This is a genomic window from Acidianus manzaensis (assembly GCF_002116695.1).
GTDB classification, from domain to species: Archaea; Thermoproteota; Thermoprotei_A; order Sulfolobales; family Sulfolobaceae; genus Acidianus; species Acidianus manzaensis.
The window spans coordinates 1,812,501-1,870,171 of record NZ_CP020477.1; the positions used below are offsets into that span (position 1 = coordinate 1,812,501).

Annotated in this window: 61 protein-coding genes and 1 tRNA gene (2 of these 62 cut by a window edge); 27 read left to right on the forward strand and 35 right to left on the reverse strand. The window is 29.5% G+C overall.

All coding sequences use genetic code 11. The features are described 5' to 3' along the window. On the reverse strand, positions 1–238 hold the 5' end (the start) of the coding sequence (locus B6F84_RS09160; RefSeq protein WP_148691952.1) for an aspartate racemase/maleate isomerase family protein. It extends 398 nt beyond the left edge of the window; 238 of the gene's 636 nt are visible here — the first part of the coding sequence; it begins with the start codon at positions 236–238; its stop codon lies beyond the left edge, outside the window. A 39-nt stretch (positions 239–277) separates the two neighbouring features. Here B6F84_RS09160 and B6F84_RS09165 point away from each other — a divergent pair, with 39 nt between their 5' ends. Next, positions 278–1,324 (forward strand): glycosyltransferase family 4 protein, encoded by a 1,047-nt coding sequence (locus tag B6F84_RS09165; RefSeq protein WP_148691953.1) that lies wholly within the window; start codon positions 278–280, stop codon positions 1,322–1,324. Between the two features lie 7 nt (positions 1,325–1,331). Here the strand turns inward: B6F84_RS09165 and B6F84_RS09170 are convergent, their stop codons facing one another. Beyond that, a complete protein-coding gene (locus B6F84_RS09170; RefSeq protein ID WP_148691954.1) occupies positions 1,332–1,856 on the reverse strand; it encodes a hypothetical protein in 525 nt (174 codons plus the stop codon). 193 nt (positions 1,857–2,049) lie between these two features. On the opposite strand from B6F84_RS09170, the gene B6F84_RS09175 reads away from it, so the two are divergent. Continuing rightward, the gene (locus tag B6F84_RS09175; RefSeq protein WP_148691955.1) at positions 2,050–3,771 is read left to right on the forward strand and encodes a hypothetical protein; all 1,722 of its coding nucleotides are present in this window, start codon (positions 2,050–2,052) and stop codon (positions 3,769–3,771) included. Here B6F84_RS09175 and B6F84_RS09180 read toward each other — a convergent pair. The 6 genes from B6F84_RS09180 to B6F84_RS09205 form a co-directional block, all read right to left on the reverse strand. Continuing rightward, positions 3,749–5,083, reverse strand: a complete 1,335-nt coding sequence (locus B6F84_RS09180) for a DUF711 family protein (RefSeq protein ID WP_148691956.1) — start codon at positions 5,081–5,083, stop codon at positions 3,749–3,751. The genes B6F84_RS09175 and B6F84_RS09180 overlap by 23 nt on opposite strands. Beyond that, complete coding sequence (locus B6F84_RS09185) at positions 5,084–5,356, reverse strand: ACT domain-containing protein (protein WP_148691957.1); 273 nt, start codon at positions 5,354–5,356, stop codon at positions 5,084–5,086. A gap of 169 nt (positions 5,357–5,525) precedes the next feature. Then, positions 5,526–5,951, reverse strand: a complete 426-nt coding sequence (locus tag B6F84_RS09190; RefSeq protein ID WP_148691958.1) for a hypothetical protein — start codon at positions 5,949–5,951, stop codon at positions 5,526–5,528. A 33-nt stretch (positions 5,952–5,984) separates the two neighbouring features. Further along, on the reverse strand, positions 5,985–6,371 hold the full coding sequence (locus B6F84_RS09195; RefSeq protein ID WP_148691959.1) for a hypothetical protein: 387 nt from the start codon (positions 6,369–6,371) through the stop codon (positions 5,985–5,987). A 95-nt stretch (positions 6,372–6,466) separates the two neighbouring features. Further along, positions 6,467–7,732, reverse strand: a complete 1,266-nt coding sequence (locus B6F84_RS09200; RefSeq protein ID WP_148691960.1) for a glycosyltransferase — start codon at positions 7,730–7,732, stop codon at positions 6,467–6,469. A 76-nt stretch (positions 7,733–7,808) separates the two neighbouring features. Continuing rightward, positions 7,809–8,981, reverse strand: coding sequence for an MFS transporter (locus tag B6F84_RS09205; protein ID WP_148691961.1), 1,173 nt, complete (start codon positions 8,979–8,981; stop codon positions 7,809–7,811). A 425-nt stretch (positions 8,982–9,406) separates the two neighbouring features. Here B6F84_RS09205 and B6F84_RS09210 point away from each other — a divergent pair, with 425 nt between their 5' ends. Then, positions 9,407–9,619, forward strand: coding sequence for a putative integrase (locus B6F84_RS09210; RefSeq protein WP_236748937.1), 213 nt, complete (start codon positions 9,407–9,409; stop codon positions 9,617–9,619). On the opposite strand, the gene B6F84_RS09215 is transcribed toward B6F84_RS09210, so the two are convergent. Continuing rightward, positions 9,601–9,676: transfer RNA gene (locus tag B6F84_RS09215), tRNA-Gly, on the reverse strand. The two genes, B6F84_RS09210 and B6F84_RS09215, sit on opposite strands and share 19 nt — an antisense overlap. Positions 9,677–9,795: 119 nt before the next feature. Between B6F84_RS09215 and B6F84_RS09220 the strand changes: the two genes are divergently transcribed. Continuing rightward, positions 9,796–10,350 (forward strand): carbonic anhydrase, encoded by a 555-nt coding sequence (locus tag B6F84_RS09220; protein WP_148691962.1) that lies wholly within the window; start codon positions 9,796–9,798, stop codon positions 10,348–10,350. A 51-nt stretch (positions 10,351–10,401) separates the two neighbouring features. On the opposite strand, the gene B6F84_RS09225 is transcribed toward B6F84_RS09220, so the two are convergent. From B6F84_RS09225 to B6F84_RS09245, 5 genes are all read right to left on the reverse strand, one after another. Further along, positions 10,402–10,653 carry a hypothetical protein gene (locus tag B6F84_RS09225; protein ID WP_148691963.1) on the reverse strand — a complete coding sequence of 84 codons (252 nt, stop codon included), beginning with the start codon at positions 10,651–10,653 and terminating at the stop codon, positions 10,402–10,404. Between the two features lie 46 nt (positions 10,654–10,699). Beyond that, entirely contained in the window at positions 10,700–11,635 is a 936-nt protein-coding gene (locus B6F84_RS09230; protein ID WP_148691964.1) for a zinc-binding dehydrogenase, read from the reverse strand. A 156-nt stretch (positions 11,636–11,791) separates the two neighbouring features. Further along, positions 11,792–12,559: an ABC transporter permease gene (locus B6F84_RS09235; RefSeq protein ID WP_148691965.1), complete on the reverse strand. Its 768-nt coding sequence runs from the start codon at positions 12,557–12,559 to the stop codon at positions 11,792–11,794. Continuing rightward, positions 12,559–13,524, reverse strand: a complete 966-nt coding sequence (locus B6F84_RS09240; RefSeq protein ID WP_148691966.1) for an ATP-binding cassette domain-containing protein — start codon at positions 13,522–13,524, stop codon at positions 12,559–12,561. Before B6F84_RS09240 ends, B6F84_RS09235 begins: the two co-directional genes overlap by 1 nt. A 69-nt stretch (positions 13,525–13,593) precedes the next feature. After that, the gene (locus tag B6F84_RS09245) at positions 13,594–14,571 is read right to left on the reverse strand and encodes a hypothetical protein (RefSeq protein ID WP_148691967.1); all 978 of its coding nucleotides are present in this window, start codon (positions 14,569–14,571) and stop codon (positions 13,594–13,596) included. Positions 14,572–14,790: 219 nt separating this feature from the next. Between B6F84_RS09245 and B6F84_RS09250 the strand changes: the two genes are divergently transcribed. Further along, positions 14,791–15,990, forward strand: coding sequence for an NRAMP family divalent metal transporter (locus B6F84_RS09250; protein ID WP_148691968.1), 1,200 nt, complete (start codon positions 14,791–14,793; stop codon positions 15,988–15,990). Here the strand turns inward: B6F84_RS09250 and treY are convergent. Next, the gene (treY, locus tag B6F84_RS09255; RefSeq protein WP_148691969.1) at positions 15,980–18,226 is read right to left on the reverse strand and encodes a malto-oligosyltrehalose synthase; all 2,247 of its coding nucleotides are present in this window, start codon (positions 18,224–18,226) and stop codon (positions 15,980–15,982) included. The genes B6F84_RS09250 and treY overlap by 11 nt on opposite strands. Positions 18,227–18,228: 2 nt before the next feature. Then, the gene (gene glgX, locus B6F84_RS09260; RefSeq protein WP_148691970.1) at positions 18,229–20,361 is read right to left on the reverse strand and encodes a glycogen debranching protein GlgX; all 2,133 of its coding nucleotides are present in this window, start codon (positions 20,359–20,361) and stop codon (positions 18,229–18,231) included. 52 nt (positions 20,362–20,413) lie between these two features. Between glgX and treZ the strand changes: the two genes are divergently transcribed. Both treZ and B6F84_RS09270 read left to right on the forward strand, forming a co-directional pair. Then, positions 20,414–22,081 carry a malto-oligosyltrehalose trehalohydrolase gene (gene treZ / locus B6F84_RS09265; RefSeq protein WP_148691971.1) on the forward strand — a complete coding sequence of 556 codons (1,668 nt, stop codon included), beginning with the start codon at positions 20,414–20,416 and terminating at the stop codon, positions 22,079–22,081. Continuing rightward, positions 22,078–23,184 carry an MFS transporter gene (locus tag B6F84_RS09270; RefSeq protein WP_148691972.1) on the forward strand — a complete coding sequence of 369 codons (1,107 nt, stop codon included), beginning with the start codon at positions 22,078–22,080 and terminating at the stop codon, positions 23,182–23,184. Before treZ ends, B6F84_RS09270 begins: the two co-directional genes overlap by 4 nt. A 4-nt stretch (positions 23,185–23,188) precedes the next feature. Here B6F84_RS09270 and B6F84_RS09275 read toward each other — a convergent pair whose 3' ends face one another. From B6F84_RS09275 to B6F84_RS13895, 3 genes are all read right to left on the reverse strand, one after another. Continuing rightward, complete coding sequence (locus B6F84_RS09275; RefSeq protein ID WP_148691973.1) at positions 23,189–24,496, reverse strand: APC family permease; 1,308 nt, start codon at positions 24,494–24,496, stop codon at positions 23,189–23,191. A gap of 332 nt (positions 24,497–24,828) precedes the next feature. Next, a complete protein-coding gene (locus B6F84_RS09280; RefSeq protein ID WP_148691974.1) occupies positions 24,829–25,623 on the reverse strand; it encodes a M48 family metallopeptidase in 795 nt (264 codons plus the stop codon). Positions 25,624–25,659: 36 nt separating this feature from the next. After that, entirely contained in the window at positions 25,660–25,815 is a 156-nt protein-coding gene (locus B6F84_RS13895; RefSeq protein ID WP_187152674.1) for a hypothetical protein, read from the reverse strand. 321 nt (positions 25,816–26,136) lie between these two features. On the opposite strand from B6F84_RS13895, the gene B6F84_RS09285 reads away from it, so the two are divergent. Continuing rightward, on the forward strand, positions 26,137–27,093 hold the full coding sequence (locus tag B6F84_RS09285) for an Ldh family oxidoreductase (protein WP_148691975.1): 957 nt from the start codon (positions 26,137–26,139) through the stop codon (positions 27,091–27,093). On the opposite strand, the gene B6F84_RS09290 is transcribed toward B6F84_RS09285, so the two are convergent. Further along, positions 27,090–27,497, reverse strand: a complete 408-nt coding sequence (locus tag B6F84_RS09290) for a MarR family winged helix-turn-helix transcriptional regulator (protein ID WP_148691976.1) — start codon at positions 27,495–27,497, stop codon at positions 27,090–27,092. The two genes, B6F84_RS09285 and B6F84_RS09290, sit on opposite strands and share 4 nt — an antisense overlap. Beyond that, positions 27,430–29,100, reverse strand: a complete 1,671-nt coding sequence (locus B6F84_RS09295; protein WP_148691977.1) for an MFS transporter — start codon at positions 29,098–29,100, stop codon at positions 27,430–27,432. The genes B6F84_RS09290 and B6F84_RS09295 overlap by 68 nt, the downstream gene beginning before the upstream one ends. A gap of 250 nt (positions 29,101–29,350) precedes the next feature. Between B6F84_RS09295 and B6F84_RS09300 the strand changes: the two genes are divergently transcribed. Together B6F84_RS09300 and B6F84_RS09305 are read left to right on the forward strand one after the other, a co-directional pair. After that, positions 29,351–30,151 carry an undecaprenyl-diphosphate phosphatase gene (locus B6F84_RS09300; RefSeq protein WP_148691978.1) on the forward strand — a complete coding sequence of 267 codons (801 nt, stop codon included), beginning with the start codon at positions 29,351–29,353 and terminating at the stop codon, positions 30,149–30,151. A gap of 1 nt (position 30,152) precedes the next feature. Beyond that, positions 30,153–31,058: an energy-coupling factor transporter transmembrane component T family protein gene (locus tag B6F84_RS09305; RefSeq protein ID WP_148691979.1), complete on the forward strand. Its 906-nt coding sequence runs from the start codon at positions 30,153–30,155 to the stop codon at positions 31,056–31,058. Here the strand turns inward: B6F84_RS09305 and B6F84_RS09310 are convergent. Continuing rightward, on the reverse strand, positions 31,050–31,790 hold the full coding sequence (locus B6F84_RS09310) for a hypothetical protein (protein WP_148691980.1): 741 nt from the start codon (positions 31,788–31,790) through the stop codon (positions 31,050–31,052). The two genes, B6F84_RS09305 and B6F84_RS09310, sit on opposite strands and share 9 nt — an antisense overlap. A gap of 30 nt (positions 31,791–31,820) precedes the next feature. Further along, a complete protein-coding gene (locus B6F84_RS09315; RefSeq protein WP_148691981.1) occupies positions 31,821–32,150 on the reverse strand; it encodes a hypothetical protein in 330 nt (109 codons plus the stop codon). Between the two features lie 404 nt (positions 32,151–32,554). Between B6F84_RS09315 and B6F84_RS09320 the strand changes: the two genes are divergently transcribed. Then, entirely contained in the window at positions 32,555–34,111 is a 1,557-nt protein-coding gene (locus B6F84_RS09320) for an APC family permease (protein WP_148691982.1), read from the forward strand. Between the two features lie 5 nt (positions 34,112–34,116). Here B6F84_RS09320 and B6F84_RS09325 read toward each other — a convergent pair whose 3' ends face one another. From B6F84_RS09325 to B6F84_RS09335, 3 genes are read right to left on the reverse strand one after another with little or no spacing between them, the layout of a single operon-like run. Beyond that, positions 34,117–34,644 carry an adenosylcobinamide amidohydrolase gene (locus tag B6F84_RS09325; protein ID WP_420807156.1) on the reverse strand — a complete coding sequence of 176 codons (528 nt, stop codon included), beginning with the start codon at positions 34,642–34,644 and terminating at the stop codon, positions 34,117–34,119. Continuing rightward, on the reverse strand, positions 34,641–35,336 hold the full coding sequence (locus B6F84_RS09330) for a DUF929 domain-containing protein (protein WP_148691984.1): 696 nt from the start codon (positions 35,334–35,336) through the stop codon (positions 34,641–34,643). The genes B6F84_RS09325 and B6F84_RS09330 overlap by 4 nt, the downstream gene beginning before the upstream one ends. A 58-nt stretch (positions 35,337–35,394) precedes the next feature. Then, positions 35,395–35,709: a 4Fe-4S dicluster domain-containing protein gene (locus tag B6F84_RS09335; protein WP_148691985.1), complete on the reverse strand. Its 315-nt coding sequence runs from the start codon at positions 35,707–35,709 to the stop codon at positions 35,395–35,397. A gap of 430 nt (positions 35,710–36,139) precedes the next feature. Here B6F84_RS09335 and B6F84_RS09340 point away from each other — a divergent pair, with 430 nt between their 5' ends. The 10 genes from B6F84_RS09340 (at position 36,140) to B6F84_RS09385 (ending at position 44,145) form a co-directional block, all read left to right on the forward strand. Further along, complete coding sequence (locus tag B6F84_RS09340) at positions 36,140–36,391, forward strand: hypothetical protein (protein WP_148691986.1); 252 nt, start codon at positions 36,140–36,142, stop codon at positions 36,389–36,391. Positions 36,392–36,473: 82 nt separating this feature from the next. Then, entirely contained in the window at positions 36,474–37,658 is a 1,185-nt protein-coding gene (locus tag B6F84_RS09345) for a glycosyltransferase family 2 protein (RefSeq protein ID WP_148691987.1), read from the forward strand. After that, positions 37,648–38,262 (forward strand): CRISPR-associated protein Cas4, encoded by a 615-nt coding sequence (gene cas4 / locus B6F84_RS09350; RefSeq protein ID WP_148691988.1) that lies wholly within the window; start codon positions 37,648–37,650, stop codon positions 38,260–38,262. The genes B6F84_RS09345 and cas4 overlap by 11 nt, the downstream gene beginning before the upstream one ends. 35 nt (positions 38,263–38,297) lie before the next feature. Then, positions 38,298–39,506 carry a bifunctional hydroxymethylpyrimidine kinase/phosphomethylpyrimidine kinase gene (gene thiD / locus B6F84_RS09355; protein ID WP_148691989.1) on the forward strand — a complete coding sequence of 403 codons (1,209 nt, stop codon included), beginning with the start codon at positions 38,298–38,300 and terminating at the stop codon, positions 39,504–39,506. Further along, on the forward strand, positions 39,503–40,378 hold the full coding sequence (gene rbsK, locus B6F84_RS09360) for a ribokinase (protein WP_148691990.1): 876 nt from the start codon (positions 39,503–39,505) through the stop codon (positions 40,376–40,378). Before thiD ends, rbsK begins: the two co-directional genes overlap by 4 nt. Before the next feature lie 99 nt (positions 40,379–40,477). Continuing rightward, entirely contained in the window at positions 40,478–41,173 is a 696-nt protein-coding gene (locus B6F84_RS09365) for an MBL fold metallo-hydrolase (RefSeq protein WP_148691991.1), read from the forward strand. After that, positions 41,166–41,879 carry a class II glutamine amidotransferase gene (locus tag B6F84_RS09370; RefSeq protein WP_148691992.1) on the forward strand — a complete coding sequence of 238 codons (714 nt, stop codon included), beginning with the start codon at positions 41,166–41,168 and terminating at the stop codon, positions 41,877–41,879. Before B6F84_RS09365 ends, B6F84_RS09370 begins: the two co-directional genes overlap by 8 nt. A 56-nt stretch (positions 41,880–41,935) precedes the next feature. Next, positions 41,936–42,202, forward strand: coding sequence for a hypothetical protein (locus B6F84_RS09375; protein ID WP_148691993.1), 267 nt, complete (start codon positions 41,936–41,938; stop codon positions 42,200–42,202). A gap of 20 nt (positions 42,203–42,222) precedes the next feature. Further along, positions 42,223–43,047, forward strand: coding sequence for a zinc ribbon domain-containing protein (locus B6F84_RS09380; RefSeq protein ID WP_148691994.1), 825 nt, complete (start codon positions 42,223–42,225; stop codon positions 43,045–43,047). Positions 43,048–43,077: 30 nt separating this feature from the next. Beyond that, complete coding sequence (locus tag B6F84_RS09385) at positions 43,078–44,145, forward strand: M24 family metallopeptidase (protein WP_148691995.1); 1,068 nt, start codon at positions 43,078–43,080, stop codon at positions 44,143–44,145. On the opposite strand, the gene B6F84_RS09390 is transcribed toward B6F84_RS09385, so the two are convergent. Both B6F84_RS09390 and B6F84_RS09395 read right to left on the reverse strand, forming a co-directional pair. Continuing rightward, the gene (locus B6F84_RS09390; protein ID WP_148691996.1) at positions 44,133–45,278 is read right to left on the reverse strand and encodes an aminotransferase-like domain-containing protein; all 1,146 of its coding nucleotides are present in this window, start codon (positions 45,276–45,278) and stop codon (positions 44,133–44,135) included. The genes B6F84_RS09385 and B6F84_RS09390 overlap by 13 nt on opposite strands. After that, positions 45,263–46,204, reverse strand: coding sequence for an ornithine cyclodeaminase family protein (locus B6F84_RS09395; RefSeq protein WP_148691997.1), 942 nt, complete (start codon positions 46,202–46,204; stop codon positions 45,263–45,265). Before B6F84_RS09395 ends, B6F84_RS09390 begins: the two co-directional genes overlap by 16 nt. Positions 46,205–46,263: 59 nt before the next feature. On the opposite strand from B6F84_RS09395, the gene B6F84_RS09400 reads away from it, so the two are divergent. After that, a complete protein-coding gene (locus B6F84_RS09400) occupies positions 46,264–46,581 on the forward strand; it encodes a Sul12a family chromatin-organizing protein (RefSeq protein ID WP_148691998.1) in 318 nt (105 codons plus the stop codon). Here B6F84_RS09400 and B6F84_RS09405 read toward each other — a convergent pair. The 4 genes from B6F84_RS09405 to B6F84_RS09420 are packed head-to-tail and all read right to left on the reverse strand — an operon-like array spanning position 46,573 to position 50,342. Further along, a complete protein-coding gene (locus B6F84_RS09405; protein WP_148691999.1) occupies positions 46,573–47,280 on the reverse strand; it encodes a polyprenol monophosphomannose synthase in 708 nt (235 codons plus the stop codon). The two genes, B6F84_RS09400 and B6F84_RS09405, sit on opposite strands and share 9 nt — an antisense overlap. Continuing rightward, entirely contained in the window at positions 47,262–47,729 is a 468-nt protein-coding gene (locus B6F84_RS09410; RefSeq protein WP_148692000.1) for a DUF1947 domain-containing protein, read from the reverse strand. Before B6F84_RS09410 ends, B6F84_RS09405 begins: the two co-directional genes overlap by 19 nt. Then, entirely contained in the window at positions 47,729–49,858 is a 2,130-nt protein-coding gene (gene cutA, locus B6F84_RS09415; RefSeq protein WP_148692001.1) for a glyceraldehyde dehydrogenase subunit alpha, read from the reverse strand. The genes B6F84_RS09410 and cutA overlap by 1 nt, the downstream gene beginning before the upstream one ends. 22 nt (positions 49,859–49,880) lie before the next feature. Continuing rightward, the gene (locus tag B6F84_RS09420; protein ID WP_187152675.1) at positions 49,881–50,342 is read right to left on the reverse strand and encodes a M48 family metalloprotease; all 462 of its coding nucleotides are present in this window, start codon (positions 50,340–50,342) and stop codon (positions 49,881–49,883) included. 146 nt (positions 50,343–50,488) lie between these two features. On the opposite strand from B6F84_RS09420, the gene B6F84_RS09425 reads away from it, so the two are divergent. Beyond that, a complete protein-coding gene (locus B6F84_RS09425) occupies positions 50,489–51,505 on the forward strand; it encodes a zinc-dependent dehydrogenase (protein WP_148692003.1) in 1,017 nt (338 codons plus the stop codon). Here B6F84_RS09425 and B6F84_RS09430 read toward each other — a convergent pair. Both B6F84_RS09430 and B6F84_RS09435 read right to left on the reverse strand, forming a co-directional pair. Beyond that, the gene (locus B6F84_RS09430; protein ID WP_148692004.1) at positions 51,434–52,357 is read right to left on the reverse strand and encodes a cobalamin biosynthesis protein; all 924 of its coding nucleotides are present in this window, start codon (positions 52,355–52,357) and stop codon (positions 51,434–51,436) included. The two genes, B6F84_RS09425 and B6F84_RS09430, sit on opposite strands and share 72 nt — an antisense overlap. Continuing rightward, positions 52,324–53,067 (reverse strand): adenosylcobinamide-GDP ribazoletransferase, encoded by a 744-nt coding sequence (locus B6F84_RS09435; protein ID WP_148692005.1) that lies wholly within the window; start codon positions 53,065–53,067, stop codon positions 52,324–52,326. Before B6F84_RS09435 ends, B6F84_RS09430 begins: the two co-directional genes overlap by 34 nt. A gap of 15 nt (positions 53,068–53,082) precedes the next feature. Between B6F84_RS09435 and B6F84_RS09440 the strand changes: the two genes are divergently transcribed. Both B6F84_RS09440 and B6F84_RS09445 read left to right on the forward strand, forming a co-directional pair. Beyond that, positions 53,083–54,474, forward strand: a complete 1,392-nt coding sequence (locus B6F84_RS09440) for a cobyric acid synthase (RefSeq protein ID WP_148692006.1) — start codon at positions 53,083–53,085, stop codon at positions 54,472–54,474. 2 nt (positions 54,475–54,476) lie between these two features. Beyond that, positions 54,477–55,589 carry a GMP synthase (glutamine-hydrolyzing) gene (locus tag B6F84_RS09445; protein WP_148692007.1) on the forward strand — a complete coding sequence of 371 codons (1,113 nt, stop codon included), beginning with the start codon at positions 54,477–54,479 and terminating at the stop codon, positions 55,587–55,589. 43 nt (positions 55,590–55,632) lie between these two features. On the opposite strand, the gene htpX is transcribed toward B6F84_RS09445, so the two are convergent. Beyond that, positions 55,633–56,616 (reverse strand): zinc metalloprotease HtpX, encoded by a 984-nt coding sequence (htpX, locus tag B6F84_RS09450; RefSeq protein ID WP_148692886.1) that lies wholly within the window; start codon positions 56,614–56,616, stop codon positions 55,633–55,635. Positions 56,617–57,017: 401 nt separating this feature from the next. Between htpX and B6F84_RS09455 the strand changes: the two genes are divergently transcribed. After that, the gene (locus B6F84_RS09455) at positions 57,018–57,416 is read left to right on the forward strand and encodes a CBS domain-containing protein (protein ID WP_148692008.1); all 399 of its coding nucleotides are present in this window, start codon (positions 57,018–57,020) and stop codon (positions 57,414–57,416) included. A 38-nt stretch (positions 57,417–57,454) separates the two neighbouring features. Further along, positions 57,455–57,671: the 5' portion of a hypothetical protein gene (locus tag B6F84_RS09460; protein WP_148692009.1), read on the forward strand. 11 nt of this gene lie beyond the right edge of the window; only the first 217 of its 228 coding nucleotides appear in the window; the start codon lies at positions 57,455–57,457; the stop codon falls past the right edge of the window.

Consider the following 57,671-nt stretch of genomic DNA (forward strand, 5'->3'; position numbering starts at 1 on the left):
TTAACTTTCTCATGCCTTTCTTATCAAATACTCCATAAGACCTAGCGTATAGTATTACATCTGCCTTTTCTACTTCTCTCTTAATTTGCGCTAATTCTCTATACATTCTATCTTGTTCATCTTTTCTTATTCCGTGTCCAGGATAGTATTTCATGTTAAATATCTTAACGTCATTGAATACAGTAAATATATCCTTAGGTAAAGTTGGATTCTCTTCCGATACTATTAATGAGATCATACAAAAATAATAAACCTCTGCCCATTAAAAAAGAATCCAATGAATATACTGTTCATAAATCACAGAGACTTATATCATCCACAAGCAGGTGGAGCAGAAGAAGTAATTTATCAAATAGGAAGGAGATTAGATAATGTTACGTGGTTATCAGAAAAGGTGAAAGGAAGAAAAGATGAAGAAGTAATTGATAATATAAGAATAGTAAGAAGAGGAAATAAGTTTACATTGCATTTATTCGCACCTATTGAAGCAAAAAAATATGATATTGTTATAGATAGTGTAGCTCATGCTGTTCCTTTCTTTTCTTATTTAGTTAATAAAAAAGCAATAGCTTTAGTCCATCATGTTCATCAAGATGTTTTGAAATTTGAGCTTAATCCTGCCATGGCAAATATAATAAAGTTAGCAGAAAGGAAAATAAAGAACTATAAATACATGATATCGGTTTCTAATACTACAAAAAATGATTTAATTAAAAAGCTAGGGGTAGACGAATCTAAGATTACCGTAATATATAATGGTGTTGATCATGATAAATTTATGCCTGGTATAAAGAGTAATAAACCAACAGTACTATGGTTAGGAAGATTAATGAAATATAAGAACCCGTTCGATATAATTGAAATAAAGCGAAGAGTAAAGAATAAAGTTAATTTTATTGTAGCAGGAGGAGGAGAATTACAAGAAGAATTTTCAGAAATAGCTAGAAAGGAAGGAATCCAGTACCTAGGAAAAATTAGTGAAATCGAAAAAATTAAGGCATACCAAAGAGCTTGGGTTATAGTTTCCACATCTTTTATAGAAGGATGGGGTATGACTATTGTTGAAGCTAATTCTTGTGGTACACCAGCAATAGCTTATAATACAGGATCAATGCCAGAAATAATAAGGAATGGCTACAACGGGTTTACAGTAGGGTATAAAGATTTTGATGCTATGGCGAGTAAGATTGATTATATAACTAGTAATGAAGATATAATGAAGGAATACTCAATAAATAGTTTGAATGAATCAAAAAAATATGATTGGAATAATACAGCTAAAGAATATGAAAGATATATAAATAAGATAAATCATGAAGACTAAAAAAGTATTACGCTCCTTCTAAATATAATGATACTTTATATCTTCTACCTTCCTTTACTATTTCATACTTTAATGTAAAACCATTGCATTTTCTAGTAACTACTACTTTATCTTCTCCGTAGAAAGAATATTGTGGATCACTACATCCATTTTCGTATGGTTTTATCTTTTCTTCTATTTCTTCCTGATTTTTAGCGTAAAACTCTATCTTAGCTGAATTTTCTTCGGAAGAAAACCTTACTATATTAGAAGAGATAAAATATGCAGTAATTATACTAATTACGCTACTAACACTACACAATATGACTGTTATTACAGGCAAGAAATTACCTAAAATTGGTATTTCTACTATTTTAACAAATAATAGAATATATAATGCTGAAGCTATAATTGATGCAGTTGCAGATGAAATTATAGAGTGACTTATTTTTCTTTCAGCAAATCCTGATACTAATCCAGTTATTAATCCTCCAAGAAATGGAATCCACCACGTTAGCAGGGCTACTGGTATAGAATACTTAATACTTTGCATTACATGATACTATTTTAGTTATATAATTTAAGGCTTTTGCAGATGTTATAATTTAAGTAAACTAGTAAGTGAATACATTTTGTTTTCATTATGTTTTTAAAAAGTTGTGATATGTAATAAATATTTTTATACTAAGCGATGTAAATTCACTTTGCAAAAGCTTTATCTTGCAAGCTAGTATGTTAAATTAAGGATGGATAAGAGACAAGCTTTTAGTACTAATATCTCTCAATTATTTATTTTACTAGCAATACTAGTCTTCTCTAGTCCTAATTATCTTAGCATATTTCTTATTAGTCTTGACTTATCCTTCCTTGTTATTGCAGGAATATTGCTCTTTTTGAAATTGAATTTCGAATGGATGGATTATTTTATTGTAATAGAGATAATATCTTCTATAATAGTGTATTCTTTAATATTTCATTTTTATTCTTTATTTGTCGCAGTAATTCTTTCCATACTAGTAATTTTTGGTATGATAACGTATCTTCTACCTGAGATTTCATTGATAGTTTATATAATATCATTTATATTCTATTTTGTTAGATATTCCCATCCATTTTTTGGAACAGATGAAGTTATGATCGATTATTATTCAGCATATCTCTTTCTTCATGGTTTAAATCCATATAATCCAGCAAACACTGCAAATGTATTTTCATTCTATAATGTATCTCCTATCTTAAAAGGTACGCCTTTGACTACAGGAGGTGTAGTAACAAATCTAAATTATCCATCCTTAGCTTTTTTAATTCAAGTTCCTGCGGTATTATTAAATGTTTCACCCGACTATACGTTAATTTCATTCTTTTTAGCTACTATTATATTATATTATATATTTTTAAGAAGATTAAATTCATTAAGTATTTTTCCATATTTTATGTCTGCTATATTTGCTAATTTAACCTATCTTTTCTATCCTCAAGGTGGAATTACTGATATAATGTGGGTATTTTTTGTTTCATTCTCATTTTTTGTTAAAAACGTCAAGTTTAAGGGTATTCTATATGGTATTTCCGTAGCATTAAAACAAGTTCCCTTACTCTTATTTCCTTTTTATATAATTTATCTTTATAAGGAGAAACAAAGTGTATCTAAATTTTTACTCTATAGTATTCTTACATTTTTAGTATTTAATGGTTATTTTATCTTTTTAAATTTTAAAGAATATATTCAAGATGTACTATATCCTATTACTGCTAATTTAATCGGAATTGGCTTCGGTCCATCAATAATTTCGTTTAATGGACTATTTTACATTGATAGAATATACTTTACCTTATGTATGATCATTGTAGGTTTAGTAGAGATAATACTTTTTGTATTATATTATAAAAGATTTCAAAATACTTGGACTTCATTTCCATATTTTATTCTATTTATGGAATACAGAGTATTATGGAACTATCTAATGTACTGGCCATTTTTAAATTATATAGACAAAAGTCAAAGTAATTCCATCAAGACTAAATCTGAAAAAATACATATAGATAGAAATAAAATAGTAGGAATAACCATGCTTTCTATAGTAGTAATGTTTAGCCTAGCATTATACTTCCACTATAATTATACTTTTTATGAAGATTCTATAACAATAAAAATTATAAAAATTATTAAAAACAGTAATGGTTATATAGATAGTATAATCTTAAATGTAAGTTATATTCCCAAAAATTCCAATTTACCTAAAGTTATTCATCCATATTTTAGAATATTTCTGAATAAGAATATGTCAGATGCTAATGGGCTACTATGGAAATCAAATATAAGTAAATTAACTGCAGATAGTTGGAAAATAGTTAAGATATATTCACCAGTAAAAAACCTTGAATTTAAGCCTATAATGTTTGAGATTCAGGCATATTATGGAAATCTCCAAGGAATATATATAGTCAACCCATCTCAAGTCTCTTAATAGTATTAGGTACAAATCCACCTAGATTAACAAATTTTTCGACGTTTACTTCTTTTAATTTCATTACCACAACCTTACCTAAAAGACCGCCTAAATCAACATGGCTTCCAGGATCTAGATCTAATGGAATAACTCTAACTCCTAAAATCTTATTTATAGTAATTCCCATTGCTAACACGTCCATAATTAAACCTACTACTTTATCTTTACCTTGTTTTTTACTTATTCCTACCATATCAATTCCACTATTGCAAACAGATGATAAAGCTAACAAAGTAAAGAAATCTATATATCCTTCAGAAGCTCTTTCTGACATTATAGCATCTTCACTAACTGGAATAAACGCACTACTTAATCCTCCCACCGATGATGTAGCCATACTTCCTCCCTTCTTTATAGCGTCCATAAGTATCGCTAATGCCATTAGACTTCCATGTCCACCCATTTTTTCAATTCCCATAGCCTCTATTATCCCTGCTACACTATCTTTTACCTTTGGAGAGGGAGCTAAAGATAAGTCTACTGAACCAAAGCTAACTTTCAATTCATTAGCAACGTTTTTTCCTATTAATTCTCCTAATCTAGTTATTTTGAAAGCAGATCTTTTAATTATATCATGAAGATCTTGAAAATTTTTAGGGTTATTTCTTCTTATAGCAGACTCTATTACTCCAGGTCCACTTACAGCTACAGAAATCATAGCTTCTGGCATTCCATTACCATGGTGTGCTGAGGGAACAAAAGGAGAATCTGGTGGCACATTAGCCATTATAGTAACTCTAGAGGAAGCTTCTGGCTTCATTTTAAATATCTGATCAGTAAAATATCTTACTCCATCAGTATTTATTCCAGACATAGTAGATGCAGCATTTATCATTCCAGTTATTCTTCTTGTAGAGTTCATAGTTTCGCTTAACGTATCAATAACTCTTTTAGAACCTTTTGTGAAACCTCTATCTACGAAGGCTGAATATCCACCTATATAATCTATATTATTTTTCTCAGCCATTTCGTCTAATTTTTTTGCTATTTCCAATCCTTCAATTCCATCAATTTCTAGAAAATATTGAATAGGTGAAACAGCTATTCTTTTTGTAACAATTCTTACTCCTAATTTATCTTGAATCTTATCTACAGTTGAGGAAAACCTAGAAAATAGACTATTTAAATTATCTAATTTTTCAATTATTTTATTTAAGTTATCAGATAAAGCAAAAAGCGTATTTACGCTTAGAGTAACTGATCTTATATCTAAATCCTCTTCACTAAGCATTCTAACTACTTCTACAATCTCATCAGCTGTATATTTCATTTATACCCTCTCCAAATATTTGAATACTTCTTCATGATAAACTAATATTTCGACTCCTAATTCCTTTCCTTTGGATTGTAATTCTTCTCTAAGCTTAGAAATATTTATTTTACTCTTAGAAATATCGACTATCATAATCATTGCAAAAATTCCTCTTAATACAGTCTGAGAGATATCTATAATATTTACATTATTTTCAGCTAACTTAGAAGATATTCCTGCAACAATTCCTGGCTTATCTGCTCCTACAACTACTATGACAGCGCTTTCCATTGATAAATACATATAATAGAGTTTTTAATCTTTATCTATCTCTATAATATGAAAAATAAATATATATTATAATATTATCGATAACTAATATATTTATTTTAAATATGTCTAAAGTAAATTTCATGATATCAGCAAAGTTATGTGTAGTTGATAGATTTTACACTAGAAACTAAGCTTTACTGCTTACAACGTATAAAGATATTATTATTGGAGAAGAATATTCAGCCATTGGTGTCTTTATACTAATTATAGCCGACGATGTAGAATTAGGAAAAACAGTTATCGGCAAATGTGGAGCAGAAATTAAGATAAACGGAGAAGAAACTGTAATTCTAGTAATATTTATACATAAAGCTTCATTATTATTTAGAATAGTAAGATTAAAATCTATTAGCTGACCGCCATGCGTAATAATTGTTGAATTAGATAGTGAAATATTAATATTTTTACTTAATTCTAGATTATCTGATTTAATAATTATATTTTCACCTTCTATTTTTACTATATAAAAATAACCTGATGAATATAAATAATAAAGTAAACTAGTAATTATTAGCAATCCAATAACAAAAAATGATAATACTTTATGGTTCATCAAAAATAAGTATATAGTATAGATTTTAAAAGATTACGTATTAACTATTCTATCTAACTCCTTCATTATTTGTGATTCAACATGTTCAGTCCATAGCATTTCTGGTACATCAACTGCAAGCAAAGGAGTATAAATTAAGGCTTCGATAACAGTAACACCTAGATTTTGTACCCATTTTCCTACACCAGCTACAACTTTTAAGCCCTCTGGAGTTTGCTCAAATGTAAATTGTAAAGCTCTATCTGCTGCAAATATATCTCTTAATATTCCACCTTTTTGTGCTTGTATTATTGCTTTTCCATCTTCTGTCTTATACTGGACTTTCCATCCATCATTTTGCAAATATTGAGAAAACGCTTGTACTATGCTTTCAATGTTGTGTTGTCCAGGATATATTTTTTCTTTTTTAAAGACTCCCATACTTAGTTACTTATACATAAAATAATAAAGTTTATTATCATAATACTTTCTTTCTATTGAGAATTAGAAAAATACAATAACATTATTATAGAAACTTAGGAATTTACTACTTTTTTTAATTCATCTAACTCATTTAACGCAACTTTTTCCCAGCTCGAGTGCTCATCAAGAAACTCCATAAGCTTTCTATCATTAATCATGTTTTGATATTCTTCTTTAGGTAATGAAAATATTTTTTCTACTTCTTTTTTCATTTCATCTATATCGTTCTCTTTTACTAATTTTACAGCAGGTAATTTATCATAAACTTTCCTTATACCTGGAATTCTATACGCCACTACTGGAGTTCCCATAGCAAGAGATTCTAAAATTACTAAAGAGAATGAGTCAGCATGAGAAGGATAAATTAAGACTTTAGCTTTAGATACTATATCTTGTAACTTCTCATCATTTACAAACCCTAGGTATTCTACATTTTCATTCTTTTCTTTCATAAATCTCTTTTCTATTTTATTATCTGTAAATTTCCCCAATACTATGACCTTTCTGTTTAATTTTTTTGCTATCTTAGGAATTTCTAATACTCCTTTTGCTGGACTTAGTCTTGCATAGAAAACAGCATAATCTTCCTTATCTGTTTCTCTCAGCTTTAGTAATTTTTTATCAAACGCATTAGCTGGTCTTAGAACCTTAGTATATATATTTCTCATAAAAGGATATAATTGAGATAGATCTTCAGACACAGAAAATGCAAATTTGACTCTTCCTTCACTTATCAATTCTTGCCATTTCCTTCTTCTAGGATTTGATCTAAAAAGCGAAATATATAAAGAGTAAAGAAATCCATCAAAACCAAGTGAAGAGTAAGCGTTATAAAAATGTTTAAAGTCGTCAAATAAACTACCAAAAAAATTTTCTATATGAACTAAGGCTCCTACATTATTATTTGCTGATATTTGAGATAAAAAATATACCATCTGAGGAAATTCTTGTTGAGCATAATAAATATCTGAATTTATTTTTCCAATTTTTTTGGTTATTCTATTGCTTATCCAATAATAAGTAAAATTACTATAAAGATCATATTCAACAGTATTATAATGTAATTTGATTTCTTTAAATAGCGATTTATCATTTAATATTTCATCAATTTTTTCTGGTATTGTCATTCCTAGAGATTTAATTTCTGAATACATTGACTTTCTAAATTTATCATCTACGGATGCTCTTTTCATATCTCCCAGTAATGGTACATAAAGTATTTCATCAACGTATTTTTTCCAATATTTTACTATTTCTCTGTTTCTTTTAACTCCTCCACTTCCAGCTTCAAGCATGTATGAATGTAATAAAATTCTCACAATAGCATGATATCTTTATTGCAATAAAATTTTTCCGTTATATAAAAATGTCATGAAGTATATGGAAAACTAGAAATTATTTTATATTTAGCCTATTCTTATTTGTTTGATATAATCTTATCACAGAAATAAAGAAGGCTAAAGAAATAGGTTCTAATATAATAAATGAGCTCTTTATCCCAAAAATATTTACAATAGAAGATATTATTATTGGAACAAAAGATGTAAAACCCATCATAGTAGCAGAAAAATAACTATTAGCCATATTTCTTCTAGATTCTTTAAAACTTCTAGATATTGTAACTAAGGATAACGGATAAGTTAATCCATGAGGAATTCCTAAAACTATAAGAGACATAATATAAAATGGCAGATCAGGTGAAATGAAAATTAGAAATAAACCTAAAATAGTTAATGATGACGAAATCAAAATTGGATTCCATAGATTCTTTGGAGTAAAGATAGTTAACAATAATCTTCCAAGAAAAGAAGTAGCGAAGAAAACTCCAAATAATGCTGTAGCTAGAGAATAGGAAGCGTGAAAATAATCTACAGCATATATAGCACCAAAAGTAGTAATCATACCGAATGGCATAGAATATATTAACGTCAACATTATAGATAACTTAAATCCAGAATTATTCAATATTTCCTTAAATTTAGTCTCAGCTACATCTATTTTAGTATCTTCTTTTGGAAATTTTAATTTAAAAGAAAAAATAGCAACTAACAAGCTAAATATTGAGAAGAAAAGAAAAGCTTGAAATAAAGTATACTTCAGAAGTATAGCTGATTCGATCAAAGGACCTAAAATTAATGAAGTACTCAAAGTTAAAGTATATAATGATAACATACGTTCTCTAGTCTTCCTATCCTGAAAAAGACCTGCAGAAGTCATTATGTTTGGCATAATAATGCCCATAGAAAAACCTAGAAATGCACCAAAAAACCAAATATTCAAAGAATTTGCAAAATAGAATAAAGGAAATACAATTCCATATAAAACTGAAAATAAGATAAACATTCTTCTTCTTATTACTGATTCTAACCTAGAATTGAGAAAGCCTGAAGAAATAAAAGCAAATATAGCAGCAAATGAAGATACTAAACCTATTAATATATCAGAAAAATGGAAATCGTACCTAGCTATTAGAGGTACAGTAGTTATAACCATATTATTCGAAGCTCTTAAGGCAAAAGTTATGGCAACAATTATTACAGCATAAAATATCGGAAATTTATTGTTCATAGAAAAAGAAATACCGCTTTAAAGATATATCTTTATCTACAAACAGTAAGATGACATAATTATATTAAAATTCCAAAGTACCTTACACAATATAATAAGTAGTTATTAAGAAAAAATTCATAAAAATTATAAATTTCATAAAAATACGAATTTATATGAGATATATTAATTTATTTAACTTTATAATATCAATAAAAGTTGCCTAGAAGTTATCCGGAATTAATATCATGAATTTCTCTAGATTTATGTTTAAATTTAGTTTAATTTTTTCTTTTGTAAGTGATTAGTATATTTTTTATTTTTAGATAATAATGAATCGTAACTATTTTCTTTTAATACTACGTAAAAATTCTACAAAAGGCATTGTTGTTAATCACTTATAAATCAAAATTGGCAACCGTAAAGTTAAGAGTGGGGTTTTAGGAGTGTATTCTAATAAAAAGAAGACTTATACGTTTGGTGATATAATCATACGTGAAGTTAAAAGTCGGTATTATGTCTATTTATCGAGAGTGTCGAGTACTGACGGAAAGGAACATTACGTCGGTCCTTTAGATGACGTAATAAAATCATATCTTAAAATGGAAGAAAATAGTTTGGGCGTGGGGATACCCCACACTGCGGCCGCCGGGATTTGAACCCGGGACCTCCTGCGTGGCAGGCAGGCGTCCTAATCCATGCTAGACTACGACCGCATTTATATTTTACGTTATTTGAGTATTTATAGTTTATCTTATGTAATATCTTTCTCAATGTTTGGAAAGTAAGTTTTATCTATTTAAAAAATATAAGTAAGCTATACAGTTATTATGCAATGAAAAGGTTAGTTATTTCGTGTATGGACTATAGATTAAGTGAAGAAATACTAAAAAGAGCAGATAATAATACATTAATTATAAGAAATGCGGGAGCTAACGTATACGAAATAAAAGATATGCTAAGGAATATTAAAGATGTTGATGAAGTAATATTTTTGCCTCATACTGATTGTGCAGCTATGAAATTAGTAAATTCAATATTAAAAGAAGGTAAAGATGTAGATAAAGAAATTATGAATAAACTAGTGGAACCGTTTAAAGGTAAAGAATTTTCATCATTGCAAGAATTAGAGAAACTTAACCTAGAAATTCAAGAAAATATATTGAAAGTGATCTTTCCTAATGCAAAAATTACTTCTGAACTAATAGATATTACTAAATTAAAGATACCTAAAAGGAATCCTGTATACTATCTTCTAAAACCTGAATCAAGGTATACTCAAGAAATGATTGGATCATATATTATCCAGTCATTTGATAAGCAAAGCATTAATGCAGACATAAAAATAGCTGACGTGTTGAACTTAAAACTTGAAAAATCAGAACTTTAAAAATTTTTTATACAATTTTTAGGAAAAATGAAAGATAAGTCGTATGAAGTCTTAATGTCTCGAATCTTTTAGTCTTATTATTAAATTTATTCCTTTAGCTATTGCTATTGGAATTATTATAATTACGAGTAAAGCTATTATACTTAAATTTAGTAAGAATCCTTCTAGTGAATAATCAGGTAATGTGAAGAGAAAGTAAAGAAATTGGTAAAGCCATGGGACAGACATTAGCCTACTAATGAATGAGATTAATAACAATATAGTTATTCCGGAATATTTGTTTAACAAGAATAAAATTTTCATCTATTTATGAAGTATCTGTTCTATAATAAAAATTTTTATGGTGGCTTTAGTTTATGTTTAATACTATTCTTCCTTTTCTTTCTGATGACGACATTTCGCTAATCGCGTCATTAATCTGTTCTAAAGAAAACTCTTTCCATATATATGGTTTACATTTTTTGCATAATTCTAGTAATTCTTTAAATTCTTGAACTGTTCCTCTTACAGTCCCTATTAAGCTAATTTGATTAAGATATAAATAACTCAGATTAATTTTAGCTTCTGAACCATATAATGTTCCGAAGGTAACTATTGTACCGCCTTTTTTCACTAATTTTAAAGCTAAATCTAAGTATTTACTACCTAATGGATTTATTATAATATCTCCCATTTCCCCATCAGTTGTTTCCTTAACTTTTTCAATTGCCTCAGCGTAGTTGAAGATATTTTTTGATACTTTAATATTATTATTAGTTATACCAATTGTTTTGGCTCCAATAATTTCAGCTAATTGTAATGCAAATATTCCTGTATTACTTGATGCGCCTAGAACAATAACTGTATCTTCCTTTTTGACGTTAGCAGTTCTTAAAGCATGATAAGGAGCTAAAGCAGTTAATGAAAGACTAGAAAGAATTTCGTAAGATAAATCAGAGTAAAATATATTTGATTTTGGGACTTTAACATATTCAGCGAATCCGCCATTAATATCTACTCCTATTCTTTTTCCAGATAGACAAAACATTTCCATTCCTTTTCTACACATTTTGCATGTTCCATCATATGTTCTAGTATATACTGCAACTTTCTTTCCATCGACATCTCCAGCAAATTCTGCCCCTGGTATTATAGGCAATTTTGTAGGATTATTTATATTCATTAAATCAAAACGCGTAATGCTCGCTTTCCTTACTTTTACTATTACTTCTTCATTTTCTATTTTAGGATCAGAAACATCTTTTACTATTAATTTATTTCTATCTATCAGTAATCCAGCTTTCATCTTAATGATAATATACAGTAAGCTATATAGAGTCTTTTATTTTTTCTCTTTTTAAGTAGTTCTTTTACAGTTTCAAATTAAAATAAGATGTAAAATATATTATTTAACTACTATATAATGCGAAATATTAAGGAAAAATATTTTAATTTATTCTTTTTATTCAGCTTGCATAAATTTATTTGTTAAATAACTTCCTAATACTACCATTATAAAAGCAAATAGTGCTAATATTCCTAAGTAACTCCAATTAGGATCTCCAGATAATAATGCTTCTCTACCTAATTCAGCAGAATACGTTATAGGATTTATGTCACTTATATCTACTAGCCACCCAGGAAAGAATGTTTTAGGAAATAATGCTGTGCTAGAAAACATTAATGGTAGGTTAATCAGATTTGCAATTACGCCTGGAGCTTGCCAATCAGACGTCTTTATTGTAAATATTGCATATAAAGAGGAAAATCCCATTCCTAAAAATACTAGAGATAAAACGATAGTAACTATTGAGATCAAGTTAAGGTTCAAAGATACTCCTAAAGCTAACGCCACACCTAACATTATAGGAACTTGAATAATTCCCCTAGTGATTCCTCCTAGAATTTTTGATAAGAATACATAATATTTAGGCACTGGTGTAATAAATATTCTTTTCATATATCCAAATCTTTTATCCTGGATTAAACTCATCGACGAGAACATGCCCACAAATAACATTGAAACTGAAAGTTCACCTGGTAGTATGAAGGCTATATAATTGTTTGTATGGAAGAATGTCTGCAGAAATTCTGAAGGAACATGAGAAAAGCTACTTCCAAAGAATACTAACCATAATACTGGCTGAGAGATAATCATTATCCACATATATACGCTTCTATAAATTCTTTTTACTTCTCTCATGTATAATGCTTCTAGACCATCTAACATTACCTGGTCGCCCTCCTTAACATAGCGTAGAATCTTTTAGCATTAAATTCTTGATTATCTTCAAGGCTTCCTCCAGTTAGATTTAAGAATACTGTATCAAGGCTAGATTTGTTTATCTTTAATGATTTAATATTATTAGATCCTACTGTATTTATTACATCTAATAGAACACTTTCAGCGTTTGAAACTCTTATAGTTATTTTTCCATCTTTTTTGATGGTTTTTCCTATTTGATCCAGTTTATCTATTGGTATTTCATCTTTCTTTATTTCTAATTCTATTACATCTCCTCCATATTTTTCTTTTAATTCATCTGGAGTACCAGTAGCTATAATTTTTCCCTTATTTATTATACTTATTCTATTGGATAATGCATCAGCTTCTTCCATGTAATGAGTAGTTAGAAGTATTGTGACTGAATAATCTCTATTTACTTCTCTAATTAAATTCCATAATGACGCTCTAGTATTAACGTCTAAGCCAATTGTAGGTTCGTCCATAAAAATTACTTCTGGAGAATGAAGTAGTGCCATTGTTACTTCTAGTTTTTTCCTCATTCCAGTAGAGAATTTTCCTGCTTTTCTATCTTTGAATTCTTTAATCCCAAAGTAATTTAGCAGATCTAGAGCTCTATCTTTCCAATCTTTTACTCCTAATAGTTTTGCTTGTATTTCAATATTTTCCCATGCAGACAATTCATCATCTACTATTACTTCTGATGAAATCCATCCAATTTTTTTCTTAGCTTCTCTAGGATTTTTATTTATACTTATGCCTGCAATTTCAGCATCTCCTTCTGTAATCGGAGTTAATCCTGTTAGCATCTTTATTGTAGTAGTTTTTCCTGCTCCGTTAGGTCCAAGAAAACCATAAATTTCTCCTTTTTCTATTTCAAAATTTATATGATCTACCGCAGTAAAGTCTCCGTATTTTTTAGTTAAATTTCTAGCTATTACAACACTCATATTAAACTAGTGAAGAAAACAAAGATATATCTTTTTTCTAGATAAGCTTTAGATTTTATTTTAAAAAAATTAGAATAACTTTCTGATTAGAACTATTGCTACAGCTATAGCTACAATTATTCCTGCAGGCAATAATATATCTTTTAAGTTTAACGAAGAAGCACTACTTGGCTTTATAGTAGTTAAATTAGTAGGAGTAGTTTTTATATTACTAATAGTAGTATTGCTAGTCTTTTGTGTAGCTGAATTGTTTACCGATTTAGTTGTTATTTGTATAAAGCTTCCGATTGATTTCGCACCAATATTTGTTGAAAGCAGTTTAATTGTTAATAAGCTAGTAGATTTTCCAGACATGCTAAAGTGATTTGATCCAATGATAGTGTGTCCGTTTCCAGATATATTTGCACTATATATTAGACCATTATTCAGAGATATTATCTTTCCATTTATATTCTTCATTGTATTTAATGAGAACTTAGACATTGTTGTCGTCATAGACGTAACATTACCACTTATTGAATAGACGTAACCCGTATATTTGGTATTATTTAAAGTCACTGTGACTGTTCCTATTTTCTCTAAGTTAACATTATATAATATAGTTATATTATTATATGTTATATTTCCTGATTTACTAAAACTTATATTAAACATATTTATAATACTTAGAATATTAGTTACATTTTGTATAGAATAATTAGATATAAAGCTAATTTTATCATTTATAGATGTATTATGAGTGTTGCTAATAGTCAGCCCGGAAGTAAGAATGTTTAATGTATAGTACATATATCCATTTAATAATACACTATCATTAAATTTGCCATTGCTTATTGGAGTTGAAGAAATATTAATATTTAAATTAGAATTAGCTTCAAATGAACCTTTTAAGCTACTCATATTATGAGATGCTTGTAAGTTAGCGCTAGTAGTGTATGTTATAGTGTAATCTGCGTAGTAAGTATTCGTATTTCCATTTGTTCCTGCTAAAGCAAGTGGCATTAACATTAATGGAATTAAAAATACTATGGTAAGTAGTTTATTCATAAATAATAAGTAATTCTAAGACATATAAATGTATTCGCTAAGCTAGTTTTTATACTTTGGAAAGATAAGCCAAATTATTGTAATATACATATTTTATTGACATCTTTCAGTTTAGTAAGTATATAGTATATAATTTCTAATAATATATGTCCTATTACTCGTTCAACCCTAAAATCTAAGTAGAAACATTTATATTAGATTGAATAAAATCTATTTACGATGTGGCGTAAATGGAATACGACTAGTCGTAAAATGAAATTTATGATGCTCTTTGGTCCTGCATGGCTAGTCATGATGGCTGATATGGATGCTAGTAGTGTAATTGGAGCTGCTCAAGTAGGAGCTACTTTCAAATATGGCTTTGTTTGGATTATGCTATTACTTATTGTTCCATTGTATATTATTCAAGAGGTTTCTGGTAGAATAGGAATAGTAACTAATAAAGGACTAGGAGAAATAATTAGAGAAAATTATAGCAAAAAGATTTCAGTTTTAATGGCATTACCTATGGCTTTGACTGATGCTGTTACTTACATTATAGAATACTTAGGTATTGCAATAGGATTGGAAGTTATAGGATTACCAATTTATTTAACTATACCAATAATATATATAATTCATCTTAGTGTAGTAATTAAACAAAAATATTTGAAAGCAGAGAAAATATTGCTTGGAATTTCAGCATTACTAATTATTGGTTTGCTCTTAACCTTGATATTTAGAGGAATTCAACCTTATTCCCCAGTTTATATTTCATTTACTCCAAATTACCTATTCCTATTGGCTGCTACTGTAGGAGCTGTTATAATGCCTTTTATGCTATTCTTTCAAGCTTCAGCTACTGCGATAAAAAGTAAAGAAGTGAAATGGACTTTTAAAGACCTTGGAATAAAGTACGTTAGAAGAGAAACTCTTGTTGGCGCAATAGTTACAGAAATTCTAATGGCAATAGTAGAAATGGCTTTTTCTGGGATTTCCAAAGCATCTGATCCTTCTACTTTTGCTTCAGCTTCCGACTTAGCTAGGGTTATGAATCCTATAGCCGGTCCATATTCTCCTTATATTTTCGGAATAGGTTTAATAAGTGCAGGATTCCTAGCTTTAATAGTAATTTCTTTAGGTAGTGCATGGGGAGTAGCTGAGGCTTTAGGTATAAAGAATTTTAATTTAATTTATATAATAGAAAGTATACCAGCCGTAATAGCTACGCTGATTGTTCCTCCAGGTGATTTAATTAGTCTAGTTTTAGATTTGCTTGTCTTTTTTGTTTTTGCTTTGATAGGTCCTGTTATAATCTTAGGAATAATATCTAGAAATAGAAAAATAATGGGAGAATACTATACAAGAAATCTAAGGTATATAGCTTATTGGATTTCCACTGCTTTAATGTTACTTTTGGGAATACTTGCTATAATTTGATAAATACACCAAACGGAAAGTCTTTGATCAGTTCTTCAACTTTACCTTCCTCATCTGTTATTATATTTTTAACTTTATTTTGAATTTCTATCTCTGTATTTTCAAACGATAAGTCAAAAGGATTTAATGGGGCCAACACTATTAAATTATTTCTTTCAAATGAGCAGAAATTTGCATTTTTTTCTCCTTTTATTAATATTGGTGAATAACCCTTAAAGAATTCTGGATTTTCTTTTCTAAAATTAAGCAGTTTCCAAGTTACATATAATTTTAGTCTTCCATCTTCTACACTCTTTAGTAATTCTTTTGGATTTTCTCTAATTACTTCTTCTAATTTTTGTTTAAGTTTATTAAAATCAACTTTAATCCTATTATCTGGATCTACTAATAAGTAAGTTAAAGTTTCATTTCCTTGATAAGTATCCGGCAATCCTGGGGATGTAACTTTTAAGATTGTCTGAGATACTGAATTTATAGCTCCGGCTCTATTGATTTTTTTCCAAAATGGTATAAAAGAGTTAAGAAATTCTTGATCTTTGAGGATATTTCTAATGAAATTTATCAAGTCATTTTCGTACTCTTCATTTACGTTGACCCATGAGGTCTTTATTTTTTCTTCTCTCACTGCTTTTATCATGTAATTTATTATTCTTTTTTCATATTCTTCTGAAAATTCTGTAAATGATCCTAATAATGCTTGATAAAGCCTATATTCATCATTCCTACTTGGATTTCCATTTCTTTTGTATTTTTGTGCAATTAAATTCCAATAAAATACTTTTTCTTTCCATTCTTTTGGTATTCTACTTAATGCGTTTAATCTAGCTCTAACATCTTCGCTAAATTTAGTATCATGAGTTGAAGTAGTTATCATAGTTTTAGACCAAAGCTCTTCTCTTTCTATATTTCTAACATGAAATTCCTCACAAGTTATTCCGAATTTTCTGTCGCTTCCCACTTCATTTAGAGATATTAACGTATTATCTCTATATAAGAAAGTATCCTCATATCCTTTGGCCATAATTGGATCTTCTAGTTCTTGAAGATACATCATTGCCTTTTTATTACTTATTAAAGTTAATATTCTAGGAGAACATTCAATAGCCTTTTTTATTTCCTCTAAATCTTCCCAACTTATATCTTGTTCATCAATATATGTTCTATATACTTCCATACAAGGTAAGAATTTTTCTATATCAAGTCTGTAATTTTTTCCTGTAAGTTTTTCTATTTGATTCGAAACCCTTATTATGTCTCCTTCGAATAATTGCTTTATAACGTCTTCTTTAGCTTTTCTTTTATTAATTGCTTCAATGAGTTCTTCTCCTACAAATTCTTCGTAAATTTGTTTAAATATTTCTTCATTATCACGATCAATAAATAATAAATTGATATCTCTAAGAAAATCATAGCCAGTAGTTCCATTTATTGGCCATTCTTTTCTTAGTTTTTCATTTGAAGAAAGAATTTTTTCAACATAAATAAGGACATCTTTACCTACTTTTTCTCTTAGCCATTCTAAATATTCTTTAGGTTTTAATAAACCATCTATATGATCTACTCTTATCGCTTGAATGTAACCTTTTGAAACTAATTCAAATATTTTGGAATGTACTGCTTCAAATACGTTTCTATTTTCTTCCCTTAAAGCAATTAGTCCATTTACATCGAAAAATCTTCTATAATTAATTTTTTCAAAATCTTTCCAATATGTCAAGATGTAATTTTGTTTTTCAAGAAGTTCTTTTATGCTATTTCCTTCTCCTTGTAAAGGTAATTTTAGTCCATAATAGTCTAGGAATTTTTCTCTTCCTTCTTCTTCAATTTTAAGTTTATTCTGACTTAACGCTTCCTTAAGAGGTTCGCCTAATATTGGTAAAACTATTTTATCTCCTTCTATATCGAAGAAATTAGAATATTTTGAATTTTTTCCATTCTTTAGAATATCCATAAGATATGGATTTTCTAACGCCATGTGATTTGGAACTATGTCGACAATTATCTTTAGTCCTTTTTCTTTAGCCTTTTTTGCCAATTCTTTGAATTTTTCTTCTCCTCCTAATTCTTCATTAACCTTAGTAAAATCGAATACATCATATCCATGCATGCTATTCTTTCTTGCTTGAAGTATTGGAGATAGGTAAAGATATTCTACTCCTAGTTTTTGGAAATAATCTAAAAGATTTATTACATCTTCAAAATTGAAATCTTTATTTAATTGTAGTCTATAACTCATTTTTATATCCTCTTATAAATTAATGCTGATCTACCTTCTATTTCCAATTCTTGTTCTGCTTTTACTATATTTTCTCCATCTTTTGGATTTCTATCGTAACTCCATGTAACTAATTGCCATTTTTCTCCTATTTTTGGAACTTTAAACTTTGCTGGATTAGGATTACCATTTAATATTATTAGAAATGTATCATCTGCTACTCTTTCTCCTCTGTCGTTAATTTCGTCCATAGCGTCTCCTGCTAGGACAAAAGCTATTGTTTGTGTAGGAGAATTCCATATTTGCTCGTTTATTTCTGTTCCATCCAGATTTAACCATGTTAAGTCTTTATATGGCGATCCAAGTAATTTTCTTCCTTGGAAGAATTTTCTTCTTCTGAATATTGCGTGTGCTTTCCTTAAATAAATCATTGATCGTACAAAATTTCTAAATGCTTTTTTAGTTTCATCTAAATCCCAATTATACCAAGAAATTTCATTATCTTGACAGAAAGCATTATTATTGCCTTTTTGAGTTCTACTTATTTCATCTCCTCCCAAAAGCATAGGAACTCCTTGACTTATGAATAATGTTATCATGAAGTTTCTCTTTTGTCTTTCTCTACAGTTTATAACATTAGGATCATTTGTTTCTCCTTCATATCCACAATTCCAGCTATAATTTTCATCTGTCCCATCTCTGTTATCCATTTTATTTGCCTCATTATGTTTCTGATTATAGCTTACTAGATCTTGTAACGTGAATCCGTCATGAGATGTAATGTAATTTATACTAGCAAACGGAGTTCTACCAGATCCTAAATATAGGTCTGGAGATCCCATTAATCTGTTAGCTAATTCAGAATAAACTATTGGTTCTCCTTTCCAAAATCTCCTTATTGTATCCCTATATTTTCCATTCCATTCAGCCCATTGATAAGGGAAATTTCCCACTTGATATCCTCCTTCTCCTACGTCCCATGGTTCTGCAATTAGTTTAACTCTAGAAAGTATAGGATCTTGTTGAATAGCTACAAAGAATGTTGAAAGCATATTTACGTTATATAATTCTCTAGCTAGTGCAGAAGCTAAATCAAATCTAAATCCATCTACATGCATTTCTTGGACCCAATATCTTAGGCTATCCATTACCATTTGAAGGACTCTTGGATGTCTAAGATTCAAAGTATTCCCAGTACCAGTAAAATCCATGTAAAATCTAGGATTTTCAGGGTTTAACATGTAATATGAAGTATTATCTATTCCCTTAAAACTCAAAGTAGGACCTAATTGATTCCCTTCTCCAGTATGATTATAAACTACGTCTATTATTACTTCAATTCCTGCAGAATGAAGTTCCTTAACCATTTTTTTAAATTCAATAACTTGTTGTCCTAAGCAAGAAGTAGCATATCCACAATCTGGTGCAAAATAAGCTATAGGATTGTACCCCCAATAGTTGGTTAATCCTTGATCAGTTAACCATTTGTCTCTAACGAACTGTTGTATAGGCATAAGTTCTACTGAAGTTATCCCTAAATCTTTAAAATACGATATCATGCTTTTTGAAGCTAATCCTAAGAATTTTCCTCTATATTGTTCTTCTACATCATTTCTCTTTATGGTTAATCCTTTAACGTGAGTCTCGTAAATTATAGTTTGTGACCATGGGATTCTTAAACCTAATGGTTTATCTCCTTCCCAGTCAAACTCGTCTGATATAACTATTGATTTAGGTATGAATTGTGTAGAATCTCTTTCATCAAAGGATAAATCTTGATTAGGGTCTCCAATCTTGTAACTGAATAAGGAATCATCCCATTTTATGAATCCAGATAAAGCTTTTGCGTAAGGATCAATCAAAGTTTTGTTTTTGTTAAATCGTAATCCTTGTTCTGGCTTATAAGGTCCATCTACTTTGTACGCATAGAGTTGTCCAGGTATTATGCCTGGAACTAATACATGCCATAAATCACCTGTTTTTTCTTTGAGTTTAATGACCTCTTTAGGTTCCTTATCGTCTGCATGAGAAAATAGGAGAAGTTCTACAGAAGTCGCGTTTTCTGAAAATAAAACAAAGTTGACTCCATCTTTAGTAATTTTTGCACCTAATGGGTATGGTTCACCAGGTCTAGTAGGTCTCTCTACAAAAGCCATACATTTTATAGAATACTAAGAAAATTAAACCTTGTTCTTCATAACTTTTGTTATGAGAATAGGAGCTAACTTTAACGGAAAAAGTACGGTTTTCAGCGTATGGGCCCCATATGTAGATTCACTAAATTTAGTTCTATATCAAGATAATAAACGAGACGAAATAGAAATACATAATAAAGACGAATTAGGATATTTTACTTTGGAGATCGATGCTAAAGCTGGAGATTTATATTCATATAAAATTAATGGAAAAGAGTATCCAGATCCTGCTTCTAGGTATCAGCCAGAAGGAGTTCACGGAAGGTCTATGATAGTTTCACAAGAATTCAATTGGGAGGATAAGGATTGGTATGGCATTTCTGATAATCCAGTTATTTATGAACTTCACGTTGGAACTTTTGGTGGGGATTTTAATGGAGTAAAAAACAAATTAGATTACCTAAAAGATCTTGGTATAAATGCAATAGAATTAATGCCAGTATCTCAATTCGCTGGAAGCAGAAATTGGGGATATGATGGAGTCATGTTATATGCTGTTCAAAATAGTTATGGTGGACCGTATAAACTTAAAGAACTTATTAATGAAGCTCACAAAAAAGGTATTGGAGTTATAATTGATGTAGTATATAATCACGTAGGCCCAGAAGGAAATTATCTTGGAGTTTTTGGTCCTTATTTTTCTTCAAGATATAAAACGCCATGGGGTCCTATATTTAATTTTGATGAAGCATGGAGTGATGAAGTAAGATATTATGTAGTTCAAAATGCAGTGTACTGGATTAGAGAATATCATGCTGATGGTTTAAGATTAGACGCAGTGCATAGCATATTTGATAATTCTCCAAAGCATATTTTAGAAGAAATTAACGATGCAGTAAAAAGAGAAAATAAAAACGCATTAGTTATAGCAGAGAGTGATCTGAACGATCCTAAGATAATTTTACCTAAAGAAAATTGTGGTTATGGTATAGATGCTCAATGGTTAGACGATTTTCATCACGCATTACATACTCTTTTAACTAGAGAACACGATTCATACTATGAAGACTTTGGAGACATTAATCAGCTTGTAAAAGCTATAAATAATGCATTTGTATATGATGGGATTTATTCTAGATTTAGAAAAAAGCACCATGGAAAGAAATTACCAGATGGCATTCCTAAACATAAATTTGTAATTTATGCTCAAAATCATGATCAAGTTGGAAATAGAAAGGATGGAAAAAGATTAATATCTCTAGTTGGAGAAAAAGCGTTAATAGCGCCATTTCTTTATTTGGTTTTACCTTATATTCCAATGATTTTTATGGGAGAAGAGTATGGAGAAGAGAATCCTTTCTTATTTTTTACTGATTTTTCTGATCCAGTGATAATTAATGGATTAAGAGAAGGGAGAAAAAGGGAATTAAAAGAATACTATTATGATCCTCAAGATATTTCTACATTTGAAAGATCTAAGTTAAGCTGGAAGATAAATAACAAATTTCTTAATATGTACAAGGAATTAATTAAATTAAGGAAAGAAATAGTCAAAAATGATGGATTTGTAGCTGAAGCAATACAAAATTGTGTTATCGTAAGAGGAAATAATGTGATTGTTTTAGCATCTTTTGGTGAATGTTTTATTCCATATGATGGTATTGCTAAGTTAAAATATGGTGGTGTTCCGGATAGGATACCAGGAGAGGCTAATATAGGTGCAGGAATTTATTATTCATGAAGAAGGAAGAAGAAAAAATGAAGTCATTAGTAATAGTAATTGCATCTTTGCTTACAGTATTGGAATGGACGTCTTTTTTCTCTGCAGGTATTTTATCAGCTATTTACTTTTCAAAATTAATAGGTATTTTATCAGCATTCTTAATTTTTTTCTCAGGTTTTATAGGTAGACCTTTAGGGGCTATGGTTTTTGGTTTAGTTGGAGATAAATTTGGAAGAAAGGTCTCTCTTTTACTTACGAGTCTTTTTTTAATTTTAGGTAATTTAGGCTTATTCTCTAATTTAACTATTTTTATTTTAATAGGAGTCATTTTAATGGGATTTAGTTTAGGTGGGGAATGGAGCAGTGCATCAGTGATTGTAGCAGAAACTTCTGCTTTTAAAGCATTTTGGGTAAGCTTTATACAGATTGGAGTACCTGCCGGCTTGCTTTTATCTTCTATTTTAGCTTTAAATAGATACGCATTTCTATTTTTTTCTATATTATTAGTATTTTTATTTATTCTCTCTTTTAAAATTAATGAAAGTCCTTTATTTATGCGTAAATCTAATAATCGTTTTTCAATAGATTTTAAAAAGGTTATTATTGGAATAACTGTAAAATTAGGTGAAAGTTCTACATTTTATTTCTTTGCTTCATTTTCCTTAGCATATTTATTACTTCAAGGTTTTAGATCAACTATGATTTTTCTATTCAGTACTGCGATAGAGGAGATTTTTCTTATTCTTATATTTGGTCATTTATCTGATATTAAAGGAAGAAAAACCGTGTCATATTTTGGATTTCTTTTAATGATTATTAGTATCATATTCTTTGTTATTTTTTCTGTGCATAAAAATTATCTTGGCGTATTGTTTTCTTTTCTTATTTTTGGTATAGGAGATTCAGCTACGTATTCTGCTCAAGGTACAATACTATCTGAATTATTTATGACTGAAAATAGAACTTTATCAGCTGGAATATCTTATCAATTATCTGCAGTATTAGCCGGCGGGATGACACCAGTATTATTATCTATAAATCATAGTACTTTATGGTTAATAATTGTTCCATGCTTTTACATTATGTTATCCATGTTAGGATTAAGCTTTATTAAAAAATAACTATTTACTGCTCTTTTTCTGCTTTAGAATCTTCTTTTATAATATTTAATGCTTCTGCATATAAAAATCCAAAAATTATCCAACCAAAGAATATATCCTGAATATAAACTTGTATTCCTGGTAATGAATAAATTAATACAAAGACGGATATTATAAGGGCAATTATTGCTGTAGATAACTCAATAACGTGTTTTTTAGATCTTTTATGAGCTATACGAATTAGCGAGAAATTAGCGGAAGAATGTATAAATAAATTACTTAAACCAGCAACAGCTCCTAAACTCAAGAAAGTATTGTATAGTCCTATAAAGTATGCCATTAATGTTAACACTGAAATGAAAACAATTGCTATAAATAATTCAGATGCAAGTGGTTTTCCTTTATACTCCTTATTAAATATCGACGGGAAAACTGAATCCTCAGTCATAGCTTTAAAAGTCCTGGAATTTGCTAAAATGTATGCCATTCCACCTAATGTTCCATCATTTAAAGCGATAAAAGAAATGCCTAGTAATGAAATTATACCAAATCTAGATAAAAGGTATTCTACTAAATTACCGGTGAAATTCATGCTACCTAGAGAGTAAAAAAAGAATGTACTTAGTAGGCCACCTACTAATAGTACTGTTATTGCAGCTTTACCTATAGCTAGCTTATCTTCAGCATCCTTAGCTAAAGGAGCAATAGATCCATAGCCCGTAGGTATACCTAAACCAAATATTACAGCAGCTAAGAATGAAGAATTAATATCTAATTTAAAAGGATTATAAAATCTAAATCCAGAATCATGAAGAAATATAAAAGATAGGGATATTATTGCTATCATTTCTATTATTGACATTACTGTAGCATATTTTGCTGATACTTTTACTCCCATTATTACTAATGACGAGGCAAATGTTGCTACTATAAACGCAAGAATTGGTTGATTAAATCCTGTTATCGAATATAATACATATGCTCCACCAGATAATAATGTTCCACCATAAGCTAATGCATATAATATATAACTCCAACCAGTTTCTAACCCTAAGTTATTACTTAATCCATAAAGTGCATAAATGTAATAGCCTCCACTTCTGTTGAACCTCTTTGATAGGAAATATACAGTTAGCCCATTGAATAATACTACTAAAGTAGCAACCAACATTGCAAAAGCTCCTAATTGTCCCACGTATGCTATCATAACAGTCCCAAAAGTTAATAGGGAAATGAAAGGAGCCTGTCCTCCAAATGATAAGAAGAATAATTCAGGATAACTAAGTTTTTTTCTACTTAATTTGTTCTCAATACTTTCCTTTTTTGATATCATCTATATTATTTTGTATATTATCTCTAAAAATTTTATCGTAGGTTCTTAATACTCTATCACTAACAGTATATCTAACTAAAAATAAATCAAAACAATTCACAAATCAATTATATAATTTTTACTGAATTCTAGCAGCTTTAAAAATTAAACTAGATAAGTCATAATTAACTTTCCTCAAAGACGTAATTTTGTGTATCCTTTTACTGCAAATTGCAAATAATGAGAGTATGAAACTAGTTTGGGTTTGTGTAACTTGAAATTTTACGAAAGTTGACTTCTAAATATAAAAGGGATAAGTAGTAAATTTCTATAATTATTTTGTGAATAAATAGTTACTCATATTTACTTAGATATCGTAATCTTTCACTTACACTAGGATGGGTAGCAAAAAATCCTGTTCCAGTATCTTGGTTCATTATATCATATTTCATAAATAAGATCTGTAACTCTGGAAAATTCTTTAAAATTGGGTAAGGCACTTTATCACTTAAATATGCAATTTTTATTAACGCAGTCTGTAATGGTACTGAAAAATTACCATGTTTTACTGCAGTTAAATCAGCTCTTTTTTCTACAAATCTATGTATTGCGAAAAATAACGGAAAAAAACCAAAGAAATAAAGTAAAACAATAAGAGCAGTAAAGGAAGGAAAAGTCTGGATGAGAAAAGAATAAACTGAGGTTATCCCAATTAGGGATAAAATTAAAGTTTCAGGATCATGGTTCTTTAAATGAGATAGTTCATGAGCAATTACTGCTCTCACTTCGTCATCATTAAGAAAAGATAGAAGAGGCTCAGTAATTGCCATGCCTCTAAAAATAATATTACCAAAAGCTAAAGCATTAGGAAAATTAACATAAGAAATATATGTACGAGGAGTTTTCAAATTAAATTGTCTTGCGACTTGATCTACAAGATCGTAAATTTCTTTATTACTTCTTTTCATTTTAAGTAATAAGATCATTAATAAAGGAGAAATAAAATACCAAGAAGCAAATATAATGATTATCTGAATTATATAGAAGAATGGTATATTGATCTGAATAATACTTGATATAACTATATCTAAAATAGCTATGACTATGAATGAAATCAGATAGTATCTTAACCAATATCTAGTTACCATAAAAAGAATACTTATTATAAAGTTCTTATTTCTATTCTAATATTCTTGAGCTTCATATATTGACGAGAGAAATCCAGGCCTAGTGCACGCAACTAATTTACATACTTCTTTACCGTTTTCTGTTTTGCATTCAAAAATACCATAACTTGAAGGACAGAAACTCGTTTTTAGTACTGTATAATATAATTGCATAATATATTCAAATTACCTAAGTTAATAAAGATTTCCTTAATAATTTTTCTTCTAATATAATGTTATTTTAACTTCTTTTAAAAGTAAGTAAATCTGTAAAAACTTTTCTACCTTATTAAGAAAAACCTAAAAAGCATTAAATAATTTAAATTGATATTAGAAAATTAAAATTCTATCTTTAACTTTCTATAGAGAGTATATACTTAACTTCCATGAATATAATCAGTCATGTAAATTTGTATAACTTAAGTGACTTAAACGTTAATGCGTTTCTCTTAAATGCATATTATTTACTTTTAAGGTATTTTTATCTATTATACTATCGTGAACATTAAGGTAGACGATTTAAAAAATCTCCTTTTAGAATTATTGGAGAAAAGAGATATTGAAGGGAAAGAAATTATTGTAGACCATTTTATTGAGGCAGAATTAAGAGGGCATTCTTCGCATGGAGTTCAAAGAATTATTCCTTTAATAAAGGGAATAGAATTAAATACAATCAGAAGAAGAGTAAGTTACAGAATTGTTAAAGAATCACAATTTTCGATTTTAATTGATGCAAATCATAGCATAGGTATAGTACTATGGAATAATTTAATTTCACAGGATCTTCCATCTTCATATGTTATAGCAGTTAGAAATGCTTCTCATATAGGATTTCTAGGATATTATACAAGAAGATTAGCTAATGCTGGTTTTATTTCTATAATGTTTGGAAATGCAGAACCAGCTGTAGTAATGCCTGGAAAGAATACTAAAATTCTTTCTACTACGCCATTAAGTATTGGAATACCTTCTAATCCTCCAGTAGTTTTAGACATGGCATTATCATCTACAGCAAGAGGTAAAATAATAGAAGCACAAAGAAAAGGAGTTAGCATACCTTATGGTGTAGCAGTAGATTCTAAGGGAGAAATTACTACAGATCCTAACGAAGCATTGAAAGGAGGTATATTACCAATGGGTGGAGAAAAAGGATTTTATTTGATGATAACTCTTGAACTTCTTACAGCCTATATTACAGGAAGTGCTATAGGACCACAGGTAAAAGGTGTGTTAAATACTGAAAATCCATCTAATAAAGGAGAAGTTATGATTATAATTAATTCTAATCTTTTTGAAAAAAACAATAATGCTATACTATATATGAGAAACCTTATTGGTTCATTGCCTGGAGATAGGGGAGAAAAATTATCTAAAAGAAATGAAATAGAGATAGATAATTCTCTTTATAACATGTTACTAGAGTTAAATAAAAAAGTTCCATATTTTACTTAATTTTCTTGTTTTTCTGTTGCTCTATCTAATACTATTTGAAAGAATTTTACTATATCTCCATGTGATTCGTTTAGTATTTCATTGATTAATTCCCTATAATTATGTCTTACTCTATTTAAAGCATCTATACCTTTATCAGTAGCAATTACTTTCACAACTCTTCTATCTTTTTCATCTCTGGTTCTAGTTATCATTCCTATAGAATCTAATTTATCTAAAACTTCTACCATTGTAGATTTATTAACACCGATAAGTTTTGCAAGTTCGCTTACATTTTTCTCTCCAGATCTTAAAAAATAAAGAGTAGATACTTCAGTATAAGATAATCCTAGTTTTTTAGCTTCCTTTTGTAACAGATCTTTCAGCTTTCTGTTCCCCTTCAGTATAATTTCCCAATTTTCCAACTCTTTCACTCTCTCTAAATGCTGAAATAACAGCTGATAATAATAGTAATGCTGTAGAAATATATAGCATTAATCTAAATCCACTCATGAAAGATGGCGCAATAGCAGAAACGAAGAAATGAGGTGTATCTATCTTACTAGCTAAAGACGAAGGTAAAGAAGCTACTAGCGGAGATAACGGATCATATCCTAATAATGCAGAAAATATTACCACTGCTGCAGGCAATGGAGGGGGAGTAATACCATATGGAGATAAAGCAGAAGTTAGTGAAGAATCCAGTGTAGTGCTCATCCCTGCTATTATAATACTAAAATATAATACAACACTAGCAGCAGATGCAGTATTTTGTAATGCTGCTCTCATGCCAGATGCGGCTCCTCTTTTCTCTATAGGCACTGTTGCCATCATATCTGCCGTATTCGGTGCAGTAAATAATCCCATTCCAGCACCTTGAATAAACGTAATCAAGAAAAATTCCCAAGCCTGGAAGTCATAAGGTAAAAATGACAAGAGCAAGAATCCTATTCCAGCAATAGCTAAGCCTAAGCTCGTTAGCATTTTAGAACCGTATCTGTCAGATAATATACCACTTATAGGTCCAAATACTGCAAATCCTAAAACGTTAGGTATTAGATATATTCCTCCCCAAAATGGTGTTTCAGCATAAGGAACTCCATGTAATGGTAACCAAATACCTTGCAATAATACTAAAAGCATTAATAGTATTCCTTGTCTAGCTAGGGAAGCTATAAAGTTGGCAAAATTTGAAGTAGAGAAATCTTTAATCTTGAATAAAGATAAATCAAACATTGGATCTTTTACTTTTTTCTCAATAAATATGAATGCTGATAATAAAATTGCTGAAATTATAATTCCGCTTATCACCCAAGGATTACTCCAGCCTAATACTTGTCCATTATATGGCAATAATCCATAAGTTGCAGAAATTAGTAGTATTGTAATTCCTAATGCAAATGCTATATTCCCTAAGATATCAATTGATCTTTTTATAGGCTTTTGAATATCTTTCAAAGTAAGATAAGACCATATTGTTCCTACAAAACCTACTACTGCGCTAAAAATGAAGATATATCTCCAATCTAATACTGATAATACTCCTCCTATAATTAGACCTGCTACTCCACCTACTAATCCAGCTACTTGATTTAAACCTAGTGCCTTTCCTAATTCTCTTCTATCAAAATAATCTGTTAGAACAGCGGTACTATTTACCATTAGCAAGCCACCACCTACTCCTTGAATTAATCTAAAAATTATCATTTCCATCACTCCTTGATTTCCAGTAGATGTTATTATTGAAAGCAAAGTAGAAGCAATAGCGAATATAAGGAATCCTATAGTGTATAGTTTAGCCCTCCCTTTTAGATCTGAAATTCTTCCAAAAGTCACTACTAAGGAAGCTGTAACTACCATATAACCTAAGATTAACCATATAAGATATGCTAGTGAATTAGGCGCTGTAGGATTAAAATCAAGACCTCTAAATATTGCTGGTAATGCAATAATTATCATATTGTAGTTTGCAAATGCCATGAATATAGCTATGCTCGTATTAGTTAACGCAAGAATTTTCCTATCCATATTTGTTCGGAGTCATATTATTAACGATCAAATTAAAAAAGATTTTTATCAAAAGTAGCTAAATAGTTTTTACGTATCAATAAAGATAATTATAATTATGGTTTAAGAAAAGAGTTTATGATAGTTTATTTCATTATAAAAAGATTTTCTTATAATTTAATAATAAAACTTAAGTAATTACTAATAGAATATATAGTGATATATAGTATACTTAGAGGAATTTTAAATAATAAAATGTACATTGTAATTTATGGATTTATTATTTTCAATCTTAATTGGAATAATTCAAGGAATAACTGAATGGTTACCTATTAGTAGTAAAACTCAAGTTTTACTATCTTCAGAATTTTTATTAGGTATTAGCGTAGCAGTAGCATATTCTTTTGGCTTATTTATGGAATTAGGCTCTATAGGTTCAGCGCTAATTTATTTTAGACATGACGTTAAGAGGGTATTTAAGGAGAGGAAATTATTAATTTTCCTTGTAGTTGCAACTTTTTTTACTGGTTTAGTAGGAGTTCCTTTATTCCTTATCTCAGATAAATTATTACAGAATGCATATAATCCGGGCATTCCAATGCTAGTTCTTGGATTAATTTTAATTGGAGATGGTATTTACATTAAATTTTCTAGACAAATGAAAAATAGAGAATTTAAAGAAATGTCATTAAGGGATATGATAATTATAGGGATAGCTCAAGGTATAGCTGCATTACCCGGAGTTAGTAGATCAGGGATGACTGTGTCAACTATGCTTTTGCTTGGATATAAACCTGAAGACGCATTTAGATACTCCTATCTAGCTTACATTCCTGCAGCTTTAGGTGCAGTCGGAACTACCTTATTATTTACAAAACATTCTATATCTATAGTAGTTTCACAGATAGGCTTTCTAGGGATATTTACTGCGCTTATATTTGCCTTAATTACTGGAGTATTAGTAATATCATTTTTGTTAAAGATAGCAAAGAAAAACACTGTCTATTTTATAGATTTTACACTAGGTTTAATAGCAATAATAATAAGTAGTCTAATAATATTGGGAATATAAGATGTTACAATATATTTTATTATTTGCCGTATATAGTCTTACCATTTGGCTTATAATAACTCTAGGTTATGAAGGATTAGCAAATTTAGTTGAGTTTAAAAAGCAAAAGATAAAGATAAATCCTATTTCAAAAATATTGTTTGAAATAGCTGTATTTATATTCTTAGATCATTTAGCATTTCTATTCTATCGCCCTTATTTTACTTCGTCTTATTACTCAATTATTTCGTATTTTTCCTTGGCGATTTTTGTTTCTCTATTAGTTAGTTCTTTTTACATATTAAGAGATAAGATAAAATATTTGAGTATTTATTTTATAGCCTATTTTCTGATAAGTTTTTGGACATATTCCAATAGTTCATTTTCATCAAGAGGAAATATAATTTATACTTGGCCAAATCTATTTACGCAATTATTTAGATATTCTCCTATAATAACTATGAATTCTTTTTATCAAGGATTCATAGAAGCAATAACTAGTCCAGTACTTTATATTACTCTCCTTGGTTTTATATTTATTTCAACTGTAAATACTTCAGAGTTAATAAGAGCTTTTTCAGAAGTAAGAATTCCGCTTTCAATTACATTAATATTTGCAGTTTTTATTAAAGTTATTCCACAGAGTTTAAAGCAAATGGATCTATCATATAAAATGCAATTAGTTAGAGGATTAGGATACAATAAATTTCCTATTTTAAAACCTTTTTATTATATTTATGCTTTTATTATTGTTATTTTACCTGCTTTTGTCTATTTAGTTAAAGGATCCAGAAATATAGCTATAGCATTAGATACTAGAGGATTTAGAGCTTATAATAAAAGAACATCAATAGTAAAAATAGGATTTAGTAAGACAGACTTTCTTCTTATTCTTCTTTCTTTCTTTATAATATTTTTGTCATATTAATAATGTTCCATTTAGTAACTGATATTTTCCATATCCCTTTATTATCTTGTTAACTATATTCTCTATTTCCTTTTCGTTAAATGTTACCTCTTTTGCGCCTCCAGAATCTTGATAGCATATATAATTTAAAGTCTTATAGCATAGGATTTTCTCATCATTTTCGTAATATAATCTAGTAAGACTATTGTGATATTTTTCTATAAAACCATTATCAGTCTCTATCCTAGTAATTTGCGAATGATATTTCTTTAATATATCTTTAGGAGAATCTTTAATGTCAATTACTACGCCTTGAAACAATGGAATACTCTTTATCCAAGGTGGTATTTGAGATACTGGAATATAATTAGGAGCTATAGCTTTTTGTAAAACAGTAGACAAAATATGTATCCCATTAGGAGTTAACTCTGTTATATCAACACTATCTGGAAAACTATATACTACTCCTTCTCTACTTAATTTAATTTCAGCATTACTAGTTTTAGAATGAATTACACTCTTAACTGCTTCATAAGCGAAATCCTTTACATCAGCAAGATTTATATTAGAAGAAGGGAGTAGTAATTCTCTTCCAATAATTACATAATTTGGAGTAGATATCTGAAGCTTAGTTATTATATTACTATTATGATATATATCTATTTTTGTTTCACTATTAGGTATTTTTTCCTCAATAACCAAATACTCTTCTCCATACTTTAAAAGAGAATTAAGAATCTTTAGTTGGAGCATATAGTATTAAAAACAAATATCATAAAAACGTTATTCCTTAACTAGCTCATATAAGGGTAATATAAAAGGTTCCTTATTATTACTACTTGTCCATACTGAATATTCTTTAAATTCTCCAATTTTGTTTGGCATCAAAGTGTTCTTTATATGCCTAGTATTTATACTAAGTTGAGGTCCTCTTTCACTACTAAAGACTATTTTAGATTTAATTACTTTTCCCTTATATTTTCTAATTTTTTTGTTAGATAAGTCAGCATTTATTACTATAAACTCATTTTTATGAACAAAGATATTTAAGTTCTCCTTTTCTTGAGGAGGAAAAAGGTTGATCAATAATCTTGCGATTTTTTCTTCTTCCATGTAATTGTTAATTCGCTATAAGAAAATGAGACTATAATGAAAGTTATGTTATTATCGAGAAAATGTAGTAAACGGTATTAGATAAATGTAAATATTAAATATCTTTATTTTTATATGAATTAAAAAGCATTACTAGAAATTAAAGATGACATTAATTTAAATAACTAATTTTAGTAGAAGATTATTTACGCTTTTGTTATCATTACTAAGGAGTTTCTTTTTAATATCTTAACGTTAAAAGAGAATTCTTACAGTGTGCATAATTAAATTATCAATAAGCATGTTAACTTAGTTAGAATTTTACTTAAATATCTTGATTTTTGATAACCTTCCAATATGGCAGAACTTTTTAGAAAAGCTTAAATATAATTTAGGGTGTATCTAATTTTCGGGTAAACCTAAAAATGAGTTCGAACATTCCTAGACTTAGAAAAGGAGTAGTTGGGACTATAGAAGCAGTTGCACAAGAAATAGCAGCAATGGCTCCAGCGTGTGATACTGTAGCATTTATAACATCTGCTGCAGCATTTGCTTTTGTACTAACACCATTAGCTTTCCTTTTGGCAATGGTGACAATGTTCATTGAAGTGAATACATTATATCATTTATCAAAAAGGCATGCAAGTGCAGGAGGATATTATGGATATGTAGCTACAGCATTTGGCCCATTCCCAGCAATAATTACAGGCTTAATGTATCCAGTATACCAAGTTGCTAGTACAGCAGCTATTCCAGTATACGTAGCTGGAATTGTATTGCCTGGAGTATTGAAATATTTCTGGGGAATTATATTGCCTGGTTGGATATGGATAGCATTTATATTAATATTCATTTTAGTTCCAATATTTCTAGCAATAATAGGAATAAGACCACAGATGAAATACATTAGATACGCAGCTTTAACTGAAGTAGCATTTCTAGCTATTACATCACTAATTATTATCTTAAAAGCACCAGATAATAGTATTAATGTATTTAACCCATTCGCATGGAATTCTGTATATGGTCAGAATTTTGGGCCTTTAGGAGGACCAATAGCAGGCTTAGGGTTAGGAATGATATTTGGATTAACAAGTTTCATTGGATATGGAGGATCAGCTCCATTAGGAGAAGAAGTAAAAAGCAGTAAGGCAATAACCAAAGCATTAATGTTAGGCGTAACTATTGTAGGAGTAGTATTGACTGAAGTAAGTTATGCATTAACAGTAGGCTGGGGAACTAATAATATGGTATCTTTTGCAAGCTGTGAAATACCTGGAATAATAGTTTATGCTAACTTTTTAGGAATTGTAGGAGGATTGCTTTTAGCGTTATTTGCATTTAATTCAGCATTTTCTGATAGTGTAGCTATGCAATCTAATGCTGGTAGAGTATACTTTGCTATGGGCAGAGACGGAATACTGCCAAAATTCTTTGCTTATGTCCATGAGAAATGGGTAACTCCTAGTAAATCCTTATTGTTCATAGGAACAGCTTCTAGTATAATGGCTATAGGAGCAGGATTCATAATAGGATACTTCTCTGGAGTAAGCCCTATTCAAATGTTAACGTTACCAGCTACGTCTAGTCAAATATATAATGCATTAAGTAATGCCTTTGATTACTTAACAACTATAGCGTTAGTAGGGTTTATTGTAGCTCACTTTATCAATAATACCGCTGTAATGACATTATTCTATAAATTGAAAGAGAAACACACAGGAATTAATAAGATAATTCATCCATTCATGCATTACTTCTTACCAGCAGTAGCTACAATTATATTTGCATTTGTATTATACGAGTCAATAATACCACCAGTATTTCCAGTAACTCAAGCTGTAGCAACAGGAGGAGCAGTATTAATTTTCTCAATATTTTATGCATACTGGATAAAAATAAAGAAACCTACTGCATATAAAAATGCTGGAATGTCAGTGAATATTGTAAAAGAAGAACAAGAACAAACTCAAAAGGTATAAAATTTTTATGTTAAAAGGTCTATTAATGTATTTTTTACATTTTTAGCTATATTTTTCCCTAATTCTGTTCCTGGACCTATAAAATACTCGTTTCCTACTAATCCACCAACTGCTACTGCATCACTTACAGTCCCAGTTAATTTATAAGATAAATCTCTTAAAGCCCCACTTTTAGCCTCAGTTACTGTTCTTATCAAATCGACTAGACCATTAATAGTTAAACCATGATTTACAAATACTCCTATATTTATTGTGCATCCCGCATCTTCTCCTGAAATTCCAATTCCAGCGCTCATTATTAGCTTCCCCCAATCGAATATTTTTATAGCATATTTTTCAGCAGCTGTTAGAAAAATTACTGTATTTTTACAATTATTACAGAATTCTACTGCATCTTTCCAAGGATTATTACTACAATAACTCTTATCAACGAATATTATTGCTACACTACTAACTCTTTGAATACCTTCAGGATATAATGCGGAAGTCAAAGTTAGATACTCATGATCCAGATCATAAATTATTCTTCTCATATATATTCTTCTAAATCATTTTCTCCTTGGATAATAAAAGGTAAGGAACTAGAGTGAGATAATAAATAAGATACATTATACCCTTTTAAATCACTAGGATTATACAGATATCCTATTAGCATATAGGTTCCTTTTGAACTAGAAATTATTAGCGTAGTTGGAATATGAGGTGGATTTCCCATATTCGCAGCAGATTGGAAAAAGCCTCCAGAAGCCCAATCATTGACAACATATTGTTTAACAATATTATAGTAACTTGGAAATTCAGTTTTTATAACATTTAAACCATATTTAACATAGTTATTCACTTCTGATCCATTGTAAGTAGCGTTTAAGAATCTATTATAGAGGTATACAAATCTGAAATGTATAGTGGAATTAGACGTAAATGATTCAAAAATTACTGCTGGCGTATTAGGATATATGTCATTAGGATCAGAATATCCGATTTTAAATGTTATATTTCCGTAATGAGAAAGAAAATTATATAAAACCCAACTATCTGCAGCACCAAATGGACATCCATACCAGCTTATTAAAATAATGCATACAGCATTAGAAGAAAGATCTTGATTACTTACCTTAAATAATGTATCTAGAGGTACTTCAAAAGGTTGGAGTATATAAGGTAAGGTAAATATTAATACAAAAACAATTACTCCTACTATAATTGCTATCTTCTTTACTTGCATATATGGAGCTTATAAGGAAAAATATTAATTGTTTTCCATGATATTGAAACAAAAAGGATTATGGTGGTTTTACGTCTATTGCTGCTACTGGACATACGTTAACGCAGGCCATACAGAATATACAAGCTTGCTCATTAATTGGATCAGCCTTCTTCTCAGAAGCAGGATGACCAGGCGTATCATACCATTGAAACACATTAACAGGACACGCTGTTATACAAGAACCATCAGCAATACACAAATCAAAATCTACACCAACAATAGTACCATGAATTCCAAGAACTTTTGGCGCTTCTACTGGACCATACACTTTATGCCCCTCATGCTCTCCCGCTTGAGGCCTACTCGTCCTGTAATTCGGATCTATACCCATTAAATCACCAATAATTAAGAATGTCAAAATACTTAAAGAATATAATCCCGAAAATTTTCGGTATATCTCTGTTAAAGAGAAATGAAATAATTTGTTAATAGTAATTATATTTTTTAGCACATATAAATTAATATAACTTTATTTCTTTTTATATGAATGTTTTTATAGATACATGTTTGATATATGTTTTGTGGGTATATTTTGCAAATGTTCTTATATTACTGTCAAAGAATCTCATATGGGATATAGAAACCGAATATATCATTTAAAGAGTAGAGCATTATTAAATAGATATTACTTTGTGATAAGCAGGAGATACTTAATGAAGTGGAGTAAAAAGAGATTTAGATAATACTTTGGTAGTTTTTAATTTACAACTTTCCATAGTATAGGAGAATAGCTAATATTAGTTCTGAAGAAAGTATTAATTATGTTTGAAGATTTATTAGGTGATTATGAACCTAAAGGAAGAACAATACAAGGAGTAGGAAAGTTCATAGCAATGGGTTTAGATGATCCGTTTCATATCACTACTGTAACAGGATTTGCAGTATATGGAATAGGAAAGGCGATGGAAAAGAGGAGCAATTATGGGATAAGAAGGGCCATGATGGATATAGCTAATATAAAGAGGGAAATGAAAGAATTAACTCTTGATTTAAGTAGCATGAAGTTAATTTAACATTTTTTGTTTTGAAAATAACGTAGTTATATACGTCTTCTGTTTTCACAAAAAATATATTTTAATACTACTTATTTAATGCGTGATTTATTGGATATTAATAGGACTTAGTTTGCTAGTATCTAGCTGGAGTATATATAATTCTTCTCTCGCATTAGTAGGTGTAGCCTGGAATCCTAGAGAATATAAAGAGTCCTCTGGTAAAACATTTTCAATAGTAATACCTGCTAAAAATGAAGAAAAAGTGCTTGGGCGACTTTTAGATAGATTAGAGAATCAAGAATACGATAAATCTAAGTATGAAATTTTTGTTGTAGAAGATGGATCTACTGACAATACATTAGAAATTTGTAAAAATTATAAAGAAATGTATGAAAATATGAATTGTATTCACTTAGAAAAATCTAATGTACCTAATGGAAAAAGTAGGGCATTAAATTATGTGTTAAGACTATCTAAAGGAGAAATTATAGGAATATTTGATGCTGATACAGTACCTAGACTAGACACTTTATCTTATGTTTCCGCAAAATTTAGTGATCCTTCAATAGCTGGTGTTCAAGGAAGATTAGTCCCAATAAATGTAAGGGAAAGTGTAATTGCTAGATTTGCATCTTTAGAAGAATTATTTTACGAGTATTCTATAGCTGGAAGAGCTAGATTAGGCTTTTTTGTTCCATTAGAGGGAACTTGTAGTTTTATTAGAAAATCAGTTTTAGACGAAGTTGGAGGATGGAATGAATATTCTCTAACTGAAGACTTAGATTTAAGCCTAAAAATTTCTTCAATGGGATATAAAATAGTTTACTCTCCTACTATAATAGCATGGAGAGAAGTTCCAATTAGTTTAAGAAGTCTTATTAAGCAGAGATTAAGATGGTATAGAGGTCATTTAGAGGTTTCAATAAAAGTAGGAAAAGTAAATATCAATTGGAAATATATTGATGCTATGCTTATAATTTTTACTCCTATATTTATGGTTCTTAATCTTGTAAATTATTCACTAGTTCTAGTATATCAATCTCAAATCTACTTTGTACTAGTTTCGTTAGTTTCATTAGCTAGTCTACTTTCTCTTTTGCTTGGAATATTAATTTCAAGAAAGCATATGATAGAAGAGTTTTATCCTATTCTTTCCTTAATTTATATGAATTTTATTGTAATACTTAACTTAACTGCAATATTTATGGAATTATTTAGAACACAGAGAACATGGTTTAAAACTGAAAGATCAGGAAATATATCTGTGAAATTTAATGATCGTTGAATACTTAACAAAATTAAAATTGCAGGATTATTTATCTCACCAGAAAGAAAATGATACTTTTTATGTTACGGATTTACTTAGATGTCCTTTAAAAATATCTTTTGAAGAAAAATATAAAGAATTAGCTATTTCTGAAGTTTATACTCCAGCAACCATACTAGGTGATTTAGTTCATAAAGGCTTAGAATCTTTAGATAAGATAGGAGATTACAAAGTAAACGCTGAAGTTGAAGGTAAGAAGGATATTCAATTATTAGAAGAAAATAGAAAAATTACTATCAAGGGAAGAGCTGATATAATTTTGGAAAATGAAAAAGAAAAAATAATAGTAGAAATAAAAAGTGCTAGAGCAGATAAAGGTCTTCCACATAAGCATCACTTAATGCAATTACAAATATATTTATGGTTATTTAGTATTAACAAAGGAATTCTTTTATATATTACTCCAGATAGAATTACAGAATTTGAAGTTAATAACCCACTTGACGACGCTTCTATTATAAAACTAGTTCAAGAGAATCTTAATCTATCTCCTTCACCTAGATTTCCATGGGAATGTGAGTATTGTACTTTTTCGATATTATGCCCAAATAAGAAAAGATAGTTATAGAAATAAGTGAATGTTTTTAATTTATTCATATGAGAACAAGACCAGTAGCAATGACAATAGCTGGAAGTGATTCAGGTGGTGGAGCAGGTCTACAAGCAGATCTAAAAACTTTTACTACACTTGGTGTTCTAGGAACTACTATTGTAACTAGTTTAACAGCGCAAAATACTTTTGAAGTAACTAAAGTATTGGAAGTACCTCCAGATTTTATTGAGGCCCAATTTGATACTGTTATGAAAGATCTATCTCCTAAGTATGCAAAAACTGGAATGTTAGCTTCAAAAAAAGTAATACAGATAGTAAAGAAAAAAGTTGAAGAATACAAAATTAATCTAATTCTTGATCCAGTTATGATAGCCAAATCAGGTGCATCATTGGTAACTGAAGATATAATTCCAGATTTATTAGATTTATCGAAAAGATCGATATTAATAACTCCAAATAGATTTGAAGCAGAAAAATTATCATCCTATAAAATAAATGATTTTGATGACTTGAGAAAAGTGGCTAAACATTTGTATAATACGTTATCCACTAATATTGTAGTTAAAGGTGGAGAAGCCTTTAATGGAAAAGATATTGCAATAGTAGATGGAGAGGAAATTGAATTAAGTGGAGAGGAAATTCAAACTAAAAATACTCATGGTAGTGGAGACGTATTTTCTGCATCTATAACTGCATATCTAGCTAAAGGAGATAATCTAAAAGACGCAATAATGAAGGCAAAGAGTTTTACAAATTTTGCAATAAAATATTCTTTGGATCTAGGAAAGGGCTATGGTCCAGTTGATCCTTTTGCTAATGCAGAAAGACAAATTGATCAAGAAATTGCAAGAGAAGAATTAGAACAATTATTATATTACATAGAAAAAGAAAATAATAAAATAAAATATCTAATAGACGAGAACGATAAGGGCAATATAGGATACTTAACACCTTATGGTGACTTTGCTACTTTAGCAGGAGGTATAATAAGGTATCTAGATTGGCTAAAATTAGATGGTCCAATACTAATTAATTGGAAAAACAATACTATTCTAGAAGCTCTTAAGAGGAGTAATAAAAAAATTGGTTTCTTAGTATCTCCTACAGAAGTACTTAGAGCGTCAGAGGAATCTAGGATTAGATTATCAGAAAGTGGTATAGATTCAGATGCTATGATAATTCAAGGTAAAGTTGTTATTTTTGCCGATAATGTTGAAGAAATGAAGAAAAAGCTAGAGGTAATATTAAAATGATAACAGTAGTTGGAAGTTATAATAGAGATATTATAATAAAAGTTGACGAATTTCCAAATTCAGGTGAAACAATCTTCGCTAAAGAAATATTACATTCTCACGGAGGAAAAGGATCTAATCAAGCTGTTTCAGCATCAAGATTAGGTTCAAATGTTAGATTAATAGCAGCAGTAGGTGATGATGACCTAGGAAGAGAAGCAATAAAATTCTGGAAGGAGGAAAAGATAGATATTTCAAAGATTAAAACTAAAAAGAATTCTAAAACTGGAACCGCATACATTTTGGTAAATAAAAGAGGAGATACAATGATTATTGTAAATAGAGGTGCAAATTTTGAACTTTCTGAAGAAGATATAGACGATGCTGATGGAATACTATTAACTCAAATGGAAATAAGGGAAAAAGTAGTTAAAAAAGCGTTACAAAGTTTTAACGGTCTAAAAATATTAAATCCAGCTCCAGCAATAATTAAAGATATTTCAATTTTAAACTTAGTAGATATTTTAACGCCTAATGAAATAGAATTCAAAGAACTGACAAATGCTGATGATATAGAATATGGCTTGGAAATACTTTTAAAAAAGGTAAAGATGGCTGTTATTATTACTCTAGGAGAAAGAGGTGCTCTAATAGCTACTAAGCAGAAAAGGATTTTAATTCCAGCTCCTAAAGTCAAACCAGTTGATACTACTGGTGCAGGAGACGTGTTTAATGCAGCATTAGCTCATTATTTAGAGAAAAATGAAGATTTAGAGACAAGTGTTCAATTTGCAAATAAAATCGCATCATATTCTGTAACTACTTTTGGGGCTATCGGTCCAAGATTAGAAGAAGTTAAAAAAATTCTGGAGGAAAGCGAAAATGAAAAATAATGGAATTACTAAGAAAAAATCTAAAAATAAAAAAGAAGAAAACGAAATAAATGGATATTGTGGATTACCAGAAGATATAAGAGAAAGAGATGATATGTAATGGAAATAACTTTCTTAGGGACTGGATCTGGTTCAACTTTTGGCTCTAAAAGAAATAAATCATCAATAATGATTTCTACAGATCAAACAAAAATAATATTAGATATGGGAAATGGAAGTAATTCTAAGATTGAAGATTTAGGATTTCCAGATATCGATGCAGTATTTTTTACTCATCTTCATATAGATCATTTTAATGGAATATTTGATTATCTAGTTCAAAGAAAAATAAGAAAAATAAAAGATATAAAGATCTTTTCTCCTAAAGGATTTAAAAAAATTTTTGATAACTATAGAGAATTGGGAAATGATATAACAGCGGAAATAATAGAGAGTGATTTACCAAAAGCCAAAATTGGTAATTTGGAAGTTTATTCTGTAGAAGCATGCCATAAAATTTATGCTGTGAGTTATATTATAAAAGATGAAAAACACAAGATAATTTATTCTGGTGATACAAGAGAACCTTGTGAAGGTATAATAAAAGAAAGTAAAGATGCTGATTTAATTATTCATGAAGGAACTTGTATTGAAGGATGTGAAATATATGGACATACTACAGTCAAACAATTGCATGAATTTTTTGCTAATAAAAATCTTGTAATTACTCATATTCCTGCACAGATAGAAGATAAGATTGCTTCTGCTTCAAAAAACTTCATAATAGCATATGATGGGTTGAAAATTAATGTGTAGAATAGTTGCTTTTAGTACACAAGAAGAATTAAATTTGAATGTAATAAACGCATTAATAAATTCTGCAAAGAAGGATCCTTTTTCTATCTATTTAGCTCATCCAGACGGTTGGGGATTTATAATTTATGTAAAAAAGGGAAGATTCTGGAAAGACTTCTATTATAGATCACCAGAACCAATATATGAAGATACACAAGGAATAGAAATATTGAAGTCTATAAAGGGAGAAGAGATTAAAGGAATAATTCATGTGAGAAAAGGGAATAAAAAATTCTTAATGGGAGTTAGTCATAATCATCCTTATTATAAAAGGATTAATCAGTATGAAGTATATTTTGCTCATAATGGATCAATAAATCGTAAAGCGTTTTCGTTAACTAATCCTATGCTTCCTTACACTGACAGCTATTTATTCTTAGAAGAATTATCTAAAATTGTAGATAGTTCCATAGAAGATGCTTACAAGAAATTGTTCAATAAAGTAAAAGAATATTCTACAAGTTTGAACTCTGCACTGTTATACTATTCTGAAGGAGAAGGGCCAAAATTACTGGTGGGTCATTATTATGTTAAAAATAATAGAGAAACTAATGAAGAGTACTACAAGATGTACGCATGGAATAATTATGTATTTTCTTCTACAGTGAAATATTATTTAGGTAAGCATGATAATGAACTTGTATATGATAGTATAATTAATTTATAATGAAAGTATAAACTTTAGTAAACAAGACATATATTATCAAAAATTAATATAAATATATGGCACTAGAACTTGAAAATGTAAATAGAAAATTTTTAGATAAGTTAGGATTTAAGATAGGAACAAAACCAATAGAAGGATATGAAATAACATATAGGTACATTCCAATTAATTCGGTAAAAGAAGTAGTTCTTTTTAAGATAGAGAATGGAAAAGAAATTGAGATAGCAAGTTTTTCAAATAATGACAATGCTTTAGACGTAGCTAAATTACTGGATGGATATCCCGAAAGAGTAGTAGAAGAAGTACTTCAAACTCTTAAGTAAGTTTTTTTATATTATATTTTATGCCACAAGAATTAGTTGAAGCTAAAATTTTAGATTATGGTAAATTGAGCCAAATATATAGTGATATTCTTTATCAAGAAAAATATAGACAAGCGTTGAGAAAATTAGGTAGTGATGCACCTCCTTCTAATCTTCTGAAAAATGTAGGGCCTTTTAGTAATATGCGATTGGGTCCTTTAGATATTGTAGACTGTGGTGATATCGTAAAAATTCCAAAAATTAATGTTTTGGTTAAAGTAGACGAAAAGAAGGGAAAACCATTATATGCTATAGTAGATTTTAGTAATGGAATAAAAGTATACTTAGGATTTGAAATAGAACAACCAATAGTAGGTATAGATATAGGAATAAGGCATTTATTTACAATAGTCGCGATAATAGATTCAGGTAAGCTATACAAAGTAAAATTCATAGGAGATAAAAAAATGGTAGATGTTTTTAGTAAATTTTTAGGAGACTCCCAAGGACTTATTTATATAAATAAAATTAAGGAAAGATCAAAGAAACCAGTAACAGAAGCAGTAGAATTCCTAGAAGAAATAAAACCAAGAATAATAGCTATAGAAGATTTACGTCTATACGACGAGAAAGTAGGAAAAGGATTAAGAGCAATCCAAGAAATTTTAGAACAAGAATTATTTAAAAGAGGAATGAAAGTTAGAAGATTAGACCCTAGAAATACTTCTAAGATATGCTCTAGATGTGGATACAAAAAAGGAGAGGTACTAGGTTCAATTTTCGTATGTCCTTCATGTGGATACAAGGCTGATAGAGACTTTAACGCTGCATATAATATAGCACTAAAATGTTATTATACATGCTAAGGTATCTAAATAAAAAGAAGTGATATATAAATGACTACAAATAGGATTGAAAAATTAAGGAAAAAGATGAAAGAGAATGAAATAGATGAAGTAATAATAGGAACTACTAGTAACATGTTCTATTTAACTAACTTTATTGAAGAACAAATGGAAAGACCATTACTCTTTATCATAAACAATGAAGAAGAATATTTTCTTGCGCCTAAAATTTATGAAGAACAACTATCAAAACTAGGGTTTAACATTATAACTTATGGAGATGGAGAAGATCCTTATGGTAAGCTTAGATTAAAAAATCAGGAAAATATAGCTATTGACGATCAGCTTTGGTCTATTTTTTTAATTAATATTATTCATAGATTTTCTCCAAAAAAGCTAGTTGTAGCTTCTTCCTTTTTAAAGGAATTAAGAATGGTAAAAGATAATGAAGAAATAGATATAATGAAGAAAGGAATAGAAATTGCAGAAAAGAGTTTCTTAGAATTTCTTAATCATATAGAAGAAGGAAAAACAGAATGTGAGCTAGCTAAAACTTTAGAAAACATATTTTACAATTTTGGTGCAGAAGGTGTGTCCTTTGCTCCAATTCTTACCTCTGGGCCTAATACTTCTATGCCCCATTTAAGGTGTACTGATAGAAAAATTAAAAGTGGAGATGTTATAATAGCAGATTTTGGCATAAAGTATCATGGATACTCTACAGATACTACAAGAGTTATATCACTAGGAAAACCATCATCGGAAGTTCTAAATATTCATAATATAGTTTTAGAGGCACAAGAAAAAGCAGAAAATGAGAGTAAAATAAATATGAGAGGAAAGGAAATTGACAATCTAGCTAGAGAAGTTATTAGTAAAAAGGGATTCGGAAAGTATTTTATACATAGGACAGGACATGGTATAGGAATAGATGTTCACGAAGAACCATATATTTCTCAAGATAGTGAAACTACTATAGATGAAAGAATGACTTTTACTGTAGAGCCAGGTATATATTTGCCTGGAAAATTCGGTATAAGAATTGAAAATATGGTAATGATGAATAAAGATGGTGTAAAAGCTTTCAATAAATTGAGTAAAGATATTTATATAGTATGATCTACTGATTCTTTTAAGATATTTACTCCTTCTTTTATTTCTTCTTCGTTTGCCATTGTTATACTTAATCTAGCCATTGTTTCTCCTCCTCTTAAAAAGAAAGGAGATGCAGGAACAAAACTTAATCCTCTTGATATTGCATTCTGAAATACTTTCCAGCTATCTTTCTTTAAATCAAGAAGTAAGAAAAATCCGCATTTAGGATCGTTGAATTCGCGTAAACCTTTATCATATAAGCTATCCTTTAAAATTTTCATCTTTCTAGAATAATATTCGTATAAACCTTGCATTCTACTTTTTATTATTCCGTTTTTTAAAAGCCTTGCTACTACGTATTGATTTATAGTAGATGTGGAAAAATCTAATTGCTCAAGTAATGAAACTTTTTCTACTATTTTTTTATTACCTACGATAAATCCTATTCTTAGTCCTGGAGCCAAGATTTTACTAAAACTTCCTATATAAATTACTCTATCAAATTTATCAAAGGATTTTATTGGTTTTGGAACGCATCCCGCTATAGGCCTATATGGATCATCTTCTAAAATATAAAAATTATATTTTTCAGCTAATTCTACTAGTTCTTTTCTCCTGCTTTCTTCTAAGTTAACTCCAGCAGGATTATGACAGTTGGGTATAACGTAAAGTAACTTTATTTTAACAATCTTTAGAATCTCTTCCAACTCTTTTGTATTTATACCTTGATTGTCTATATCTACAGGAAGTACTACAGATGACCTTAATTTTAATGCATTAAAAGTTTCAATAAATGTTGGATTTTCTACTGCAATGACATCATTTTCAAGAAAATATTTTCCTAAGAGCTCCATTGCATGCTGAGCTCCACTAGTCACTATTGTTATGTCTTCTTGGCTCTTATCTAAATTTAAAAGTGGAAGATAATCTTTCTCTATTTCTTCAACCAATTCCTTCTGACCCCCAGCACCTGGATAAAATAGACTTTTTTCTTTCAATTCATCTAAAACTTCTGAATACGCATTTTGAATTTCTTTTACTGGAATCATTTTAGGATCTGGAGATCCACTAGCTAAATTAATTTTGGCTGTTTTAGCTAATTGCGAAGCTAATTCTACTGGTGATATTTCTATTTCTTTTCCTAACCTCGATACCATGTTCCCTTTACCTCTATTTCAATTCCTATTTTCATTTCTTTGGATTTTTCATATAAACGTTTCATTACTGCGACATCTTCTAATCCTATTCCAGTAGACTTAAAGATAGTTATATTTTCGTTTTTTGGTTTTGATTTTCCAGAAATAATTGATGAAAATGGAATTAATTTATTTTCGTCTAGCATTCCCATTTTCTTGGCTAAAATTATGTCTCCTGCTTCTTTCAAAACTTGGTCTATATCTTCTACAGCAATGAAAGATGCTGCTTTTATTACTTCAGGATAAGCTTCAACTCTTTCAGGTATATTAGATCCCATTAGGTTAAGATGAGTCCCTTTCTTAATATAATCTAGTTTTATAAAAGGATCTTTTGATGAAGTAATAGAAGTTATGACATCAGAAGATGCAAGTATGCTCTTATACGAATCAGCGATTTTAATGCTTATTCCTTCAGAATTAAGAATCTTAGAAGCTTTTTCTATTCTTTCTTTAGTTCTACTATATCCTATAATAGTGATTCCTTTCTTTAATTCATAAAAAGCCTCTATTTGAGCTAAACCTTGCTTTCCTAATCCAATTACTCCTACTGTTGAATAATCTGACTTGATGTAATCCGATGCCAATACAGATAATGCGCCTGTTCTTATTTGACTTAATCTATCAGCTTCTGTTATAAGCAATAATTCTCCACTAGAGTTAAATAACATTGAAATAAAATTTCCTTTAAGATATGTTTTAAAGCCTAGATATCCTTGTTCTGCTCCTGCTTGATATGTTAGTGTCGCTCCAGAGAACGAGGTTCTAACTCTTTCTGTATTGATAGCCATTTTATTGTCTAAAAGTAAAAATGCTTCTCTTAACGCTTCGTATGCATCTTTAAATGTGAATACTTTTGAAATTTCGTTTTCTCTGATTAATATGGCCAATGCTCCCACATAATTTTAGCCCAAGTCCTTAAAAGCAATACTATTTAAAATAAGGTAATATGGAATTAACGCCCAGATTACAAGATGTAATAAATCTTGTTAAAGAAAAGGGACAAATGAGCCTAAAAGACTTAGCTTTAGAATTAAAAGTTTCTCCTAAAACAGCAAAAGGATACGTAAGAGAATTATCTAGACTGGGTTTTGTAGAAATGGACGACAATGAAAATATAAAATTAAAAACTAATAATGAAAATAACATAGAATCACTAGAAAAAATTGTTCAAATTCATGAAAGTGAAATAAACGCGTTAAAAAAAGATTTAGAGGAATTGAAAGAAGAACTTTTAAAATTAAAAAGAAAGAATAAGTTAACGTGATAGATACAATTTAATTAAATATTTAAACCACTGAATTATTTCTCTATTTGAAAGTTTACTCTTACCTACTTCTCTATCTTTAAATATTATTGGAACTTCAGAAACTCGTAAGTTTGCTCTTAAAATTCTAAATACAGTACATATTTGAAATTCATAGCCATTAGCTGAATCACATTGTAAAGCTTCTTTTATAGCTGATCTAGAATAAATTCTATAATTCGAAGTATTATCATGTAATGGAGATCTTAATAGAAGTCTGAACAAAGTATTAGCTCCTTTGCTTATAATTTTTCGTTTTAATGGCCAGTTTTGTATTCCCCCACCTTTAATATATCTAGATCCTATTACTAGATCATACCCTTCCTCTGCTTTTTTATATAATTTAGGCAAGTAAATTGGGTCATGACTTAGATCTGCATCCATTGTAACTACATAATCAAAATCTCGGTCATATGCTATACTTAGTCCTTTTCTTATTGCTCCTCCTAATCCTTTTTCTGTTTCTCTTACTTCAACCATCAAATTATTTAGCCCAAGAGATTTCAAAACACGTCCAGTCCCATCTGGACTATTATCATCAACTACTAGTATAGTTGCAGGAAATATCTTATTTATTTCTGAAATTAATTTCGTTACATTATCTTTTTCATTATATGTAGGAATAATTATACCTACTTTTTTTACTTGCACATCTGCCATATAGGATCTCCTAGGTAATGGATATTTTGGGCGAATTTGCCCTTCTTATTTTCTTCTGCTTCCTGCTTACTAATAAGTGCTTTCATAACTGCAATTGGTTTATCTTGTAACGTAGTTACAACAATTATTTCATTTCCTTTACAATCACAAGAATATTCTTTTATTCCAGGCACAAATAAATCTGCTCCCTTTAATACAGCCTTTACTGCTCCTTCATCTATCTTTACTAAAGGAAAAATAGATGTCGATACATTGAGTTTATAGAATAAACAAAGAGTAGGAACAATATCTTCTCCGAAAAAAGCTAAAACGCCATCTAAAAAATAATAAGTTGCCTTCTTCTCTTTTCCTATTTCTATTTTCTCAGGATTCAGAGAAATATTATACTTTTCCTTTATTTTTTCTAACAAAGTCAAGGAATCTTTCTTAGATAATACATGTTTCTGCATTATAATTCACTTAACTTTATAGGGATTTTAAATATTCTCTTCTTAATACAATTTTCTACAGCATTAACTATAACTGGAGTAGAAACAACAGCTCCTGCTTCACCTACACCTTTACTTCCAGTTGGATGAGACGACAGTGCCATTTCTTTATAATACCATAAAATCTCAGGAGATTCTACTGCAGTAGGAAATCCATAATCATTAAGATTAGGATTTAATACATTTCCTTGATTATCGAGTATAGCTTCCTCATATATTGCTTGTGCAATTCCTTGAAGTACACCACCATGAATTTGACCACCTGCAGTTAATGGATTTATTACTCTTCCTATATCATCTAATGCTATATATTTTTTCACTTTGATTTTATCTAATTCTTTATCTATATTTACTACTGCCATATGGACTCCATAAGGACTAGTAGGTTTACTTACCGGATATACACTTGTAACATCAAGACTCACTCCGTTTTTATATGCAAATGAAATAACTTCATTTAGATTTACGCTTTTGCCAGATTTTTTATGAGTAATTTTTCCGCCTTCTTCATATTCTAGCTCTTCTATATCAGCATTTAACATTTTAGATGCCACAGACATTATTCTCTCTTTTAATTCTTGGCTTGCTTTCATTATAGCTGAACCTCCCACAGTTATTGTCCTGCTTCCCCACGTTCCTATTCCATCTTCAATAATATCAGTATCTCCCCATCTTACTTCTATTGAGTCTATAGGAATTTGCAAAGTTTCTGCTACGATTTGAGCAAATCCAGTTGCATCACCTTGTCCATGAGGTCCTGATCCAGTAATAGCAATTATTTTTCCATCAGATTTAGCAAATACTCTAGCTACTTCCCAAGGTCCAAAACCAGTAATTTCTACATACATGGCTAAGCCTACACAGTCATTTTCTTTAGCTTCAGATAATAATTGCCTATAATATTCTTTAGCTAAATTCAAGATCGCTGGATAATTTCCTGAATCATAAGTTATTCCAAAGGCATTCTTATAAGGCATTTCTTCTGGTCTAATGACATTCCTTAATCTTATTTCAATAGGATCAATCCCTAACTCATTTCCTATCATGTTAATAATCCTTTCAATGAAATACGTTGCTTCAGGCCTTCCAGCTCCTCTATATGATGTAGTAGGAACTTTATTAGTATGAACTGCATACACAGAAAGTAAAGCATCTCTTATCTTATAAGGGCCTAATAATATTCTTGCTGTACTTTTTACGTTACCTCCTTCGTCATCATTAGCATCAGCATAGGGCGCTCCTAAATCGCCTATTATTGTTCCTACTAAACTAGTAATTATACCATCTTTAGTAAAACCTACTTTAAATTTTAATTTTTTATCTCTACCATGGCCTGCGCTAATCATCTCTTCAGTTCTCGTAGGGATCCACTTTAATGGAACCTTAAGTTTCATCGCCAATTTTGCTAACGCGTACTCTTCTGGATGTGTAATTATTTTACTTCCGAAGGCTCCTCCTACATCTGGTTGGATTACTCTAATGTCTGAAAATCCTAGAAAATTTACTAGATTTCTCCTTAGATAGTGAGCTGATTGAGTTGAAGACCATACAGTTAATCTTTGTCCATCAAAGAATGATACATTACCCCTAGTTTCTAATGGTGATGCAATCATTCTTTGATTAATCAATTCTCCTTCTATAACTTCAGAATCTTTCAGAACTTTTTCTGGATCTCCTGAAGAGTATACTTCCTTAAAATATATATTAGATGAAAGTTTCGAGTATACTTTTACTTCATCTTTTATTGCTTCGTAAGGGTCTAAAATATAAGGTAAATCTTCATATTCAACTTCTATGCTTTCAAGTAAATCATAAGCTTCATATCTATCTTTAGCTATTACACAAGCAATTGGTTGGCCTATATAAGTTGTTTCTTGGGTAGGAATAGGGAAATCCTTTCCAGGATTTATATCTTCTCCGGTAAAAACTCCATCAGTTTTCTTTACTTTAATCCTAGCATGTGGCTTAGTTGATCTTAAAAACGCTACGAACATTTCTCCAGGCAGTTTTATATCATCAACATAAGCACCTTTATCTGTAATAAGCCTAGGATCTTCAATCCTTTTTATTGGTTTACCAATATATTGCATAAAAATAATTAATAGAATACACTTATATTTTCTTTATTCTTGTTAAAGCAGACGGATGAGTAGATAAAATATTTGATTTTCTTTCTCCATATTTAATTATAATCTCATGAAGTACTTCCTTATCTACTATTCTAGTAGCAAATGAATCTGCTTGTAATTCAAAGAATCTGGATAAATATCTCTGAAATAGAATTAGAGTTATTGCTAAAGGGATAAAAAATAGTATATTTGTTACACTATTTAATAATGCAAATACTAAAATATTTATTAAAATTAGCATCTTTATATGATGATGCAACTTTATATGTCCTAATTCATGAGCAATCATAGCCTTAATTTCTTCTTCCTTTAAATTTAGACTAGCAGAAGTTAAAATAATATCTCCGTTATATAGAGAAAAGGCATTTATATAGTCTCCATCTCTTATTTTTGCGGTAATGGTTTTATTCCCTAATTGAAATTGAACATGCTTTTCATATTTCATAAATTTAGGCAAAGTAAGATAGATTGAATCAATAAATATGAGTGACAGTATAGCGAAAATAATCACTTGCATACTATATTATATGAAGTAGTACTATATATTTAGTACTAAAAAAGTTTCAAAAACCCCTCTCCTCAATAATACATGTGAAAGCAATACTTTTAGAAAATGGAAAGCCAGTACTTAAAGAAGTTCCAGTTCCAACTTTGCAAGATGGGGACGTCCTAGTTAAAATGAAGGCTTGTGGACTCTGCGGAACTGATGTGGAGAAAATCTGCGGACAATATACTGCTTCTCAACCTATTTTAGGACATGAACCTGCAGGAATTATTTCACAATCTAAAGTAGATTGGTTGAAAGAAGGAGATAGAGTTTTTGCTCACCATCATGTTCCTTGTTATGAATGTTATTACTGCAAAAAAGGAAGCCCAACAATGTGTCCATATTATAGAAAAACCAATTTAGATCCAGGTGGATTTGCAGAATACTTTAGAGTTCCCGCATGGAATGTCAGTAAAGGAGGAATACTAAAATTACCCGATTCAGTAAGTTTTGATGAAGCATCTTTTATTGAACCATTAGCAACAGTTATAAGAGGACAAAGAAGAGTTTTCATTGACAAGGACGATTATGTTTTAGTTGTCGGAGCAGGACCAATGGGATTACTTCATGTTCTTTTAGCTAAAGCAAATGGTGCAGGAAAAGTTTTCGTCTCAGATGTATCAGATTTTAGAAACGACTATTCCTTAAAAGTAGGTGCAGACGAAGCATTGAATCCTAAGAATGTGGACGTTATAAGCGAAATAAAGAAAAATACTGATGGAAGAGGTGTAGATGTAAGTATTATAGCATCTGGAGCTCCATCAGCAATACTTACAGGATTAAATGCTGTAAGAAAAGGAGGAAGAGTATTGCTTTTTGGCGTACCATATAAAGGAACTATTTTAAATTATGATATAAGTAATCTCTTAAATTACGAAATTTCTATAATTTCTAGTAATGCTGCTGTAGAAGAAGACACTAAAGAAGCATTAAAAATGATTTATGAGAAGAAAGTTGATGTAATGAAATTAGTCACTCATAAATTTAAGTTAGATGAATTTAATGATGCCGTAAGGATAGCTAAGGAAGGCAAGACCATAAAGGCTATAATATATGATTGAAATAAAAATAATATATAAGGAGAGAGTCATTTTAAATAATTTCAAAGAATTTTCAATATCCTTGCAATCAGGTAAGTTTCCTTCTCCTACAGAATAATATCCTATTTTTTCTAGTTTTATTCCTAAAATACCTGCCGCGATTGAAATAGGATATTTTGCGTTTGGACTCTCTATTTTACTTTCTTTTAAAGCATTAATTCCCTTTTTGACGTCAAAATGAAGAAAAAAACCGGAAATTAGCATAAATAATGCAGTAAGCCTAGCAGGTAAATAATTCAATATAGTATCCACTTTAGCTGAAAAATAGCCTTCTCTATAAAGTTCTTTAGTCTTATATCCTACCATACTATCCATAGTATTAGCTAATCTTTGAAGTAACGCACCAAATAATCCAAGTAATAAGAACCAGAATAAGGGAGAAGTAATCCCATCAACTAAGCTTTCGAATAAGGATTCTATAGCAGCAGAAGCGATGTGACCTTTATCCGCTTTAGATAAATCTCTTCTAACAATCTGCTGAACTAAAGATCTAGACTTATTATCTAATAATTTCGACTTATTTACTATACTGTATAACATTTTAATTGAAAAAGTAGTCTTTAAAATAAAGGATAATAGAATTATTTTTAAGATTATAAACACTCCATAGCTAGGAATAAGTAATGGTGACAAGAATAGTAATTGTACTGGTATAACTGAAATTATCCATAGAAATAGTCCATATAAGTATCCTGCAAAAGGTTTAATTAGCTCCTCTGAAATTTTTCCAGTCAAAACTACTGGATGAATATAAATAGGCGGTTCTCCTAAGACTAAATCTATAAGTAATGCAATAAATAATATAGGAAGCAATATTTCTCCTCAGATAATAAGAATAGAGGAAAAGATAAAGTTATTATAGCTCCAGTTAGATCTCCTGAAGAACCCCTTAGTATAATCTTACCTAAATAATAAAAGAGAATAAAAAGGATGACAAAGACAATTAGAGAATATCCAAGTATAAAAGGGATGAGCTGTAAAATTATCCATATATATTTGTCTCTAAGTTTTGAGTGAAATATCTTTCCTAAATAACTAAAATCCATAGGAGATAAAATTGAAAGATTAAGCATACCTAAGCCTCTTGATAAAACCTCTGCAGAAATTAAAGAAAGCATCAAATAAATTGATGGAGATGATAACTTATCTACTGCAATAAACATCAATATTAGATATACAAAACCTAACCCTATTCCGCCACTACCTATTTCAACATCTTTTAATGCCTTTACTCTCTTCTGATAATCTCCTCTAATCATTAACGCATCTCCAAAATCCAGTAAACCATCAAGATGATTAAAACCTCGTAGTATTTCAATAATGATAATTAATGCATATTTAGCCAAATTTCCTATAAGAAAATAAATAAGAAAATATGAAATAAAATCTATTAGTCCCGTTATTGTTCCTACTAATATTGGAGAAATAAAGCTATATTCTGCTACTAAATCGATGTCTCCCTTTACTGAAGGAATAATAGTAAAGAATGATATTTGTGAAAGGATTCCTTTTAAAGACTTCACATTCTTAAAATAACTATGCCAATTATAATTTCTTCAACAATGAGCGACTCAGGAAAATCATTTGTAACTACGGGGCTTGTCAGATTACTTAATGGAATTCCTTTTAAAGCACAAAATATGTCCCTAAATAGCTTTCCATCAGTAGAAGGAGGAGAAATTGCATTCATTCAAGCATTTCAATCGCTAGGAAGAGGATTAAAACCTAGAAATTTCATGAATCCAGTATTATTAAAGCCATCTGGAAATGGAATTGAAGTAATTTTATATGGTAAATCATTAGGTAATATTAATCCTAAGGAATATTATTCTATGATTTTTGAAATTTGGGATAAAAAAATCAAGAGAGAATTAAAAACTGACATGATAATAGAAGGAGCAGGTGGAATAGAACCCAATTTCCTAGATAGAGATATAACAACTATCTTCCCAATGAAAGAAGGAATTCCTTCTATTCTTGTTTTAGATATAGATAGAGGTGGATCTTTCTCATCAGCATATGGAGTTTATGAAATGTTACCTCCATCATTAAGACCGATGCTAAAAGGTTTCATAATAAATAAATTCAGAGGAGAAAAATCATTTTTAGATGACGCAATTACTTGGCTAGAACAAAGAACATCCATGAAGTATTTAGGAGCAATACCATATTTAGATAAAACTCCTATTATGGCAGAAGATTCAATGAATATAAGCGAAATAGGAGATGGAGAAATAAACGTTGCTATAATCAATTATCCTTATATGAGCAATTTTAATGAATTTCAAGCTTTTGAAAAATCTAACGCCTCAGTTACTTTTATTAACAATCCTAAAAAGGCGGAAAAAGCAGATCTAATTATTCTTCCGGGTAGTAGGAACACTTTCAAATCATTAGCCTGGTTAAAAGAAAGAGGATTTATAGAAGTTCTAAGGAAAAAACCAGTACTAGGAATATGTGGTGGTTTTCAAATAATGGGTAAAAAATTAATTGATCCGTATGGTATCGAAAGCGGAAAGCCTAGAGAGTATGAAGGTCTAGGATTTTTTGATTTTGAAGTAAGATTCGATATGGAAAAGGTAGTTTCAATAAGTATAGCAGAAAATGAAAGAAGAGGAAAAATTGTGGGATATGAAATAAGAAGAGGAAAAATTAATTACTACGAAGATAAACCTTTTTTGACAATAACTAAAAGAAATGAAATAGAAACCAATATCCAAGATGGAGCATTTAAAGGTAATAAGATGGGTTATAGTATCCATGGCTCATTATATAATTCAAGTATTCTAGATCTTTTTGACATAAAGATATTTAGTAAAAGTTTAGAAGAAGAAATATATGAAATGGCATCTAAAACAGAGAAAGTAATAAGGGATAATGTAGACATAGATAAAGTTAAAGAATTATATAACATTAAATATCCTAGATAAGTGTGTTTAATCCTTCAGAATTTATCAAAGAAATCGAGCCACAATTAATAAAATTTAAAGATGAAAAAATTTTAGCAGCAATAAGCGGTGGAGTAGACAGTACTACAGCTGCAGTATTAATGTATAAAATTTTAGGCAAGAATGTAATACCAGTAATGATTGATACTGGATTTTTGAGAAAAAATGAAGCTAATATTGTGAAGAATTCTCTAAAAGATATTATTCCAATTAAAATTATTGATAAAAGCAAAGAATTTATAAGTAATTTGGAAGGCTTAGAAGATGCAGAAGAAAAAAGGAAAAAATTTAGAGATTTATTTTATAATACGCTTTCAGAATTAATAAAAGAATATAAAATAACTTATCTAGTTCAAGGAACTATAGCTGCGGATTGGATAGAAACTCAAGGGGGTATAAAAACTCAACACAACGTTCTAGTTCAGCTAGGTATAGATACAGAGAAAACATGGGGATTTAAAGTAATAGAACCGTTAGCTGACTTATATAAAAATGAAGTAAGAGAAGTTGCAAGATATTTAGGCTTACCAAAAGAAATTTCAGAAAGACAACCATTTCCTGGGCCTGGTCTTTTAGTGAGAATAATAGGTAGAGTAACTAAAGAAAAATTAGAAATAGAAAGAGAAGCTAATAGTATTGTAGAAAAATATTTAGATGGAAAAGGATATTCTCAATATTTTTCTGCTATCTTGGAGTCAAATAAAATTTTAGATCAAACAATTTCTGCAGATTTAGGAGAAAAAGTATTTACGTATAAGAATAAGGCTACTGGAGTTAAAGGAGATGTAAGAAGTTTTGGTAAAATAGCAAGTATAGATAGTAATTGTGATTACGATAAACTAAGAGAAACTGTTCAAAAAATAACTAAATACGATATTACGCATGTTCTGTTAAAGCTTAAAGAAAAGGATCAAGATTTGCCATATTCTATCGCAATAAGAGCAGTAATTACTGAAGATTTTATGACTGCAGACTTTGCAAAGATAGATAAAGGAATTTTAAATAAAATTGCAGACGAAATAATGGATATACCTAAAGTTAAAGAAGTATTATATGATATAACTTCAAAACCTCCTGCCACTATTGAATTTGAATAATATCTAAAGTATTTATAAAACAATTTTATGTCTAAAAAAATGTTTATGCTGGAAATGCATATTTCAATTTTTCTAATAATTGTATTCTTTTCGCTGAACTTGGATGGTCACTAAAGAAATCTGAAAACCAAGACACTTTTTCATGTTTCCAGTATTCAATTAATTCATCTACACTGGTTTCTGGAATATCTTCATTAACTTCTATTGGAGAGAAGAATAGCATATTTGCTATATTATTGTTATTTTTCTTTTTATATTTTTCAAGAATTCTAGGATCAGTAGATAGTGTAATCTTTGCTAATGCTCTCTCTAAATTTTCAGCACCATTAGGTACTGTTTCTGCTGCATTAACATCTGCATACGCTTCTCTCATTCTATTTAAATAGAGGACAAAGAACTGGAATAGATAGCTTACTACTAGAAGCGCTATACCTACTAACCATAATGCTCCTGCATTGTTGTTTCTTCCTCCTCCTTCTGAGAACATCCCACTAAACATTAGTGAGTAGCCAATCCAGAATAATAGTGCTGGAATTAATCCTACAGCCATTAGTAATTGTACATCTTTATGCCTTAAATGACCAAGCTCGTGACCTAAAACTGCCTTTAGCTCATCTTTATTTAACATTTTTAATAGTGGTAATGTTATTGCTACTCTTTTTCCTGCTATTGGGCTTCCATAGGCAAAAGCATTAGGGAAAGGAACATTAGCTATATAGACTTTAGGAGGGGACATTCTATTGTACATTGCTACTTCATTTACAACATCGACTACCCATCCGTAAGTGGGATCATTTGGAGTCACTTCTACGGTTTTATACATTGCATTTATAAGATATGGCCCAAATAACCATTGTATTATATCAAGTACAATAAGGAATGATAAGATTCCTACTATTACTAGTGGAGCGAAACTTAGTCCATAGAAATAGCTAACTACGGCAAATATTAAAGCAAATCCTAAAAGGAATATCCCTATACTGGCTAGTAACATGTTAGCTTTGAGTTTTAATATAGTTAGGTTCATACTATTCAAAATAAAGTTTTAACATATGGGTTATTAAAGTTTAATCAAAACCCTTTTATAATTTAGGGTATAAAAACTTAAATTATCATTATTTTATTCTAGTTAACACAATTTATAACCAATAATCTTTAAAACAAGATAGATTAGAATTTTTAATTATTTTAGTCTTAATAAATGCTAATAAAAATAAGTATCTAGCAACTTATTAGTCTTATCTTAATATGTTATTTTAGTAAATTATTGTGTGGAATTATCACTTTAAATACTTAGTAATAATACTCCATTTATATTATAAAATATAGATAAACTAGTTATATTTTTGTATTCTGAATAAAATAGAAAAAGAAAATTATATACATAAATCTAGTTGAAGCATTTATATATCTCTATGTAGATATATTATTATGGAAGAACTAGTTAAAGAATACATGAGAAGTAATGTAATATCTGTAGATAAAGAATCTAAATTGAAAGATGTAGCTAAAATTATGACAGAAAATAACGTAGGATCAGTTATAGTAGTAGATAATGGTAAGCCTATAGGAATTATAACTGAAAAAGATATAGTAAGAGCTATTGGAAAAGGAGAAGATCTAAATTCATTGGCTAAAAATATAATGACTGCATCATTAATAACAATAAGAGAAGACTCACCAATAACTGGAGCTTTGAGCATTATGAGATCAAGTAATATAAGACATCTACCGGTAGTAGATAATTCAGGAAAATTATGCGGTATCCTCTCGATCAGAGATGTAGCTAAAGCACTAGATAATATGTTTGAGAATAGTTTAGATTAGGACAAATCTTAATAGTTCATTTATTTTTTCTTCATCTAATGAAGATAAAAATATGGAAAGAATGGTATGATATAATATTGAAACTTTCTGAAACTAGAAAAGAAGATTTAAGTAAAACTATAGATTATATTTCAAATACCAAGGAGTGCCTTAATTTGTCTAGAGTTAAAACATCTAAACTGAAAGAGATAAATGTAAATTTAGATAAAGAAATTTCAGATAAAGAAATTGAGAGAAAAATAGAAAAGTTTCTGT

Coding starts and splice junctions, on each gene's coding strand:
- B6F84_RS09165 (WP_148691953.1), top strand. CDS start 278: ATGAATATACTGTTCATAAATCACAGAGACTTATATCATCCACAAGCA.
- B6F84_RS09170 (WP_148691954.1), bottom strand. CDS start 1,856: ATGCAAAGTATTAAGTATTCTATACCAGTAGCCCTGCTAACGTGGTGG.
- B6F84_RS09175 (WP_148691955.1), top strand. CDS start 2,050: ATGGATAAGAGACAAGCTTTTAGTACTAATATCTCTCAATTATTTATT.
- B6F84_RS09180 (WP_148691956.1), bottom strand. CDS start 5,083: ATGAAATATACAGCTGATGAGATTGTAGAAGTAGTTAGAATGCTTAGT.
- B6F84_RS09185 (WP_148691957.1), bottom strand. CDS start 5,356: ATGGAAAGCGCTGTCATAGTAGTTGTAGGAGCAGATAAGCCAGGAATT.
- B6F84_RS09190 (WP_148691958.1), bottom strand. CDS start 5,951: ATGAACCATAAAGTATTATCATTTTTTGTTATTGGATTGCTAATAATT.
- B6F84_RS09195 (WP_148691959.1), bottom strand. CDS start 6,371: ATGGGAGTCTTTAAAAAAGAAAAAATATATCCTGGACAACACAACATT.
- B6F84_RS09205 (WP_148691961.1), bottom strand. CDS start 8,981: ATGAACAATAAATTTCCGATATTTTATGCTGTAATAATTGTTGCCATA.
- B6F84_RS09220 (WP_148691962.1), top strand. CDS start 9,796: ATGAAAAGGTTAGTTATTTCGTGTATGGACTATAGATTAAGTGAAGAA.
- B6F84_RS09225 (WP_148691963.1), bottom strand. CDS start 10,653: ATGAAAATTTTATTCTTGTTAAACAAATATTCCGGAATAACTATATTG.
- B6F84_RS09230 (WP_148691964.1), bottom strand. CDS start 11,635: ATGAAAGCTGGATTACTGATAGATAGAAATAAATTAATAGTAAAAGAT.
- B6F84_RS09235 (WP_148691965.1), bottom strand. CDS start 12,559: ATGTTAGATGGTCTAGAAGCATTATACATGAGAGAAGTAAAAAGAATT.
- B6F84_RS09240 (WP_148691966.1), bottom strand. CDS start 13,524: ATGAGTGTTGTAATAGCTAGAAATTTAACTAAAAAATACGGAGACTTT.
- B6F84_RS09245 (WP_148691967.1), bottom strand. CDS start 14,571: ATGAATAAACTACTTACCATAGTATTTTTAATTCCATTAATGTTAATG.
- B6F84_RS09250 (WP_148691968.1), top strand. CDS start 14,791: ATGTGGCGTAAATGGAATACGACTAGTCGTAAAATGAAATTTATGATG.
- treY (WP_148691969.1), bottom strand. CDS start 18,226: ATGAGTTATAGACTACAATTAAATAAAGATTTCAATTTTGAAGATGTA.
- glgX (WP_148691970.1), bottom strand. CDS start 20,361: ATGGCTTTTGTAGAGAGACCTACTAGACCTGGTGAACCATACCCATTA.
- treZ (WP_148691971.1), top strand. CDS start 20,414: ATGAGAATAGGAGCTAACTTTAACGGAAAAAGTACGGTTTTCAGCGTA.
- B6F84_RS09270 (WP_148691972.1), top strand. CDS start 22,078: ATGAAGAAGGAAGAAGAAAAAATGAAGTCATTAGTAATAGTAATTGCA.
- B6F84_RS09275 (WP_148691973.1), bottom strand. CDS start 24,496: ATGATATCAAAAAAGGAAAGTATTGAGAACAAATTAAGTAGAAAAAAA.
- B6F84_RS09280 (WP_148691974.1), bottom strand. CDS start 25,623: ATGGTAACTAGATATTGGTTAAGATACTATCTGATTTCATTCATAGTC.
- B6F84_RS13895 (WP_187152674.1), bottom strand. CDS start 25,815: ATGCAATTATATTATACAGTACTAAAAACGAGTTTCTGTCCTTCAAGT.
- B6F84_RS09295 (WP_148691977.1), bottom strand. CDS start 29,100: ATGGATAGGAAAATTCTTGCGTTAACTAATACGAGCATAGCTATATTC.
- B6F84_RS09300 (WP_148691978.1), top strand. CDS start 29,351: ATGGATTTATTATTTTCAATCTTAATTGGAATAATTCAAGGAATAACT.
- B6F84_RS09305 (WP_148691979.1), top strand. CDS start 30,153: ATGTTACAATATATTTTATTATTTGCCGTATATAGTCTTACCATTTGG.
- B6F84_RS09310 (WP_148691980.1), bottom strand. CDS start 31,790: ATGCTCCAACTAAAGATTCTTAATTCTCTTTTAAAGTATGGAGAAGAG.
- B6F84_RS09315 (WP_148691981.1), bottom strand. CDS start 32,150: ATGGAAGAAGAAAAAATCGCAAGATTATTGATCAACCTTTTTCCTCCT.
- B6F84_RS09320 (WP_148691982.1), top strand. CDS start 32,555: ATGAGTTCGAACATTCCTAGACTTAGAAAAGGAGTAGTTGGGACTATA.
- B6F84_RS09325 (WP_420807156.1), bottom strand. CDS start 34,644: ATGAGAAGAATAATTTATGATCTGGATCATGAGTATCTAACTTTGACT.
- B6F84_RS09330 (WP_148691984.1), bottom strand. CDS start 35,336: ATGCAAGTAAAGAAGATAGCAATTATAGTAGGAGTAATTGTTTTTGTA.
- B6F84_RS09335 (WP_148691985.1), bottom strand. CDS start 35,709: ATGGGTATAGATCCGAATTACAGGACGAGTAGGCCTCAAGCGGGAGAG.
- B6F84_RS09340 (WP_148691986.1), top strand. CDS start 36,140: ATGTTTGAAGATTTATTAGGTGATTATGAACCTAAAGGAAGAACAATA.
- cas4 (WP_148691988.1), top strand. CDS start 37,648: ATGATCGTTGAATACTTAACAAAATTAAAATTGCAGGATTATTTATCT.
- thiD (WP_148691989.1), top strand. CDS start 38,298: ATGAGAACAAGACCAGTAGCAATGACAATAGCTGGAAGTGATTCAGGT.
- rbsK (WP_148691990.1), top strand. CDS start 39,503: ATGATAACAGTAGTTGGAAGTTATAATAGAGATATTATAATAAAAGTT.
- B6F84_RS09365 (WP_148691991.1), top strand. CDS start 40,478: ATGGAAATAACTTTCTTAGGGACTGGATCTGGTTCAACTTTTGGCTCT.
- B6F84_RS09370 (WP_148691992.1), top strand. CDS start 41,166: ATGTGTAGAATAGTTGCTTTTAGTACACAAGAAGAATTAAATTTGAAT.
- B6F84_RS09375 (WP_148691993.1), top strand. CDS start 41,936: ATGGCACTAGAACTTGAAAATGTAAATAGAAAATTTTTAGATAAGTTA.
- B6F84_RS09380 (WP_148691994.1), top strand. CDS start 42,223: ATGCCACAAGAATTAGTTGAAGCTAAAATTTTAGATTATGGTAAATTG.
- B6F84_RS09385 (WP_148691995.1), top strand. CDS start 43,078: ATGACTACAAATAGGATTGAAAAATTAAGGAAAAAGATGAAAGAGAAT.
- B6F84_RS09390 (WP_148691996.1), bottom strand. CDS start 45,278: ATGGTATCGAGGTTAGGAAAAGAAATAGAAATATCACCAGTAGAATTA.
- B6F84_RS09400 (WP_148691998.1), top strand. CDS start 46,264: ATGGAATTAACGCCCAGATTACAAGATGTAATAAATCTTGTTAAAGAA.
- B6F84_RS09405 (WP_148691999.1), bottom strand. CDS start 47,280: ATGGCAGATGTGCAAGTAAAAAAAGTAGGTATAATTATTCCTACATAT.
- B6F84_RS09410 (WP_148692000.1), bottom strand. CDS start 47,729: ATGCAGAAACATGTATTATCTAAGAAAGATTCCTTGACTTTGTTAGAA.
- cutA (WP_148692001.1), bottom strand. CDS start 49,858: ATGCAATATATTGGTAAACCAATAAAAAGGATTGAAGATCCTAGGCTT.
- B6F84_RS09420 (WP_187152675.1), bottom strand. CDS start 50,342: ATGAAATATGAAAAGCATGTTCAATTTCAATTAGGGAATAAAACCATT.
- B6F84_RS09440 (WP_148692006.1), top strand. CDS start 53,083: ATGCCAATTATAATTTCTTCAACAATGAGCGACTCAGGAAAATCATTT.
- htpX (WP_148692886.1), bottom strand. CDS start 56,616: ATGAACCTAACTATATTAAAACTCAAAGCTAACATGTTACTAGCCAGT.